This window comes from Corynebacterium sp. HMSC08A12, assembly GCF_001807485.1.
GTDB lineage: Bacteria > Actinomycetota > Actinomycetes > Mycobacteriales > Mycobacteriaceae > Corynebacterium > Corynebacterium evansiae.
Window position 1 is genome coordinate 57,672 of the sequence record NZ_KV789173.1, and the last position, 55,944, is coordinate 113,615.

At 63.6% G+C, this 55,944-nt stretch carries 55 protein-coding genes and 1 pseudogene (2 of these 56 running past the window's edge); 13 read left to right on the top strand and 43 right to left on the bottom strand.

Annotated elements, in window-relative coordinates:
* Both HMPREF3166_RS04850 and HMPREF3166_RS04855 read left to right on the top strand, forming a co-directional pair.
* Positions 1-53: the final stretch of a TetR/AcrR family transcriptional regulator gene (locus HMPREF3166_RS04850; protein WP_246816929.1), read on the top strand. The gene continues 556 nt to the left of window position 1, outside the view; the window shows 53 of its 609 coding nt (coding positions 557-609); its start codon lies off the left edge, out of view; it ends in the stop codon at positions 51-53.
* 161 nt (positions 54-214) lie between these two features.
* Positions 215-961, top strand: coding sequence for a nicotinamide mononucleotide transporter family protein (locus tag HMPREF3166_RS04855; RefSeq protein ID WP_070487935.1), 747 nt, complete (start codon positions 215-217; stop codon positions 959-961).
* Between the two features lie 3 nt (positions 962-964).
* On the opposite strand, the gene HMPREF3166_RS04860 is transcribed toward HMPREF3166_RS04855, so the two are convergent.
* Both HMPREF3166_RS04860 and ppk2 read right to left on the bottom strand, forming a co-directional pair.
* The gene (locus HMPREF3166_RS04860; protein WP_083293820.1) at positions 965-2,044 is read right to left on the bottom strand and encodes an enoyl-CoA hydratase/isomerase family protein; all 1,080 of its coding nucleotides are present in this window, start codon (positions 2,042-2,044) and stop codon (positions 965-967) included.
* 159 nt (positions 2,045-2,203) lie between these two features.
* Positions 2,204-3,079, bottom strand: a pseudogene (gene ppk2, locus HMPREF3166_RS04865) (polyphosphate kinase 2); the annotation flags it as partial.
* 110 nt (positions 3,080-3,189) lie between these two features.
* Here ppk2 and HMPREF3166_RS04870 point away from each other — a divergent pair.
* On the top strand, positions 3,190-4,473 hold the full coding sequence (locus tag HMPREF3166_RS04870; RefSeq protein WP_070487936.1) for a glycosyltransferase 87 family protein: 1,284 nt from the start codon (positions 3,190-3,192) through the stop codon (positions 4,471-4,473).
* Positions 4,474-4,512: 39 nt separating this feature from the next.
* On the opposite strand, the gene HMPREF3166_RS04875 is transcribed toward HMPREF3166_RS04870, so the two are convergent.
* The 9 genes from HMPREF3166_RS04875 to HMPREF3166_RS04915 all read right to left on the bottom strand — a co-directional run bounded on the left by HMPREF3166_RS04875 (position 4,513) and on the right by HMPREF3166_RS04915 (position 15,986).
* Positions 4,513-5,994: an L-serine ammonia-lyase gene (locus tag HMPREF3166_RS04875; protein WP_070487938.1), complete on the bottom strand. Its 1,482-nt coding sequence runs from the start codon at positions 5,992-5,994 to the stop codon at positions 4,513-4,515.
* Positions 5,995-6,022: 28 nt separating this feature from the next.
* Complete coding sequence (locus HMPREF3166_RS04880; protein ID WP_035004463.1) at positions 6,023-6,352, bottom strand: putative quinol monooxygenase; 330 nt, start codon at positions 6,350-6,352, stop codon at positions 6,023-6,025.
* 90 nt (positions 6,353-6,442) lie between these two features.
* Positions 6,443-8,296 carry an alpha/beta hydrolase gene (locus HMPREF3166_RS04885; protein WP_049049180.1) on the bottom strand — a complete coding sequence of 618 codons (1,854 nt, stop codon included), beginning with the start codon at positions 8,294-8,296 and terminating at the stop codon, positions 6,443-6,445.
* Entirely contained in the window at positions 8,283-10,145 is a 1,863-nt protein-coding gene (locus HMPREF3166_RS04890; RefSeq protein WP_070487940.1) for an ABC-F family ATP-binding cassette domain-containing protein, read from the bottom strand. Before HMPREF3166_RS04890 ends, HMPREF3166_RS04885 begins: the two co-directional genes overlap by 14 nt.
* The gene (locus HMPREF3166_RS04895; protein WP_035004468.1) at positions 10,138-11,223 is read right to left on the bottom strand and encodes a 4-(cytidine 5'-diphospho)-2-C-methyl-D-erythritol kinase; all 1,086 of its coding nucleotides are present in this window, start codon (positions 11,221-11,223) and stop codon (positions 10,138-10,140) included. Before HMPREF3166_RS04895 ends, HMPREF3166_RS04890 begins: the two co-directional genes overlap by 8 nt.
* On the bottom strand, positions 11,220-12,170 hold the full coding sequence (gene rsmA / locus HMPREF3166_RS04900) for a 16S rRNA (adenine(1518)-N(6)/adenine(1519)-N(6))-dimethyltransferase RsmA (protein WP_034988185.1): 951 nt from the start codon (positions 12,168-12,170) through the stop codon (positions 11,220-11,222). Before rsmA ends, HMPREF3166_RS04895 begins: the two co-directional genes overlap by 4 nt.
* Positions 12,171-12,274: 104 nt before the next feature.
* Positions 12,275-13,450, bottom strand: coding sequence for a resuscitation-promoting factor (locus HMPREF3166_RS04905; protein WP_070487942.1), 1,176 nt, complete (start codon positions 13,448-13,450; stop codon positions 12,275-12,277).
* Positions 13,451-13,763: 313 nt separating this feature from the next.
* Complete coding sequence (locus HMPREF3166_RS04910; RefSeq protein WP_070487996.1) at positions 13,764-14,681, bottom strand: TatD family hydrolase; 918 nt, start codon at positions 14,679-14,681, stop codon at positions 13,764-13,766.
* Between the two features lie 21 nt (positions 14,682-14,702).
* On the bottom strand, positions 14,703-15,986 hold the full coding sequence (locus tag HMPREF3166_RS04915) for an MFS transporter (protein WP_241476792.1): 1,284 nt from the start codon (positions 15,984-15,986) through the stop codon (positions 14,703-14,705).
* Positions 15,987-16,122: 136 nt separating this feature from the next.
* On the opposite strand from HMPREF3166_RS04915, the gene HMPREF3166_RS04920 reads away from it, so the two are divergent.
* Positions 16,123-16,803 carry an HAD family hydrolase gene (locus HMPREF3166_RS04920; RefSeq protein ID WP_035004471.1) on the top strand — a complete coding sequence of 227 codons (681 nt, stop codon included), beginning with the start codon at positions 16,123-16,125 and terminating at the stop codon, positions 16,801-16,803.
* Positions 16,804-16,826: 23 nt separating this feature from the next.
* Here the strand turns inward: HMPREF3166_RS04920 and metG are convergent, their stop codons facing one another.
* From metG to rsmI, 3 genes are all read right to left on the bottom strand, one after another.
* Positions 16,827-18,665, bottom strand: coding sequence for a methionine--tRNA ligase (gene metG, locus HMPREF3166_RS04925; RefSeq protein ID WP_070487944.1), 1,839 nt, complete (start codon positions 18,663-18,665; stop codon positions 16,827-16,829).
* Between the two features lie 48 nt (positions 18,666-18,713).
* Positions 18,714-20,399 (bottom strand): BCCT family transporter, encoded by a 1,686-nt coding sequence (locus tag HMPREF3166_RS04930; protein WP_049049194.1) that lies wholly within the window; start codon positions 20,397-20,399, stop codon positions 18,714-18,716.
* Positions 20,400-20,570: 171 nt separating this feature from the next.
* Complete coding sequence (rsmI, locus tag HMPREF3166_RS04935; RefSeq protein ID WP_080971911.1) at positions 20,571-21,494, bottom strand: 16S rRNA (cytidine(1402)-2'-O)-methyltransferase; 924 nt, start codon at positions 21,492-21,494, stop codon at positions 20,571-20,573.
* A 10-nt stretch (positions 21,495-21,504) separates the two neighbouring features.
* Here rsmI and HMPREF3166_RS04940 point away from each other — a divergent pair, with 10 nt between their 5' ends.
* Positions 21,505-23,175, top strand: a complete 1,671-nt coding sequence (locus HMPREF3166_RS04940) for a dolichyl-phosphate-mannose--protein mannosyltransferase (protein WP_241476793.1) — start codon at positions 21,505-21,507, stop codon at positions 23,173-23,175.
* Here the strand turns inward: HMPREF3166_RS04940 and HMPREF3166_RS04945 are convergent.
* The 6 genes from HMPREF3166_RS04945 to HMPREF3166_RS04970 all read right to left on the bottom strand — a co-directional run bounded on the left by HMPREF3166_RS04945 (position 23,172) and on the right by HMPREF3166_RS04970 (position 28,884).
* Positions 23,172-23,954 (bottom strand): zf-HC2 domain-containing protein, encoded by a 783-nt coding sequence (locus HMPREF3166_RS04945; protein ID WP_035004479.1) that lies wholly within the window; start codon positions 23,952-23,954, stop codon positions 23,172-23,174. The genes HMPREF3166_RS04940 and HMPREF3166_RS04945 overlap by 4 nt on opposite strands.
* A 36-nt stretch (positions 23,955-23,990) precedes the next feature.
* Positions 23,991-24,413 carry a DoxX family protein gene (locus tag HMPREF3166_RS04950; protein WP_080722694.1) on the bottom strand — a complete coding sequence of 141 codons (423 nt, stop codon included), beginning with the start codon at positions 24,411-24,413 and terminating at the stop codon, positions 23,991-23,993.
* 15 nt (positions 24,414-24,428) lie between these two features.
* Positions 24,429-25,823, bottom strand: a complete 1,395-nt coding sequence (gene glpR / locus HMPREF3166_RS04955) for a divisome protein SepX/GlpR (RefSeq protein WP_070487946.1) — start codon at positions 25,821-25,823, stop codon at positions 24,429-24,431.
* A 109-nt stretch (positions 25,824-25,932) separates the two neighbouring features.
* Positions 25,933-26,646, bottom strand: a complete 714-nt coding sequence (locus HMPREF3166_RS04960; protein WP_210383918.1) for a GNAT family N-acetyltransferase — start codon at positions 26,644-26,646, stop codon at positions 25,933-25,935.
* 7 nt (positions 26,647-26,653) lie between these two features.
* Complete coding sequence (gene glp, locus HMPREF3166_RS04965; RefSeq protein WP_035004484.1) at positions 26,654-27,955, bottom strand: molybdotransferase-like divisome protein Glp; 1,302 nt, start codon at positions 27,953-27,955, stop codon at positions 26,654-26,656.
* An 11-nt stretch (positions 27,956-27,966) separates the two neighbouring features.
* The gene (locus HMPREF3166_RS04970) at positions 27,967-28,884 is read right to left on the bottom strand and encodes a UTP--glucose-1-phosphate uridylyltransferase (RefSeq protein WP_192816650.1); all 918 of its coding nucleotides are present in this window, start codon (positions 28,882-28,884) and stop codon (positions 27,967-27,969) included.
* 86 nt (positions 28,885-28,970) lie between these two features.
* On the opposite strand from HMPREF3166_RS04970, the gene HMPREF3166_RS09945 reads away from it, so the two are divergent.
* Together HMPREF3166_RS09945 and mscL are read left to right on the top strand one after the other, a co-directional pair.
* Complete coding sequence (locus HMPREF3166_RS09945; protein WP_080722695.1) at positions 28,971-29,585, top strand: 5-formyltetrahydrofolate cyclo-ligase; 615 nt, start codon at positions 28,971-28,973, stop codon at positions 29,583-29,585.
* A 51-nt stretch (positions 29,586-29,636) separates the two neighbouring features.
* Entirely contained in the window at positions 29,637-30,071 is a 435-nt protein-coding gene (gene mscL, locus HMPREF3166_RS04975; protein ID WP_049049201.1) for a large conductance mechanosensitive channel protein MscL, read from the top strand.
* Between the two features lie 15 nt (positions 30,072-30,086).
* Here the strand turns inward: mscL and HMPREF3166_RS04980 are convergent, their stop codons facing one another.
* The 7 genes from HMPREF3166_RS04980 to HMPREF3166_RS05010 all read right to left on the bottom strand — a co-directional run bounded on the left by HMPREF3166_RS04980 (position 30,087) and on the right by HMPREF3166_RS05010 (position 35,592).
* A complete protein-coding gene (locus HMPREF3166_RS04980; protein ID WP_035004488.1) occupies positions 30,087-30,323 on the bottom strand; it encodes a hypothetical protein in 237 nt (78 codons plus the stop codon).
* A 1-nt stretch (position 30,324) separates the two neighbouring features.
* Positions 30,325-30,978, bottom strand: coding sequence for a MogA/MoaB family molybdenum cofactor biosynthesis protein (locus tag HMPREF3166_RS04985; RefSeq protein WP_083293821.1), 654 nt, complete (start codon positions 30,976-30,978; stop codon positions 30,325-30,327).
* 85 nt (positions 30,979-31,063) lie between these two features.
* Entirely contained in the window at positions 31,064-32,581 is a 1,518-nt protein-coding gene (locus HMPREF3166_RS04990; RefSeq protein ID WP_070487950.1) for a S1C family serine protease, read from the bottom strand.
* 113 nt (positions 32,582-32,694) lie between these two features.
* Positions 32,695-34,248 (bottom strand): sensor histidine kinase, encoded by a 1,554-nt coding sequence (locus HMPREF3166_RS04995; RefSeq protein ID WP_070487951.1) that lies wholly within the window; start codon positions 34,246-34,248, stop codon positions 32,695-32,697.
* The gene (locus tag HMPREF3166_RS05000) at positions 34,245-34,940 is read right to left on the bottom strand and encodes a response regulator transcription factor (protein ID WP_034988140.1); all 696 of its coding nucleotides are present in this window, start codon (positions 34,938-34,940) and stop codon (positions 34,245-34,247) included. Before HMPREF3166_RS05000 ends, HMPREF3166_RS04995 begins: the two co-directional genes overlap by 4 nt.
* Before the next feature lie 145 nt (positions 34,941-35,085).
* Positions 35,086-35,253 carry a 50S ribosomal protein L32 gene (rpmF, locus tag HMPREF3166_RS05005; RefSeq protein ID WP_011273951.1) on the bottom strand — a complete coding sequence of 56 codons (168 nt, stop codon included), beginning with the start codon at positions 35,251-35,253 and terminating at the stop codon, positions 35,086-35,088.
* Positions 35,254-35,328: 75 nt separating this feature from the next.
* Positions 35,329-35,592, bottom strand: coding sequence for a type B 50S ribosomal protein L31 (locus HMPREF3166_RS05010; RefSeq protein WP_005293662.1), 264 nt, complete (start codon positions 35,590-35,592; stop codon positions 35,329-35,331).
* Between the two features lie 462 nt (positions 35,593-36,054).
* Here HMPREF3166_RS05010 and rpmB point away from each other — a divergent pair, with 462 nt between their 5' ends.
* From rpmB to HMPREF3166_RS05040, 6 genes are all read left to right on the top strand, one after another.
* The gene (rpmB, locus tag HMPREF3166_RS05015) at positions 36,055-36,291 is read left to right on the top strand and encodes a 50S ribosomal protein L28 (protein ID WP_005293665.1); all 237 of its coding nucleotides are present in this window, start codon (positions 36,055-36,057) and stop codon (positions 36,289-36,291) included.
* 2 nt (positions 36,292-36,293) lie between these two features.
* Positions 36,294-36,458 (top strand): 50S ribosomal protein L33, encoded by a 165-nt coding sequence (rpmG, locus tag HMPREF3166_RS05020; protein ID WP_005279910.1) that lies wholly within the window; start codon positions 36,294-36,296, stop codon positions 36,456-36,458.
* Between the two features lie 3 nt (positions 36,459-36,461).
* Entirely contained in the window at positions 36,462-36,767 is a 306-nt protein-coding gene (rpsN, locus tag HMPREF3166_RS05025; RefSeq protein ID WP_005293669.1) for a 30S ribosomal protein S14, read from the top strand.
* A 15-nt stretch (positions 36,768-36,782) separates the two neighbouring features.
* Entirely contained in the window at positions 36,783-37,031 is a 249-nt protein-coding gene (rpsR, locus tag HMPREF3166_RS05030) for a 30S ribosomal protein S18 (RefSeq protein ID WP_005293672.1), read from the top strand.
* Between the two features lie 266 nt (positions 37,032-37,297).
* Positions 37,298-38,089 (top strand): RDD family protein, encoded by a 792-nt coding sequence (locus HMPREF3166_RS05035; RefSeq protein WP_246816930.1) that lies wholly within the window; start codon positions 37,298-37,300, stop codon positions 38,087-38,089.
* 53 nt (positions 38,090-38,142) lie between these two features.
* Positions 38,143-39,087 carry an AEC family transporter gene (locus tag HMPREF3166_RS05040; protein WP_035004496.1) on the top strand — a complete coding sequence of 315 codons (945 nt, stop codon included), beginning with the start codon at positions 38,143-38,145 and terminating at the stop codon, positions 39,085-39,087.
* Here HMPREF3166_RS05040 and HMPREF3166_RS05045 read toward each other — a convergent pair.
* From HMPREF3166_RS05045 to purN, 16 genes are all read right to left on the bottom strand, one after another.
* On the bottom strand, positions 39,076-39,549 hold the full coding sequence (locus HMPREF3166_RS05045; RefSeq protein ID WP_035004498.1) for a CD225/dispanin family protein: 474 nt from the start codon (positions 39,547-39,549) through the stop codon (positions 39,076-39,078). The genes HMPREF3166_RS05040 and HMPREF3166_RS05045 overlap by 12 nt on opposite strands.
* Before the next feature lie 94 nt (positions 39,550-39,643).
* Positions 39,644-40,126 (bottom strand): DUF2752 domain-containing protein, encoded by a 483-nt coding sequence (locus tag HMPREF3166_RS10435; RefSeq protein WP_371327261.1) that lies wholly within the window; start codon positions 40,124-40,126, stop codon positions 39,644-39,646.
* Positions 40,081-41,274: an acetyl-CoA C-acetyltransferase gene (locus HMPREF3166_RS05055; RefSeq protein ID WP_070487955.1), complete on the bottom strand. Its 1,194-nt coding sequence runs from the start codon at positions 41,272-41,274 to the stop codon at positions 40,081-40,083. The genes HMPREF3166_RS10435 and HMPREF3166_RS05055 overlap by 46 nt, the downstream gene beginning before the upstream one ends.
* 106 nt (positions 41,275-41,380) lie before the next feature.
* Positions 41,381-42,022 (bottom strand): CoA transferase subunit B, encoded by a 642-nt coding sequence (locus HMPREF3166_RS05060; RefSeq protein WP_034988126.1) that lies wholly within the window; start codon positions 42,020-42,022, stop codon positions 41,381-41,383.
* A complete protein-coding gene (locus HMPREF3166_RS05065; protein WP_070487957.1) occupies positions 42,019-42,795 on the bottom strand; it encodes a CoA transferase subunit A in 777 nt (258 codons plus the stop codon). Before HMPREF3166_RS05065 ends, HMPREF3166_RS05060 begins: the two co-directional genes overlap by 4 nt.
* A gap of 29 nt (positions 42,796-42,824) precedes the next feature.
* Positions 42,825-44,519, bottom strand: a complete 1,695-nt coding sequence (locus tag HMPREF3166_RS05070) for an AMP-binding protein (RefSeq protein ID WP_070487959.1) — start codon at positions 44,517-44,519, stop codon at positions 42,825-42,827.
* A 100-nt stretch (positions 44,520-44,619) separates the two neighbouring features.
* Entirely contained in the window at positions 44,620-45,516 is an 897-nt protein-coding gene (locus HMPREF3166_RS05075; protein ID WP_049049221.1) for an HpcH/HpaI aldolase/citrate lyase family protein, read from the bottom strand.
* On the bottom strand, positions 45,509-46,009 hold the full coding sequence (locus HMPREF3166_RS05080; protein ID WP_035004506.1) for a MaoC family dehydratase: 501 nt from the start codon (positions 46,007-46,009) through the stop codon (positions 45,509-45,511). Before HMPREF3166_RS05080 ends, HMPREF3166_RS05075 begins: the two co-directional genes overlap by 8 nt.
* A gap of 83 nt (positions 46,010-46,092) precedes the next feature.
* A complete protein-coding gene (locus tag HMPREF3166_RS05085; RefSeq protein ID WP_005293707.1) occupies positions 46,093-47,262 on the bottom strand; it encodes an acyl-CoA dehydrogenase family protein in 1,170 nt (389 codons plus the stop codon).
* 88 nt (positions 47,263-47,350) lie between these two features.
* On the bottom strand, positions 47,351-49,459 hold the full coding sequence (locus HMPREF3166_RS05090) for an acetyl/propionyl/methylcrotonyl-CoA carboxylase subunit alpha (protein ID WP_070487961.1): 2,109 nt from the start codon (positions 49,457-49,459) through the stop codon (positions 47,351-47,353).
* 48 nt (positions 49,460-49,507) lie between these two features.
* Positions 49,508-51,121 (bottom strand): acyl-CoA carboxylase subunit beta, encoded by a 1,614-nt coding sequence (locus HMPREF3166_RS05095; protein WP_370642231.1) that lies wholly within the window; start codon positions 51,119-51,121, stop codon positions 49,508-49,510.
* Positions 51,122-51,411: 290 nt separating this feature from the next.
* Positions 51,412-51,930: a TetR/AcrR family transcriptional regulator gene (locus tag HMPREF3166_RS05100; protein WP_246816931.1), complete on the bottom strand. Its 519-nt coding sequence runs from the start codon at positions 51,928-51,930 to the stop codon at positions 51,412-51,414.
* 50 nt (positions 51,931-51,980) lie between these two features.
* The gene (locus HMPREF3166_RS05105) at positions 51,981-52,778 is read right to left on the bottom strand and encodes a hypothetical protein (protein ID WP_246816932.1); all 798 of its coding nucleotides are present in this window, start codon (positions 52,776-52,778) and stop codon (positions 51,981-51,983) included.
* Between the two features lie 82 nt (positions 52,779-52,860).
* Complete coding sequence (locus HMPREF3166_RS05110; protein WP_070487964.1) at positions 52,861-53,733, bottom strand: hypothetical protein; 873 nt, start codon at positions 53,731-53,733, stop codon at positions 52,861-52,863.
* A gap of 117 nt (positions 53,734-53,850) precedes the next feature.
* The gene (gene purH, locus HMPREF3166_RS05115) at positions 53,851-55,473 is read right to left on the bottom strand and encodes a bifunctional phosphoribosylaminoimidazolecarboxamide formyltransferase/IMP cyclohydrolase (RefSeq protein WP_070487967.1); all 1,623 of its coding nucleotides are present in this window, start codon (positions 55,471-55,473) and stop codon (positions 53,851-53,853) included.
* Positions 55,474-55,498: 25 nt separating this feature from the next.
* Positions 55,499-55,944 carry the 3' portion of a phosphoribosylglycinamide formyltransferase gene (gene purN, locus HMPREF3166_RS05120; RefSeq protein WP_035004515.1) on the bottom strand. It continues 121 nt past the right edge of the window, so 446 of the gene's 567 nt are visible here — the last part of the coding sequence; its start codon lies off the right edge, out of view — the gene reads right to left on this strand; its stop codon occupies positions 55,499-55,501.

The window sequence follows — 55,944 nt, forward strand, 5'->3', positions numbered from 1 at the left end:
CAAGGCATTCCTGTTGCTGGATGTTTCCTTCAGCATCGCCATGCGCGCCGTAGAGGCAGCTGCGAACGAGCGGCTATCCGGTGGCCTCAGCCCCGAGGAGCTCTACAACCAGGCCTTCGACATGCTGGCCCGTGTCGATCGCATTGAGGACGAGGAGTAGTCGCCTCACCAAGAATCAAACCCGGTTTCCTTTGCCCAACCCCGATAAGGGAAGATGGGCACTGTGGAATCAGAGGGAATCTTTACAACGCTTCTCAACGCAACGCTGATCATCGGTGGCTACCCGATCCTCTGGCGCGAAATCATCGGCAATCTCTTCGGCCTAGCCTCCGCCGTCGGCGGGATGAAGCGCGTGGTGTGGGCCTGGCCCGTGGGAATCGTCGGCAATGTGCTGCTGTTCACGGTGTTCCTGGGTGGACTGTTCCACACCCCACAGGATCTAGACCTCTACGGCCAGGCAGGCCGCCAGGTGATGTTCCTCATCGTCTCGCTGTACGGCTGGTATCAATGGAGCCGCGCCCGCACTGCCGGCATGCGCGAGCCTGATAACACCGACCCCTCCCGCTCCATCGTCAGCGAGCCCGCCGCCGACAGCGCCGCAGTGCAGCCCAGCTGGGCCAGCACCAAGGAACGCCTCGGCATGCTCGCCTTTGCGGTGATCGGCACCGTAGTCTTCGCGCTGATCTTCGACGCGCTAGGTTCGTGGGGGCCGTGGGCAGACGCCTGGATCTTCACCGGCTCCATCCTGGCCACGTTCGGCATGGCCCGCGGCTGGACGGAGTTCTGGCTGATCTGGATCGGCGTGGATATTGTCGGCGTACCGCTGCTGCTCGCCGCGGGCTACTACCCCTCCGCGGCGCTATACGTGGTCTACGGCGCGTTCGTGCTGTGGGGCTTCTTCGTGTGGTTGCGGGTGCAACGCACGAAAACCACCGGCGCCGCAAGCGCCGCCAGCAGCTAGTACCTAGCCCACCAGCGCCCGCCATTTCTCCACGTCCACGTCATCCGTGGAAGCCGGCTCGAACTGCGCGTTGTGATCCTTGTGCTCCAGCACTGCGCGCACTCCCTCGATGAAGTTCGGCCCCCGGCGCAGCTCGCCACCGACCTTGAATTCCATATCCAACGCCTCGCGCAGCGTTGCACCCTCCGCGCGGCGGAAAAGCTCCACCGTGGCCACAAGACTCTCCGGGTTGGCACCCTTCAGGGAATCGGTCACCTTGGTTATAAACTGCGCCAATTCGGCGTCCGAAACAGAACCCTCATCCCGCACGATCCGAGCTTCGATGTCTGCCCAAGTACCTTCGGCGAAGGTCCGCTCGATCCACTCCGCGTGCTGCTGCAGCGTAGACGTGGGCTCCTCCAGCTTCTGCGGGTCGAGAGCGTTAGACCGCAGTGCCTCTGGAAGATCGCCCGAATGCAGGTCGGATTCGAAAGCATGCACATCGGCCACCAGGTTCGTGGCCAGGCCGGTGTACAACATGTCCGCAGGGCTTAGGCGCCAACCCGTGGCGGCGATAAAGAGCCCCACTGCGGGCGAGCAATCCAGGTGCGTCAGCCGGTAAGACATACCCACGTCGGGCACAAACCCGATCGCAGCCTCCGGCATTGCCCCCAGGGTGCGCGGAGTGATCACGCGGTGCGAGCCATGCATGGAAATGCCCATGCCCCCTCCCATCACGATGCCCTCCAGCAGTGCGATAACAGGCTTGTTTACCCGCGACAGCCGCTCGTTGAGGTCGTACTCTTCCTCAAAGAAGGAGTCCCCGAAGCGGTACATGCGCTTCATGTCTCGCATCCGCACGTAGCGCACGTCCCCGCCTGCGCAGAAGGCCCGGTCGGAGGACGACTTGATTACGATGAACTGAATCCAATCATCGTCGGCCCATTTGTCGACCGCCTCGCGGATTAGGCGGATCATCTCCACGTTTAAGGAATTCAGAGCCTTAGGGCGATTCAGCTCGATAACCCCGACGTGACCTGCAACGACGGTCGTTACTTCCGCATCCGGGTCGTACGTCGGGTGCTTCCTTCTCTTGTCTGCCATGTCACCATAATTACAGGAACGACAAGGAAGTGCAGCCTAATTTAAATCTAAGGTCTACTTAGATTTCTTGCCCTTCTTGGACTTCTTGCCCTTCTTCTTTTTGTCGCCCTTGTTCTTTTTGGACGCCGCAGCCTCCTTGTCCTTGGACTTCGAATCCTTCTTGGAGTTCTCCTCGGACTCAGCTTCCTTGGCCTGCTTGGCTTCCTCGGCCTGCTTCTTCAACAGGTCCTTCTCCAGCAGCTTCGCCACGTCGGGCACGTAGCGGAACTGGGTGCGCGGCGGGCGCTCGTAGGTGGACTCGGATGCCGGGCGCTCCGGAATCTTCGGCACGTTCTTCTCCACGTACTCCCACGGGATCGTGTTCAGCAGGTGGTTGATCACGTTGATGCGGGAGCGCTTCTTGTCCTCGGACTCCACGGTGTACCACGGGGCAGACGGGATGTCGGTGTGCACGAACATCTCATCCTTCGCGCGCGAGTAGTCCTCCCAGCGCGTGATGGACTGCAGATCCATCGGGGAGAGCTTCCACTGGCGCAGCGGGTCGGACTGGCGGGACTGGAAGCGGCGGATCTGCTCTTCATCGGACACGGAGAACCAGTACTTGCGCAGGATAATGCCGTCCTCAACCAGCAGGCGCTCGAAGATCGGAGCCTGGTGCAGGAAGCGGCGGTATTCCTGGGTGGTGCAGAAGCCCATCACGCGCTCCACGCCAGCGCGGTTGTACCAAGAGCGGTCGAAGATGACGATCTCTCCGGCGGTGGGCAGCTTCTCGATGTAGCGCTGGAAGTACCACTGGCCCTTCTCGCGCGAGTTGGGGGCTGGCAGAGCCTCAATGCGGCAGACGCGCGGGCTGAGGTACTGGGTGATGCGCTTAATCGCGGACCCCTTGCCCGCCGCATCGCGCCCCTCCATCACGATGACGATGCGGGCTCCGGTTTCCACCACCCACTGCTGCATTTCGACGAGTTCCGCTTGGAGCCTTTTGAGCTCCTTTTCATAGGCCTGTTTGTCCAGCTTGGGAAGTCTATTGCTCATTGTTCCAAGCTTAGTTCTTCGCAGGCCGAACGCCTAATAATCTCTTAGCTTTTGGGCCTTACTAAACCTGGGCGCGAGCGACCTCACAGATAGTGCAATAATTAGCCCTTATGCAGACAAAGGAAGTCGCTTCGGCGCGATTGGAAAACTTCAGACATCTCAAGATCAACCTCCCGGTTAAGATCGCGTTGAGTGTGCTGCTGGTGCTTTCTGTCCTACCGAAGATCTTCAACACTCGCGGCTTCCACTACAACCTGGACTTGGACGTCTACCGGGTGGGAGCCCAGCGCGTTCTGGACGGCCAGGAGCTCTACAGCGGCCACTTCCACATCATCGGCGATACGTATCTGCCGTTTACGTACCCGCCGATTTCGGCCCTCTTGTTCACTCCCCTGACGGTGATGCCCTATAACCTGGCCGCCGTTTTGCTGGTCTGCGCCACGGTGACTGTCACCTGGTGGGTGCTCGCCCACACCGTGCACGCGGCAGCGCGCCTGGATCGCCCCTCCGCAGGCTGGGTCGCGGTAATCCTCACCGCTGTGCTGATCCACTTAAGCCCCATCCACACCACCCTGGCCTATGGGCAGATCAACGTTTTGCTGATGGGTATGGTCTTCGTCGATGCGCTCGTCGTGCCTCGTCGCTACCGCGGCCTGCTCACGGGTGCTGCGGTTGCTATCAAATTGACGCCCGCAGTTTTCGGCCTGTGGTTCCTTCTGCGCAAGGACTGGGGTTCCATCCTGCGCATGGGCGTAGGCACGCTCGGCACTACAGCTTTGGCGTGGCTGATCCTGCCGCGGGATTCTCTAGAGTATTGGACGCACACGCTGCGCGAAACCGGGCGTATCGGCAACCACGAATACGCCCTGAACCAGAGCATCAACGGTCTGCTGTACCGCTTCGGCCTGCGTACGGATGATTCCTCCAGCTTGTTGTGGGTAGTCCTGGTGTGCGTTTCGCTGGCAGTCATCACCTTCGTCATGATCAAGCTGCTGGAGGCACAGGCGCCGGTCGTCGCGCTGTGCGTCAACTCGTTGTTTGCACTGCTGGCCAGCCCGATCTCCTGGAACCACCACTGGTCGTGGGCTCCGGTGCTGCTGGTGGCCCTGGCCTGCTACGCGATCGCGGACCCCACTTCCCCGCTGGCCACCCCGCGCTGGCTGTGGGTTGCCCTGGTTGCCTTGGGCTTTGCCGCCTTCGCCTTCGAACCCACCGCTTTCGTTCCCTTCCAGGAGCAGCGCGAGTTCGAGTGGAACGCCTGGCAGGCGCTCCTGGGTAACTCCTACCTGTGGTGGACAATCTTGGCCCTGTTAGTGATGACGGTTCGCCTCGCGCTTTACCACGGCAAGACTTCCGACAAGACCCCAGTCTCTGAGGCAAGCGCCGGAGCTTAAGAGGCTTAAGGGGGGTTTAGGGATTTAAGCCCCTTGCCTTTAGCACTCCGGCACGTTGACGGAGACGTTCGTCGCTAACCCGCCGCCGGCCGTTTCCTTGTACTTCTCGGACATGTCCCTGCCGGTCTGCCGCATGGTCTCAATGACTTCATCAAGGGTGACGTGATGGTCCCCGTCGCCGCGCATCGCCATCTTGGCGGCGTTGATGGCCTTGCCCGCACTGATGGCGTTTCTTTCGATGCACGGGATCTGCACCAATCCCCCAATGGGGTCACAGGTGAGCCCCAGCGAATGCTCCATCGCAATCTCCGCCGCGTTCGCCACCTGCCGCGGAGACCCTCCCAGCACCTCCGCCAGCCCGGCGGCGGCCATGGAGGCCGCAGAGCCGACCTCGCCCTGGCAGCCGACCTCCGCGCCGGAGATGCTGGCGCGCTCCTTGTACAACGAACCAACCGCGCCTGCGGCCAGCAGGAAGCGCCGGTTCACCTGGAAGGGGTCCTGCTTGCCGGCGGGCGTGAACTCGCGGGCGTAGAACATCACGGCGGGGATGATTCCCGCGGCGCCATTCGTCGGCGCGGTGACCACCCGCCCACCAGCTGCGTTCTCCTCGTTTACCGCCAAGGCGATCAGGTTTACCCAGTCCTCGGAGAACTCGGCAGTGCGGTGCGGGTCCTCCTCCATCAGCTGGTCGTACCAGCGCTTCGCGCGACGGCGAACCATCAAGGCTCCGGGCAGCACTCCGGCGAAGGTTACTCCGCGCTTGGCGCAATCCTGCATGGCCTGGGCGATGGCATCCAGGTTCGCATCGATCTGCTCGTCGGTGCGCAGCGACTGCTCGCAGCGCCGCTGCACCTCCCCCAGGCTGATGCCCGCGTGCTCCGCCAGGGAGATCAGCTTGTCACCGGACTCGAACAGCCACTGCCCGCTGAGCTCGTCCAGGGTGGGGACTTCCTCCTCGGTACGGATGAAGCCACCGCCAATGGAGTAAAAAGTCTGCTTCAGCGGCTCCGACAGGCCACTGACCACGAACGTCATGGCATTCGTGTGAATCGAACGGCGCACGGTCGGCCGCAGCACAATGTCTTCGAAACCGCAGGTGACGGGCAGGCTCTTATCGCCCGCCAGATAAATGGTGCGAGTCTGGCGGATCTCATCCAGCCGGGACTGCATGTAATCCGGATCGACCTGCGCCGGATCGGCGCCGTCCAGGCCCAGCAGGCAGGCTCCCAGCGTGCCGTGTCCGGCACCCGTAGCGGCTAGCGAGCCATACAGGACAACGCTGATGCTCAGCGGGTGTTCACCCTCATCGGGCAGGCTCACCACGTCGGCCAGCTTGTCGGAGCCCAGCGGGCGCAGCCCCTCCTCGGTTGCTGAGTCGGCGGCGCGGGGAGACGTGGCGTCATCCCCCAAAAATGCCTTGACCCGGCGCGCGAAGGACAGTCCCGCGCGCATCGGCCCGACGGTGTGCGAAGAAGACGGGCCGACGCCGATCTGGAAGAGGTCGAAAACGCTGACAGTCATAGTGGTGTTAAGGGGGCGAGACTACGGGCTAGTTATTCTCGACGCGGAACTCGGCCATGCGGTCCCACTCGGTCTTGCCTGGGATCTTCGTGTTGATGATCTCCGGGGTCTCCAACAGGTACTTCGGCATCTCGTCGCAGGCGCGCTTGAAGTGCTCGGACTCTACGTGGGCGACGTCGGCATCGTCCTGGAAAGCCTCGATCAGCAGGTACTCGTTTGCGTTCTCCGGGTCGCGGAACCAGTCGAAGAAGATGTTGCCTTCCTCGGCGCGGGTGGCCTCGGTAAACCAGGAGACCTCCTGCAGGAAGTTGTCGGCGAACTCGGGGCGGACCTTGTACTTAACGTTGATAAGGATCATGGTGCCCCACCCTACGCTGTGCACCCGAGTGTTGGCAGATGCCCAGCTGACCCGACATGCCCGTCCCTGCACTCGGTACTGCCTCCGGCCCTAGCCGTTGTCCACGCCGACTTCCTTCTCCGGGCCTTGCGATTCCATCGCCTCGTCCAGCTGCTCACGAAGCTCCTCGGCGCGCTGCGGGTTGAAGTCCCTCCCGCCGACCATCGCCAGCATCCCGTCCAGCACGCTGTTGCCGTAGTTGTGCCCGTGGCCGTTCGGCACGTTGGCCGCAACCGGGAGGTCCATGGTGACCTGCCAGAAGGTAACAAACGGGATCCAGGACATAGACGGCGAGCGGTCAAAGCCGGCCGGTTCCTTCAGCCAATCGGGTTCCTGGGCGATCAGCGACGGCGACCACCACACCACCGGGTCCGAAGGGTGCTGGATAAACAGGATTCGCGGTTGGTGCCACCCGGCGCGCGAGGTCAGGTCTTCTTCTCGACGCCACCGCCAGATCTCATCGGAGTTCTCCGCAAAGCGGACATTCAGCCCGCCCGCGTATTCCGCAGACACTTGCGGCGAGCCGGGGTCTCGCCGATCCACCAGGTCGTGCCACAGCTTGTTTGAGTTCGGTGGCCCCACCCACAGCAGGCCATCCACGCTAGAGACGATGTCGCGCACGCCAGAGAATGCCCCGCTGCCCGCGTTGGTGCCCAGCGATTCGCCGTAGACGTACAGCTTCGGGCGGTCGTTCTCCGGCAGGGTGTGCCACCAGTCCACGATGGTGGAGACCAGCGCCTCTCCCGCGTCTTCCACGCGCTGCTGGTCAGCGATGAACTGCACGCCACTGGGCAGGTAGGAGTACTGGGCGGAGGCGATCGCGGAATCGCCGTCGAACATCAGCTCGAAGGCCTGGGCGGCCGTGGGGTTCACCCACCCGGTGCCGGTCGCGGGCACCACGAGCAACGCCTCGCGGTCCTTCGCGCCCGTCCGCTTCAACTCCTCGACTACGCTTTCCGCCCGGGCTTTATCCGTATCCTCTGCACCGTTTTCCAGGCTGGCGTACACACGGATGGGTTCCTTGCTGGGCCGGCCGGTCAGCTCTTCCAACTCGTCCTTGTACAGCCCCAAGCCGACGAACCTAGTGCCGAAGGCCCCCAGGTCCTCCCACTTGTTGGGCGACTGCGGGCTACCGGAGCGCTCCGGCACCTGGGGTTGCACCAGGTCTTCCCGAATCTCCTGATCCCGGACCGAAAACACCCGTTCGGTGGCGCTGACAACCGTGCCGGGAACGACGGTATCCACCAGGAAAAGCACGGCCATGCCGACGGCCAGCCAGGCGAACAGCGGGCGGGTAACCCCACCCAAGCGGCGCCCCACGGGGCCATCTTCCAAGGCCTCGATCAGCCACAGCAGACCTTTGCCCACCAGCACGATCAGCGTCCACAGTCCGATGCCGATGGGCAGCACCAGCAGGAACTCGGCCGCCGTATAAGCCTCCGCGTCCATCAAATGTGCCAACTCTCGTTGCCAGCGCACGGCGAAGGAAACCCACACAAGTAGTGCCAAGATCACGACGGCCACGAAGCCAATCTCCAGGCCATTCTTCAGCTTCCGCATCCCTCGGTCGCTGAGCTCCAGCTTATGCTGTAGCTTCTCTAGCAGCCCCAGGGCCTTGCGGCGGCCCCGTCCCATGGGCTCGTTGAAGCGCCGTTGCAGGAAGGCTTCCCACAACCAGTGGAGGAACACACCAACGGTATAGCCGGTGCCGCCGGAGATACCTGCGACCACGCCCTGAAACAGCCAGTCGCGCGGCAGCAGCGAAGGCGTGAGCGAAGCCGCGAACAGCAGCGCACCGACGATCACACCACCGGGGTCCACGTGGGCCTCCCACTGATCCCTAGCGGCGCTTAGCTTCCCAGTGATTTCCTCCTCTGCGGCGGAGGCGACATCAGCTATCTTCAAGCTTCTCCCCGATCTCCAGCCACTGCATCTCCAGCTCGCCGTGTTCTTCCTGGTTGGCCTTCAGATCCTTATCCAGCGCGGCTAGCTCGTCAGTCACGGGCTCGCCGGTAGCTGCCTTTTCCGCCACCTCGTTCATTTTCTCGTGGATGGAATTGATCTTCTGCTCGATCTTGGCCATCTTCCTTTCCAGCGCACTCATTTCCTTGGTGAGTGTGTGGACTTCCTTGGCGCCGAGGCTGGGGCGTCCAGAAGAAGTAGCGCCAGAACCGGTGGCGCCGGAGCTACCAGAACCAGAATCCGCAGCGTCGAAGGTCAGAGTGTTCTTGCGCCCCTCATCGCTGGCCTCCTGCTTGCGGCGCTCCAGGTACTGCTCGATGCCGCCGGGCAGGTTCGTCAGCCGCCCATCGCCGAACAGCGCCCAGGTGGAATCGCAGATGCGCTCGATCAGGTAACGGTCGTGGGAAATCACCACGAGCGTGCCGGGCCATTCGTCCAACAGGCTTTCCAGCTCCTGCAGGGTGTCGATGTCCAGGTCGTTCGTCGGCTCATCCAGCAGCAACACGTTTGGCTCGGCCATCAGCACGCGGGTCAGCTGCAGGCGGCGCTTCTCGCCACCCGACAGGTCCCCGATGGGCGTACGCTGGCGCTTCGCGCTGAAGCCCAGCCGCTCGGCCAGCTGGGAGGCGCTGATCTCCTTGTCGCCGAAGGTCACGTAACTGGCGATATCCTCGACAGACTCAATCAGGCGCTTCGTGGGGTCCAGGTCGTCCAGCTCCTGTCGCAGCCAGCCCAAACGCACGGTCTTGCCCTCGACGCGGCGCCCCTGCTCCAGCGGCGCCTCGCCCGCCAGGGTGCGCAGCAGGGTCGTCTTGCCGGAACCGTTCACCCCCACCAGGCCGATGCGCTCGCCGGGACCCAAACGCCAGGTCAGGTCCTCTACCAGGGTGCGCCCGTCCGGGGTGGCGATGCGCGCGTTCTCCAGCTCGATGACCTTCTTGCCCTGGCGGCGCGCTGAGAAGCTCATCAGCTCCACCTTGTTGCGCATCGGCGGCACGTCGGCGATCAGGGATTCCGCGGCCTCGATGCGGTAGCGCGGCTTCGAGGTTCGCGCGGGCGCCCCGCGGCGTAGCCACGCCAACTCCTTGCGCGCGAGGTTCTGGCGGCGCTGCTCGGCCGCGTCCGCCTGCCGGGCGCGCTCGGCGCGGGCGAAAGTCCAGTCGTTGTAGCCACCCTCATAGACGTCCACCGCGCCGTCGTGCACCTCCCAGGTGTGGTTGGCGACGGTATCCAGGAACCAGCGGTCGTGGGTGACCACAACCAGCGCAGTGTTGCGCCCCAGCAGGTGCTCGGCCAGCCACTGCACGCCTTCGACGTCCAGGTGGTTGGTCGGCTCGTCGAGGATCAGCAGGTCCAGATCCTGCACCAACGCGGCGGCCAGGCCGGTTCGGCGGCGCTCGCCACCGGACAGCGAGTGCACGGGAGTATCCAGCCCCAGCCGGGCGATGTCCAGCCCGTTGAGTACGCTACGCACCTTCGGGTCGCCGGCCCATTCGTATTCCTGCAGACCCAGCGGTTCTAGCACTGCCCCGGCGACAGTCATGTCTTCCGGCGCGTCGCGCAACACGTCCTGGGTGACCATGGCCATGCGCAGGTCGTTGTTGTGGCTTACGCGCCCGGAGTCCGGCTCGTCCTTCCGGCTCAGGATGTTCAGCAGGGTGGACTTGCCACCGCCGTTGAGCCCGACCACGCCGATGCGGTCGTTGCTATCTACTCCGAGGCTCACGTCGTCGAGCAGGGTCTTGAGCCCATAGCTCTTCGAGACTTTTTCTAGGTTGATGAGGTTACTCAAGTACTTCTTCCCTTTTTATGACGCCCGCAGCCGCAGCTGGGGAACTCGTCGTCATCGTGGAGCTGGCTTTCCCGGCCACGCTAACGGCTGTCGCGACCTCCACCGCGTCGTCAGCGGATGCGCACAGCATGGCGACTGTGGGCCCAGAGCCGGAGACGATTGCGGCGATGGCGCCGGCCTCCTCGGCGGCCTTCAGGGTCTCGCGCAGGCTGGGCAGCAGGCTGATGGCCGGGGCCTGCAGGTCGTTAACCAGCAGCTTTCCCACTTCTTCCGGGTTTCCTGTCCGCAGGGCTGCGATCAGCCCCTCAGGGCTTCCAGCTCGCGCGGCCTTGGGGCTGGCCTCCGAGGCAGCGGCGCGCTGCTGGTCCAGCTGTCTAAACACCTCCGGGGTGGATAGGCCGCGCTTGTCGGTGGCGATGGCCCAGTGATAGGTGCCCGTAGCGATGACGGGCATGAGGTTTTCCCCTTTGCCTGTGCCGCGGGCCGTGCCGCCGAGCAGGCAGAAGGGCACGTCGGCGCCCAGGTCGGCTGCGATGCCGGACAATTGTGCGCCGTCCGGGCGGCGCGGGGAACGCAGGTCCGGGAAGTACAGCTCTGTCGCCGCAACCAGCGCGGCTGCCGCATCCGCCGATCCCCCGGCCATTCCGCCGGCAACGGGAATTCCCTTGTCGATGTGGATGTGCACGGGTTCGTCGGCCCAGGGGACGTGCGCGTCTCGTGCCAGTTTCTGGATTGCAGCGACGGCCTTCCACGCCAGGTTGCTGGAATCCTGTGGCACCAGGTGACTGTCGAAGCCGGAGACACTCCAGGTGCACGGCGCCGCGTCGGCGGCCTCCTGCGCAACTTCGGCCTCTCGTACAGCTTCGGCATCATGTGCGTCCTGCGCACCTTGTGCATCCCGCAGCGCGACGGTGACCTCTTCCTTCAGCGAGACGGCCTGAAAGATCGTGTCAAGCTCGTGGTATCCGTCCTCCCGGGCCGGCCCCACGCCGAGATGCAGGTTCACCTTGCCGTGCGCACTAGCTGTGACGGAGCGGTACTGGGGCTCCTGCGGACCGAAGATGTGGGAAACAGTCATTGCGCACCCCTCAGCGAAGCCACGGCCAGCTGCACGAACTGTTCCGTCGAGAGCTTCTCACCGCGAAGGGTCGGGTCGATCCCCGCGCTTCGCAGCGCATCTTCGGCCGCCTGGCCGCTGCCGAAGTGGCCGGAAAGGGCGGCGCGCAGCGTCTTGCGGCGCTGCAGGAAGGCGGCGTCTGCCAGAGCGAAGACCTCGCGGCGCAGCTGCTCGGCATCCAGCTGTCCAACACCCTGGTCTGCGTCAAACTGTTCGGCGCCCGACTGCCCGCCGGCCCACGGCTCCGCCCCTTCGGCGTAGCGGTCGATGCGCACCAGGCCGGAGTCGATCTTCGGCGCTGGCCAAAAGACGTTCTTGCCGATGGTCGCCGCGCGGGTGACGGAGCCATAGAAACCAGCCTTCACGCTGGGCACACCATAGATCTTGGATCCGGGAGCGGCGGCCAGACGGTCGGCGACTTCCAGCTGCACCATGACCAGAACGCGGTCGATACTGGGGAACTCCTCCAGCATATGCAAGAGCACGGGAACGGAGACGTTATAGGGAAGATTCGCCACCAGTGCGGTGGGAAGGGGGCGTCCAGCGTCGGCAAAGTCCTGCGCCGTGACCGCCATCGCGTCCTTGAGGATCACCGCCGCATCGGCCTCGCCTGCGCCCTGTTCTTCCAGGGTGGCGGGCAGCTTCGCGGCCAGGCGCGGATCGATCTCCACGGCGGTAACGCTCGCGCCGGTTTCCAACAGCGCGAGGGTCAAAGAGCCCAGGCCAGGGCCGATCTCCACCACGTTGTCGTCCGCGGTGACATCGGCGGCCTTGACGATCTTGCGCACCGTGTTGGGGTCGTGGACGAAGTTCTGCCCCAGCTTCTTAGTGGGGTTTAGGTCCAGTTCCTCGGCGAGCTGCCGGATCTCATTGGGCCCCAGCAGCCGAATCTTCCGTTCATTCACCATTCACAGGATAGTCGAGCTGGTGCCCGATAAAAACCGAGGTTGCTGCGCTGCTGTGCATAACTATGCACAGCCATGCTCGGCAGTGCTCGGCAATGGCCTAAGGCTTAGCGCAGACCCATCTTGGAGGTGCAGGCAGGCCATGCGCCCCAGCCTTGTCCGGCCTGCACGCGCTCGGCAACTGCGATCTGCTGCTCGCGGGTAGCCATGTGGGCAGCCGGTGCATACTCGGTGCCACCGAAAGCAGCCCAGGTGGACGGGGTGAACTGCAGGCCGCCAGAAAAGCCGTTGCCGGTGTTGATGGACCAGTCGCCGCCGGCCTCGCACTGTGCCAGCTGATCCCAGACGGAGCCGTTGGCCACAGCCGGGGCTGCCGCGCCGGTGTTGGAGCCCTTGTCGTCGGCCTTGTCAGCCTTCTTGGTGCCGCGGATGATTACGCGCTCCTTTGGAGCGGCGATCTCCTTGCTGGACTTCTCCTCGCGGCTAACCTCTTCGCCGTTGACGGTGCGGACGGTCGCAACAACGCGAGCCTTGCCCGGCGCGCCCTTCTCTACGACCTTCTCCTCGCCCTCGGGCATGTTCGGGTCTTCCTTCACACGCTCCGGAGCCGGGATCTCCTCGACCTTGGTCTCCTCGCGGTTGGCGATGCGGGTGACCTCGACGTGCATGCCCTCCTTCAGAGGGGTGTTGGCGGCCGGGGTGACCTTGTCATCCTTGCCCAGTGGGGTGCCACGCATCTCGAAGATCTCGCCCACGGTGCGGGCAGGCAGGCTCATGCGGCCGTCCTTGCCACCGTCGTTCAGGGTGAACTTCTTCGGGGTAACGATCTCCAGCTCCATGCCATCGAGCGGGATCTCCTGGTTACGCGCCTGGGAAAGCTCGCTCGCAGCGTCGCTGCGGCCGATCTGGTCCAGCAAGGAGCCGACAGTCAGTGCAGTGGTATCGATCTTCTCCTGCTTGCCGTCGATAGTCAGAGCCACGGTGCGGGCGCTGCGGACAGTGATCTTGGAGTTGTCGCTGATAGCCTCGTCCAGCGCCGGGGTGACCATGGCGCGGTTGTCGATCTCCACGCCTGCGGACTTCAGCGCGCCCTCGACGTCGCCGGACATGGTGCTGGCCTGGATGATGTCGCCGTTGACGTCCAGAGTGACCGACTTCTGCCCTGCCACCGCAACGCCACCGCCGACAACCAGGGTCGCGAGCATGCCACCCGTGGCGATGCGCAGCGGGGTGGAGCTGGTGTTGTTAATGCGGTGCAGGTGGGACTTCTTCTTCGGTGACACTAGATCGTTGCCTCTCTTGTTACTGACGCCCTTTAGGTTTCAACTTCGCCACGTTCTGTGCACGTAGCAACGGGGCGCCCGAACGCCGATTTTCTCAACTTTTGTCACAATACGATAACGATCCTTGTTAAACAAAGATCCAGACCAAATTGTTCCGCAAATCACAAATATGGGGGTACAGCTGCGGTAACAGCAGCCACAACCCCCAACATGCATTAATTTCTATACCTTTTCGTTACCTGGCGTCACACCAGAAACAGGAACCTCACTAGCGGAGACACCTGCAGAGATACCGGTAAAACCACAGTGTGCACTAAGCGCCCAGATCGATCCCGTAGAGCCGTTGAGCGTTCGCGGTGACCAGCTCTCCCAGTTCCTGCGGCGCCATCCCCCGCTGCTCCGCCACGCAGGCGGCGGTGTAGCCAACAAAGGCTGGCTCGTTACGCGCACCCCGGAAAGGCTCAGGGGTCATGTAGGGCGCATCGGTCTCCACCAGAATCTGTTCCGCCGGGGCAATGCGCGCCGCCTCGCGCAGCTCCTCATTGCGCTTGAAGGTCACGTTTCCTGCGAAAGACAGCACGTAGCCGCGATCCAGCGATTCCTTGGCCACGTCCAGCGGGGAGGAAAAGCAGTGCAGGATCACATTCTCCGGCTGCGGCGCGTCGGCGAGCACCCGCAGCAGGTCGGCATCGGCCTCGCGGTTGTGGATCATCAGGGCCTTGCCAGATTCGCAGGCTAGGTCGATGTGGAAGCGCAGTGCCTCTTCCTGTACCTCGATGCTCGGGGTTTCCTCCCCGTCTCCTGGATCCTTGCCGATCCAATACGCATCCAGGCCGGTCTCGCCGATGGCCACGCAGCGCGGATGGAAGGCCATCTCGCGCAAGCGCTCGCGCACTGCCCCCGTCACCGTCTGAGCCTTAGTCGGGTGCACGGCGCAGGCCGCCCACACGCGGTCGTGGAACTCCGCAGCCTGCAGGGCCTTCTCCGTCTCTTCGATACCGTCGCCGACGGTGCACACGCCGCGTACACCCACGGCACAGGCGCGATCCATAAACTCACCCACCAGTCGGCGGTGATCTTCCTCCCCAAACGTCCTATCCCCTGCGTCCGACCCCACCACGTCCTGCCGGCGCTGATTCTTCAGCACTGTGGACCACAGGTGGGTATGCGAGTCGAACAGCGGGACGATCGGCTCGGGCGGAACGGGTGTCGGACGCTTCTTTCTTGCCATGCCCACTACCCTAGCGCTCCTCTACGTGCGGTCGTCCACGAACACCTTCCGGCTGGCCACCAGGCCCGCCGCCAGCAAAACGAAGTTGAACCCCACAAGAACCAACAGTCCGGCGGTCCAGGACGCAGTGGCGTCATAAAGAGCACCAAAACCAAAAGGCCCAACGCAGGCGACCGTGTACCCGATGCCCTGCGCGCCCGAGGACAAAACGGCGGCGGCCTTCGGTTCGCGGGTGCGGGTGGCGATCAGCATCAGCCCCAGCGGGAAGGTAGAGCAGCCCAACGAAACCAACGAAATCCACAGCACCGGCAGGCGCATCGGGTCGGTGATCACCATCAGCAGCGCCACGAACATGCAGCTGCACGACAGGATCGTCACCCATGCCGCGCCGCGCTCAAAGCGGGAGGTCATCCACGGAACGATAAACGACGAGGCAGTTCCGACCAGCGCGAACACTCCGCCGATGATGCCGCCGAGCTGCGCCGATCCACCGGATTCCACGATGATCTTCGGCGCCCATGTGATGAAGCAATAGGAAATGGAGGACGTCATGGCGAACATCACTACGATCCCCCAGCTCACGGGGTTGCGCCACATGTGCCGATACGTGCCGCGCGACTCGCTGTTTTTGTTCTTTATGACGCCCAGTAGCTTCCGCGGGTGCGCCTGTCGCAACATCTCGCTGCCGCGCTGGGCCGCGGTTCCCGGAGTCACCGAGAACACGAGGACTCCCCAGCACAACAGTGCCAACAGCGGCGGAATCGCCCAGACTCCAATCGCCACGCGCCACCCGCCGAGCTCGGCCAGCGGCACGGACACCACCGATGCGGTGGCCATGCTGACCTGGCCGACCGCCATGTAGGCGATCGACATGACCGTGAGTTTGAACGGGAAGTAGTCCTTAATAACAGCAGGCAGCAGGGTGTTTGTGATACCCACCCCGACCAGGCCGATCATCGTCCCGGCAAGGAATATCAACTCGTTGGGCGCCGCCGTGCGCAGGCCAAACCCGGCGGTGGCCAGCACCATGGCGGTGCTAATGACCGCGCGGAAGGATAGCGCTTTGGCTAAAGGGCTGGAAAGAACGGCCGCGACGGCGAACATGGCCGTTGGCGCCATGCCAACCAGTCCGATGAAAAGGCCGGAGGCGCCGAGGCCGGTGCGCACTTCGTCGGCGATCGGCGGGAAAGCGCTGACGGGGCTGCGCAGGTTGGAGCTGGTCAGCAGCACCGCGAGCGCGGCGATGATCGCCACCGCGGACGGCACACGACGGTTCGCGCTGGCCGCACTGGACATCCTCGTCATTTTGTTCACCCCCGGTTCGTTTTAGCTTCGCGTCAGCGCCACTTTCTAGTCACGCAGGCGCGGCACACTAGCTACAAACCCTACTAGACCAGCAAGCTCCCACTACATTGCGACTGCAAAGGCAGGCACCAACACCATGGAACACTTGATCGTCTTCGACCTGGGCGGCGTACTGGTTCAGCGTCGCCACACCTTGCGCGAGCTCACCACCGTGATGATCCGCCACGCCAACATTCAGTCTCGCTCGAACAACGGCAGCCAGACCAGTGTCCCCACCATCATCACCGACCCGTTTAGCTTCGAGGCAGCCTACGGCCGCTACCGCGAAAGCTACAGCCTGTCGATGGGGCCGAACGACTACTTCACCACCCTCTGCCGCGCCGCCGGCGTGCAGCCCACAGAGGAACTGATCGCGGAGCTGCTGGAGACCGACACGCGCCTGTGCTCCACCGTGAACACTTCCGTTCTGAACCTGCTGAACCACCTGAACGCCATCGACCAGCCATGGGGCATCTTCAGCAACGCGCCGCGCCCGGTCATGGAGGCCGTGATGGATCAGGATTGGACGAGCGGCGCGGCCGTCACCTGCTTCTCCCCCGACCTGCGCTTCACCAAGCCCCACCAGGGCGCATTCCGCCGCTTTGAGCAGGCCGCGGCGGCCGCCGGCCACGAGTACGCTTCCCTGATCTACTTCGACGACCGCCAGGCGAACCTGGATGCCGCCACACGCCGTGGCTGGGAGGCCTTCCCCTGGCGCGGCGTGGAGTCCGTCCACGAGGTGCTCTCGCCCATCATCGGCCTGCGCCGCGCGGACTAGTTAGCCACTAACTGACCAGCCCGCTACTTCTGCACCGGCGCCCACTCCGGGCCGGTCTCCGCCAGCTCCGGGTCGAGTTTCGGGAATAGCGGCTTGGGCTTGCTGAGCTTTGTCCCCAGCTGGATCTCCTGGCGTGCCCACGTGGCCTTTTGCTTCGTGTAATCGCCCATGATGACGGGGTAGGTGCGCCCTTCTTCGGGCAGCCCGACGCCCACTGGCTCCCGCGGAGAGTCATCCGTTACCTCGATAACCTCCGGCTGGGCCGCCCAGATGCCTTCGCCACCGAGGGTCTCGAAGATCTTCTGCGCGGAGAACGGCAGGTACGGGGTGAGCAGGGTATTTACGTCGGAGACGACCTGCAGGGCGGTGTACAGCACCGTGGCCAGGCGCTCGCGCTGCTCCTCGTCCTTTGCCAGCTTCCACGGCTCCATGGCCGCGATGTACTGGTTGGCGCGTCCCGCAATACGCATGGCCTCGGTGATGCCAGCCTTGAAGCGGGAGAGGTTGATGTTGTCGCCAACAACGTCGAAGGCCTTGGCGGACTCGGCGAGCAGCGCCTCGTCCTCCGCGGTCAGCGGCCCCGGGGTGGGGACCTCGCCGAAGTTCTTGTAGGCCATGGAGACGGTGCGGTTCACCAGGTTGCCCCACTCGTTGGCGAGCTCGGAGTTGATGCGGCGAACGAACTCGTCCCAGGTGAAGTCCGTATCGGTGGTCTCCGGCCCAGCGGTGGCGATGAAGTAACGCAGAGCGTCGGGGCCGAACTCCTTCAGGAAGTCGCGCACGTAGATCACCACGCCCTTGGAGGAGGAGAACTTGGAGCCCGACATCGTCAGGAACTCGGAGGATACGACCTCCGTTGGCAGGTTCAGCGCCGGGTCGGCGAGCTCGCCGGCCTCGCCGCCCTTGGAACCCTGACCGCCGTAGCCCAGCAGCTCTGCCGGCCAGATCTGGGAGTGGAAAGTGATGTTGTCCTTACCCATGAAGTAGTAGGACAGAGCCTCCGGGTCGTTCCACCACTTCCGCCAGGCCTCCGGGTCGCCGATGCGCCAGGCCCATTCGATGGACGCAGAGAGGTACCCCACGACGGCGTCAAACCACACATAGAGCTTCTTGGCGTTGTTGTCCTGCCAGCCCTCGACGGGGATCGGCACGCCCCAGTCGATGTCTCGGGACATGGCGCGCGGGCGGATGTCCTCCAGCAGGTTCAGGGAGAACTTCAAGACGTTCGGGCGCCAGTCGGTGCGGCCCTTGAGCCAGGTGGTGAGGGCCTCTGCCAAGGCGGGCAGGTCTAGCATGAAGTGCTCGGTGTCGATGAACTCCGGCGTTTCACCGTTGATCTTGGAACGCGGATCAATCAGGTCCTCGGGATCCAGCTGGTTTCCGCAGTTGTCGCACTGATCGCCGCGGGCGTCATTGGCACCACAGATCGGGCAAGTGCCCTCGATGTAGCGATCCGGGAGGGTACGACCGGTGGAAGAGCTGATGGCACCGCGGGTTGTCTGAGTGACCATGTAACCGTTGTTGTACAGGCCGGTGAAAAGCTCCTGTACGACCGCGTAGTGGTTGCGGGTGGTGGTGCGGGTGAAAAGGTCATAAGAAAGGCCGAGGCCCGCGAGGTCCTCGACGATGATGCGGTTGTAGCGATCCGCCAGTTCCTGGACGGTCGTGCCTTCCTTCTCCGCCTGCACCAGCAACGGGGTGCCGTGCTCGTCGGTGCCCGAAACCATGAGCACCTCGTTGCCAGCCATTCGCTGATAACGCGCGAATACATCCGAAGGCACGCCGAATCCGGCGACGTGGCCGATGTGGCGGGGGCCGTTGGCATAGGGCCATGCAACTGAGGTGAGAACTCGTTTCGACATAACCCTTAGATTAGGTGATCCCCAACCACGACGCGAAAGCAGCCCAACTTAGGAATGCTCTGCGTTGCCGTCTGCGACGGCCTGCGGAACATCGCTCCCGCCGTAACGACGGCTGCGCTTAGCGGGCTTAGCTTCATTCTGCTGGTTGATACGACGCTCGCGAGCCATACGCAGGGCGTATTCCCGCTGCGCCTTTTCGTCCAGGTACAGCTGGTCGTTGGACAGAGCCTTGTAGATGGAGAACATCAAGGCGATAATCACCAGCAAGAACGGGCTGGCGGCGATGATCGTCACGTTCTGCAGGTTGGTCAGCGCCTCATCGCCGCCCGTGAGCAGCAACATCAGGGCAATGACCGCGGTCAGGGCACCCCACAGCACAGTGACGCCACGGTTGGCGACCAGCTGGCCGCGCTGCGACATGGACCCCATGACGGTGGAAGCGGAGTCTGCGGAGGTGATGAAGAAGGTAGCCAGCAGGATCATCGCAACGATGCTTGCCACCTGGCCCATCGGCAGGGTTTGCAGCAGGTTGAACAGCTGGCTGGTCGCCTCGCCATCGCCCCAGATGGAGTTGCCGGTCTCCTCCGCATTAACAGCAGCGCCGCCAAAGATGGAGAACCAGATGATGGTCACCATGGTCGGCACCATCAGGACCACGCATACGAACTCGCGGATCGTACGGCCGCGGGAAATGCGGGCGAGGAACATGCCGACGAACGGAGACCAGGAGACCCACCATGCCCAATAGAAAATGGTCCAGCTGCCCAGCCACTCATCTGCACCATCACCGGAGTTAGCTGTGCGGGCGGCCATCTGGAAGAACTGGGACAGGTAGTTACCCAAGGAGGTCGGGATCAGGTTCAGAATCACCACGGTCGGCCCGAGAATCAAGACAAACAGCGCAATGAGACCAGCCAGAACCATGTTCGTGTTGGACAGGTACTGAATACCCTTGCCCACACCGGAAGCGGCGGAAGCCAGGAAGCACAGCCCCAGGATCACGATGGTGCCGACGATCACCCACGTGCCAGGATTAGAAATCAGCCCCGTGGCATCCAGGCCGGACTGGATCTGCACTGCACCAAGCCCCAGGGAAGCCGCAGTACCAAAGACAGTCGCGAAAATGGCGGCAATATCGATGATCTTGCCCAGCGCGCCCTCGGCGCGCTTCTCCCCGATCAACGGAATAAACGCCGCGGACAGAAGCTGCTTGCGCCCCAAACGGAAGGTGCCGTAAGCAATGGCCAGCGCCACGATGGCGTACAGCGACCACGGGTGCAGGCCCCAGTGGAACAGCGTGGAGGCGAAGGAGCTGGCCACATCGTTCTCCTGCGCTCCCGGAACACCGTCGCGGTAGTACGTCAACGGCTCGGTCACACCGTAGAACATCAGGCCAATGCCCATGCCCGCGGCGAACATCATGGCCACCCAGGAGATGCTGTTGAACTCCGGCGGCTCGTTATCCTTGCCCAGGCGAATGTGCCCGAACTTACTGAACGCAATGAACAGAATGAACCCTACAAACACCGTGCCGGCGAGGACGTACAGCCAGCCCCAGTCACCTACGACATAACTCAACGCCGTCGAGGCGAAGGCGGCGAAGCTATCGCCACCGAGCACGCCCCACAGCACGACAGCCAGGATGAGGGCTGCCGCACAGCCCGTGACTACCCAGTCGATGGACTGTTCCTGATCAGCCTCAGTCGGTGCTACTTCTTCTCTTGATACAGTCATTCCTCAATATTGGGGGCAGTTGCGGGGGCTTTTCAACCGCACCAGCGCCCCAGCCGCGACCGGACGGCGCTCTTAACCCCTACCTCAGCTCCTCATAAAGTCCAATTCACCTGGCTTTATCCCGCACGGAAGCCACCTACCGCGCTGCCTGGTTAAAACTTTTAAAAAACTCTAACTTTTCTCACGTCCACGCAGCACAGCCTCATAAAGCTCGCGCTTGCTAACCCCCGTGGCCTTCGCCACGTCCCCGGCCGCCGCCTTCAGGCGCTCCCCCTCCGCCACTTTTTGCTCCACCAGCGAAACCAGCGATTCCACGTCCGGCTCCGCTTGCTCGTCTGCGGCATCCACCACCACGCAGATCTCCCCCTTCACGCCGTTTTCCGCCCACTCGGCCAGCTCGCGTAACCCGCCGACCTTCACCTCTTCAAAGGTCTTCGTCAGCTCGCGGCACACCGCCGCCTGCCGGTGATCCCCCAGCTCTTCGGCTGCCACCTGCAAAGTCTTGGCCAGCCTGTGCGGGGATTCGAAGAAACAGACGGCGTAGGGGGCGTCACTAAAAGAACCAAAGAACGAACGCCGGGCGCCGTCCTTGCGTGGGGCGAAGCCCAGGAACGCGAAGTGGCCCACCCCCAGGCCGGATAGCGCCAGAGCGGTCGGCACCGCGGAGGGTCCCGGCAGGCACGTCACCGGCACTCCCGCGCGACGGGCAGCGACGACCAGCGGGAAACCGGGGTCGGAGACGGAGGGCATTCCGGCGTCTGTCACCACCAGCACGCGCCGGCCCTGCTCGGCCTGCTCGACGAAGAACTCCGCCCGTTCGGCCTCGTTGTGGTCGAAGTTGGAGTAGATCCGACCGGAAATCTCAACGCCTAGCGTGTCCGCGAGCGCCCGGGTGCGGCGGGTGTCTTCCGCGGCTACGATGTCGGCGCTGGCCAGCGCGTCGATCAGCCGCACCGAGGCATCCAGCGGATTGCCCAGCGGCGTGGCCGCCAAGATGATTCCTCCCTGCGGCAGAGGCCTATTCTCGGCGGCGCGGGTAAGCAGCGCAGTAGCTGCGTCGGCGGAAAGAGTCTTGGCATCTACGGGTTCACTCATACCCGCCAGTATGCCCGCCAGTGCGCCCGATTGTCCGGGGCTTCTACTACAGTTGGCTTTCGTGCCGACCACACCGACTCCCCCGCTTGCCGACGCTCCTGCAGTGTCCGCCGACCAGCGCGCCACAACCGACGTGGACAGTCGCGTGTCTACCGCTGCGTCCGGGCGCCACACGTTCACTTTCACCCGGTGGACGGGCATCCTGGTTGTCCTCGGCCTGTTCGGTGCGCTCAGCCGCCTACTGATGCTGCAGCGCCCCACGGATGCGGGCACCCCGGTGTTCGACGAGAAGCACTATGTGCCGCAGGCCTGGCAGATTCTGCAGAGCTGGTCTAACCCGCTGATCGGCGGCATCGAAGACAATCCCGGCTACGGCCTGGTCGTCCACCCGCCCCTGGGCAAGCAGTTCGAGGCGCTGGGCATGGCGGTGTTCGGCTATACGCCATGGGGTTGGCGAATCATGTCCGCCCTGCTGGCTGTGATGACGATCCTGCTGATTGCCACGATTGCGCGCCGAGTGTCGAAGTCCGACCTCATCGGTTTATTCGCCGGCATTATTGCCCTGTGCGACGGCATCCTCTTCGTCACGGGGCGCTCGGCCATGCTGGACCACTTCCAGGTGTTCCTGGTGTGCCTGGCGACTTACTTCGCGGTGCGGGATGCCGAGCAGATGGAGGCCCGCTTCCAGCACGTCTGGGCCGCTGACCGGATCCACGATTTCGCCCTCGGCCCGCGCATGGGCTATCGCTGGTGGCGCTTCGCCGCGGGCGTGGCGCTGGGCTTGTCGCTTTCGGTGAAGTGGAATGGTCTGTACTACATGGCCTTCTTCGGGGTGACGATTGTTGCGGTTGATTACTTTCGACGCCGCCGTTTCGGCGTGCGCCGTCCCCTTCTCGGGACCGCTTTCTTCGACGCTCTGCCCTCCTTCTTTTCCATCGTGATCGTCCCCGCGATTCTGTACGTGGTCAGCTGGCGGGCCTGGTTCGCCTCCGAAACGGGCGTGTTCCGCCACGCCGTGGAGTCCGAGCAGTACACCAACACCACCGGGGATTGGTTCTGGTCTTTCCTGCCCGATGCCCTGCAGAACTTCATCTACTATCACGTGTCCGTCATGCGCTTTCACACGGAGCTGACGAACTCTAACGGCCACCACCACAACTGGGAGTCCAAGCCGTGGTCCTGGCTGGTTTCCAGCCGTTCGCTGATGTACTACAACCCGTCCAGCGACGAGGGCATCCACAAGGTGATCCTGCTGGTCGGCACGCCCGCTATCTGGTGGTTCTGCGTCCCCGTCATGCTGTGGGGGCTATGGTGCCTGATCGTGCATAAAGACCGCCGCTGGGTGGTGCCCGTCATCGGCTTCGCCGCCGGCTTCCTGCCTTGGCTAGTCAACCTCGATCGCCAGATGTACCTGTTCTACGCAGCCAACTTGGCTCCGTTCCTGGCGATTGCGCTGGCGATGGCCCTGGGGCAGCTGCTGCGCTGGCAGCGCCCGGACGTTGCCGCCCAGCCGCACTCCTCCCCTAAGACCTTCGTGAAGGCTCGCCCCGGTCAGCTGCTGGTAGTGATCTACCTGATGCTGGTGGTCTGGAACTTTCTTTACTTCCTGCCGATTTACACGGCCACTCCGCTTTCCGATTTCGCCTTCGACATGCGGATGTGGCTGCCTTCCTGGCGCTAATCCCAGCCCCGCGGTCGCGGCTCGCCGAGCTCGAAGGTGGAGTTGCGTCGGGCGTCGCTCGGGCTGAAGTTCACCGGCTGGGCCATCAGCGCGCGCAGCGACTGCTGCAGCGGCATGAACACGTTCTGCCTGCCAGCCCACACCACGACCAGGGCCACGACCGCCGCCAAGTGCACCAGCAGCAGCCAGAGTGTGGTCAGGCTGCCACCTTCCCCGACCATGCTCAGCACGATCTCCCGCGTTGCGAACCCTAGACCGAAAGCCCATAGCCCCAGGTAGATCGGCAACACTGCGGCAGCCGCTTTCGGGCGCCAAGCTGCCCACAGGAGGCCACCGGCCAGTGCAAAGCGCATCGTCGCCGCGTCGGAGACTAGTCGAAGCTGAGACGAGTCGGCGTCATCCCCAATAGGCGAGCCGAACAACAGCGACAGGCCCCACACAACATAAACCAGCGCCACGGCAACAAGGGCGAAGCGACCAAAGTAGAGAGGCAGCTGACGGCGGCGCAGGCCTCCGCTGATCTGAGGGTTGTGATCGGCCTGCTCGAGCACCTGTGCGAGGAGCGCCGCTTTCTGCTCGTCGCCCGGCTCCGTCGTGGGGCCATCATCCGTTGGGGTGGCGGAGACATTCATCCGGCGGCCCAACGCGGTGACGGTGGCATACCAACGTTGGCAGTCTTCACAGGCGGCAAGGTGCGCGTCGACGAGGTCGTCGGACAGCTCGGCGGTCTCGCCGTCGAGCCGGGCGGACATTGAGGTCCTGACCGCTTGACAGTCCATGCGCTTAATCCCGCCTCTTGCGTGCTTGACTCAACTTCAGCCGAAGCGCGAGAGAGCCTTGTCCAGGCTCGCGCGCCCCGCGCCGAAAACAACAATCATCATAAGCGAGACGACCAGGAGCAGCACAAACTCCATGCCCCCATCGGCGACGAAGAAACCGTTGGACCAGTGCACGAAGTACAGCACCAGTGCGCTGTAGATGGCGAAGAGTCCTGCGACTGCCGTGGTAAGCAGACCAACGATGAGCATCGCGCCGCCGAGCATCTCGAAACTGGCCGCCGCCCAGGCACTGACCTTTGGTTGCGGAATGTGCAGGCGGTCGAAGGTGGCGACGGTGCCGGTTACTCCGCCCATGCCGTCGATGAAGACTTTCTTCCAGCCGTGGGCAATGAAGATCACGCCGGTGACAAGGCGCAGGAGCAGCAGGGCCGCGTCACGCGCTGCGGGGTGGTTCAGCATGCGGGAGGTTTACTCCTAGACCGCGCGGATGCCGGAGCGCGGGTCGAGGTATTCCTCGTCTGCGGCGGAAGCGGATGGTGCGCCCGCGTCGGAGCCCCCGCCCGGTACGTCGAAGAAGTCGCTGCCGTCGGCGTACTCCAGGTTGCTGAAGGCCGGGTCGCCTTCGTCGGTTTCCAGGATCACGGCGCCCGGGCGGATCAGGCGATCCGGCACGCCCAGCTCGTCGTCCTCCGTGTTGCGCACACCCAGGCGGGCGCGGCGCATACGCACCAGGCGGCGGTGGCGCAGCTCGCGCTCCTCGATGGCCTGGCGGCGGAGCATCACCAGGTAGAAGGCGGTGAAGGCAACCATGGCCACGAAGGTCAGCCACACGCCACTGCCCAGGGCCAGGCTGGCGCCAAAGGTCAGGACGCACAGTGCCAGCAGCACCAGCAGCACCTTCTTGCGGCGGTTCTGTCGCTCACGGGCCAGGCGCGCGGAGGCTACCGGGTCGTACACGCCGCGACCACGGCGGGACGCCAGGTACTGCAGGTCGGCCTCGCTCAGCTCATCGGAGTCCTCGAGGATGTCCAGGTTCTTGCCCGTCGGTGCTTCATCGACGTGGTCTACCAAATCTGGTGACGCCTTCACGTCCCCACCGCGCACGTACTCAGTCGGGACCGCGGCGTATGCGGCCTGGCGGGCGCTCTGCTCTTCGGACTGCTCGGCGTGCTCCGTGGAATCGCTGGAGTCGCTGAACTCAGAAGGCTCAGAAGACTCAGCAGACTCAGCGCTCATCTCCGCCTTCTTCACCGGGGAGAACTCGCCGGTGTCCATTTCATCCTGGGCGGTGTAACGCACTGCGCTGCCCGCAGATGCCGCTGCCACGACCTTTTCGGAGACCTTCTCGGCGCCCCTGCCGGAGCCCTTATCTGCTGCGTCAGAACCATCGCCGTTCGCGTCCGTCTGCTCGGTCGCCTCCGCGGTCTTCGCCTTGGCATCTACTGCTTCGGCATCTGCTGCTTCGGCGTCCACTACCTCAGCATCGACCATCTCAGCGTCTACCACTTCGCCGTCAACGACTTCAGCGTCCACGCTATCCTCGCTGCGCTCACTGCCCTTCGTGTTCATCAGCGCCCGCAGCCCACGCGGCTTGCCCGACTTCGCGCCGGCTGCGGAATCTTCGTCTTCCAGCAGGACATACTCCGGCTCTGCGTCGACCAGCTCCAGTTCGTCGTCATCAGAGGACATGTACAGGCCCTCGGCCGGCTTGAGCTTGCGCTTCGCCTTCAGGGTGCTGCCACCTCGGTGCAGCACGCGGGTCTCGCTCAGTGCCTGGGCAGTCCGTCGCACGGGTTTCTGGTTGCGCAGCAGAAGCGGCGCCAGCAGCACCAACCAAACGGCGGCAATGAGCAAAAGGGAGCCGGACACGTGTATCAGTTCTCCTCGAAGTTTGTGAAGCTTATGCGGGCAGCGTGAATGGTCAAGTGCTTGCCACGCTACCCGCGTAACCCCTATATCCGCGCTCGCCACGCCGAGGCTAGTTTCGGTTCACAGCCAGCCCCAAGATTCCGCGGTTCACCAGCCTGCGCACCACCCCGTCCGGCGCCGTTTCCTCCTGAGTCTGCGCCACCAGCAGGTGGTCCCGCCATTCGCCGTTGATGTGCAGGTTTCGCTGTAGCTGCCCTTCGATGCGGAAGCCGGTTTTCTCTAGCACTTTTCTGGACGCCACGTTCTCCGGCATGACCGTAGCCTCTATCCTGTGCAGCCCCACTACCTGCATCCCCAAGTCCACGCCCAGCGCTACCGCCGCGGTGGCCACGCCGTGGCCCTGGAACCGCGAGTGCACCCAGTAGCCAATCCACGCGCTGGATACGGTTCCGTATTGGATGTTGCCGATCGTCAGCTGTCCCGCGAACTCCCCATCAATGTCGATGACCATCGGCACCAGCAGGCGGTCGGCGGACAGGACCTGCAGGTTGTGGAAAGTCTGCCGCCAGGCCTGCGGGCTGTGCGCGGCTTCCCAGTCCCCTTGCACGGTCGGCTCAAAAGGTTGCAGTAGTTTCTGATCTTCGATCCGCGCGGCGCTCCACTGCGCCCCGTCGGTGGCGCGCACGGGACGCAGAGTTACCGGCAGGGCGGCCGTGGGGGCGTCATTACGATCTCCATACATGTGCCCACGACTCAAAACGGTTCGCGAGCGCTGTTCGGGCACCGCGGTGGGGGCGAAGGCGGCGCGCAGTCGATGAAGCACGGGTGGGCTAATCCTTGTTGCTGAGGAACAGCACGTCCACTTCCTGCCCCGGTGCCACGTCCGTCACATCGGAAGGCACCACAATCAGGCAGTTAGCCTGCCCGTGGCTGCCCAGCAGGTGGGTCGGCTCGCCGCCGTTCACCGCTCCGAGGGGATCCACCAGGAACTCGCGGGTCTCCCGGTCGCGCATCAACTGGCCGCGGATAAAGCCACGGCGACCGGGAGCCGAGGCGATGCCGGCGATCGTGCGGGCGGGAACCACGCGGCGGGTGGCCTGACGGCGGCCACGGATCAGCTGCACCAGCGGGCGCACCATGACCTCAAAGGAAACGAGGGCGGCGGAGGGATTGGCCGGCAGCAGGAAGGTCGGCACCTTGTCCTGCCCCAGCGTGCCGAAGCCCATGACTGAACCCGGGTGCATGGCGATGCGCTGAATGTCCATCTCCCCCATCTCGGAGAGGATTTCCCGCAGCTCGTCGCTGGCCGCACCTCCCACTGCGCCGGAGATCACCACAACCTCGGAGCGCAGCAGCTGGCTTTCCAGCACCTCGCGCATCTTGCGCGGCTCGCCACTGAGGATGCCCACGCGGTGCACGTCCGCGCCGGCTTCGCGGGCGGCGGCGGCCAGGGCATAGGAGTTCACGTCGTAAACCTGGCCCACAGCCGGGTCGCGGTCGATGTCCAGCAGTTCACGGCCGAAGGAGAGCACCGACAGGCGCGGGCGCGGGTAAACCAGCACCTTGGATCGCCCCACAGCGGCCAGCAAGCCCACCTGGGCGGCACCGATGACGGCGCCTTCCTCCACGACAACGTCGCCGGGCTGCACGTCGGAGCCCTTCCGGTGCACGAACTCGCCGGAGGCGATGGCCTCCAACGGGCGGATCTTGCGGCCTTCCTTTTCCACCCAGTCCAGTGGGAGCACCGAATCCGCCAGGGTCGGCAGTGGCGCGCCCATCTCCACCCGCACCGCCTGGCGCGGCTGCAAACGGATCGGACGCAGGGAGCCGGCGGTTACGTCGCCGACGATCGGCAGGGTTTCCTTCACACCGCTGGTGTTCTCTGCGGCCGCGGCATCCTCCGGGTCTCGGTCGGCGTCGCCGCCCCGGGCGGCTGCCAGAGCTTGGCGAATATCCACGCTGCGCACGGCATAGCCGTCGATGGCGGCCTGGTCGAATCCGGGCAGCGGCTCGGCGCCCTCGACCCTTTCGGCGCAGCGCAGCCCCAGAGTCTCGGTGATGGCGATGCGCACTGGCTCAGGGGTCACCGCCGCAGAGGTGATGATTGCCAGTTGTTCTTCGACCGATCGCATGTTTGTTGCCCCTAGTTTTCCTGGTTCAGGCGCTCCCGCAGCCAGGTCTTCAGGCTGGGGCCATATGTCTCATTCTGAAGCGCGAAATCGACACAAGCTCGAATGTACCCACCCGGGTTGCCTAGGTCATGGCGTAGGCCGTGGTGAACGATGATGTGCACAGGGTGGCCTTCGGTAATCATCAGCTCGATGGCGTCGGTGATCTGGATTTCCCCACCCTTGCCCGGCTTCGTGCGGCGCAGAGCATCAAATACCTGTCGATCCAGCAGGTAGCGCCCGGTGGCTACGAAGTTGGACGGAGCATCTTCGACGGCCGGCTTTTCCACCATGCCCTTCACGATCTTCACGTCGGCGTGGTCCGCCTCGTCGATCTCGAAGACTCCGTAGTTGCTCGTCTCCTCGCGCGGCACCTCGAAGGCACACAGCACGGATCCGCCGTACTGCTTGCGCACGGCAAGCATCTTCTCCATCACGCCCATCGGCAGAACCAGGTCGTCCGGCAGCATGACGGCGAAGCAATCCTCGTCGTCATCCAGCACCTCTTCCGCCAACCCGATGGCGTGCCCCAGGCCGAGCGGCTTCTCCTGTTCGACAGCCACCACGTCGATCAGCCCGTCGGTAGCGCGCACCTTGTTCAGCTGGTCGGTCTTGCCGCGCTGCTCTAGCGTACGCTCCAGCTCTTCGTCGGTATCAAAGTGGCCGAGCACCCCGCCCTTCTTCGGAGCCGTCACAATCGCCAAGCGGTCTGCACCTGCATCGGCGGCTTCCTTTGCAATCAGTTCGATCCCGGGAGTGTCCACGACGGGCAGCAGTTCCTTGGGAACGGTTTTGGTGGCGGGCAAAAAGCGGGTTCCAAGCCCAGCAGCCGGGACCACGACGGTACGCAGTGCGGCTTGCTCGGACGTGGAGATCGTAGGGCTAGAAGTCATGCCGGAATAGTAGCGCTTTAAACTCCGGGTTTCGTGCTCTACACACCGCTTAAGGAGAGTTTTCTTTTGCAGTAGGCTTTGAGGCGATGACCACCCCCTCTGAGTTGAAGAAGCGCGCCCGCGCCCGAGTGCGCGCTGCCCGCGCCGACCGCGTCGACGAGCGCCCCTTTCGCGACCGAAGCATTCAGACTCACCTCTTGGACGCTCTCGCGGACCTCCCCTGCACACCTTCCACCATCTGCGGATATGTCCCCCTCCCGGGCGAGCCGGGCGGCGCGGATCTTCCCGATGTCCTGGCGCGCACTGGAGCGCGAGTGTTGCTTCCTCGCGTTGTTCGTGGTGACGCCCCCAGTCTCGAATGGATCGAATATCAGCCGGACAACCCAAACCTCGTCGAAGGCACGTGGGGAATACTCGAGCCGGTGGGCGAGCCCGTAAGCGACTCGGAGAGTAATGCAATTCACACTTTCCCGACATGCGTCGATGTAATAGTTACACCTGCTCTATCGATTGATTATCATGGGACACGGCTCGGACAGGGCGGTGGCTTCTATGATCGAACTCTTGCCAATCGCCCATCGCATGTGAAGGTATGGGCAGTGGTAGACCACGAAGAATTCACCCGCGACGTTCCCTGCCAAGACCACGATCTGGTCGTAGACGCTGTGATCCACGACCTCGGATACTTCCCCATCTTTTAATTGCTTTAAAAAGTCTGCGCTAGGTCGCGGACAAGAAAGGTCTTTTGCGCAATGCTTGAAGGTTTTAAGAAGTTCATCATGCGCGGCAACGTCATGGAACTTGCCGTAGCCGTCATCATCGGCGGTGCCTTCACCGCCATCGTCACCGCTTTCACCAACGGCATCGTCGAGCCGCTCCTGGCTGCAGTCGGCGGCTCCCCCGAGTTCGGAATGGGCTTCCACCTCCGCGAGGGCAACGATGCAACGTTCGTCAACATCGGCGCTGTCCTGACCGCCGCCGTCAACTTCCTGATCATCGCTGCCGTCATCTACTTCGTGATGATCATGCCGATGAACAAGCTGGCTGAGATGAACGCTCGCCGCAAGGGCATCGAGCCGGAGGAGGCTGCTGCTACTGAGACCGAGCTGCTGGCCGAGATCCGCGACCTGCTGGTGGAGCAGCGTGGCGGCGAGGCAGAGCCGACCGGCAAGCACGCAGAAAACTAACGTGCCCCAGCCCCGCTAGCCCCAGTGCGGCGGGCGCTGTTCCTCTAGGAATCGGCGCTCCTGCTCTGCGGAAGGGCGATCGTCACCCCACTCATCCCGTGAAGGGCTTGAGTGGGGTTTTGCTTTGCCGGAGGCGATGGCGTCAATAAAAGAAGAACCCGAGCCCCCAACCTGGCCGGCCTTGCCCACCTTGCCGTAGAACCTGCGACGGCGGCGACCCGGCTGGCTCTTGCCCGAGCGGCCAGTGCTCATGCTAGGCCCGGTTATTCATGTCGCCGACAACGTGGCGAACCAGCGGGCCAAGAGTGGCCATGCCATCGCGGATCGCGCCGCGGGATCCGGCGATGTTGACCACCACGGTCGAACCGGAAATACCGGCGACTCCGCGAGACAGGCCCGCGTCCAGGGAGTTAGCCGCCAAACCGGAGGCGCGCAGGGCTTCAGCGATGCCCGGAACCTTGCGGTCCAGCTCGGCGCGGGTGGCCTCCGGAGTCTTATCGCGCGGGCCGGTGCCAGTGCCACCGATTGTGACGACGAGGTCGGCACCGCCGACCACAGCGGTCTGGATTACCTTGCGGATTGCGGACTTGCGGGACTCGACGTTCAGCACGGCATCGACGAGGAAGCCTTCCTCTGCCAGCAGCTCTGCAACCAGCTCGCCGTTCTTGGCCTTTTCCTCCGGGAAGTCGGTGACCAGCACGACCATGGCGCGCAGGGGCGGCTCGTTGCTGAGCTGTTCGCGGGTGCGCTCCTGGGCATCCAGGGTGTGGAACAGTGCGTCGTCCGGCTCCGGGATCTCCTCTGCCAGACGGTCCACCTGTGCGTGATCGACGGAACTCATGGCCATGACCTCGTTGATGTCCGCGTTAATGTCCGCAGACCCTTCTTTAGCCTTCCGAGCTGGCACGGCGATCCTCCTGAATCGATAAACGGATGTAACTAATAAAGTATCCCGTTCGCCCTCGGCTGTACAGGCGAACGGGAATGGGGGTTTACTCGGCGGCGGTGAGCGTCAGCTCGACCTCCCGTTCCTCGCCATCAGGGCCGTCCTTGACCTTCAGCTTGACCTTGTCGCCCACGGCGTGCGAACGGATAGCTGCGATCAGCCCCACGCCCGAATCCACGCGCCGATCATCCACGTGAGTAACCAGATCGCCCTTCTTCAAGCCCGCCTTATCCGCAGGGCTGTCCTTGTTCACATCCGCGATGACGGCACCGTTCTCGCTAGAGCGGGTGTCGACCTTCGCACCGATGATCGGGTGCTCGGCCTTGCCGTTATCGATCAGCTGCTTGGAGATGCGCTCTGCCTGGTTGATCGGGATGGCAAAGCCCAGGCCGATGGAACCGGCCACTTCCCCGCCACCGGTCGAAGCAATGACGGAGGGAATGCCGACGAGTTTGCCCTCCATGTCCACCAGGGCACCACCGGAGTTACCGGGGTTGATGGAGGCATCGGTCTGGATCGCGTCGATGAGGGAAGCCTCGCCGCCGTCCTCACCCGAGGCCTGGACGGGGCGATTCTTCGCCGAAACGATGCCGGTGGTTACCGTGGCTGACAGTCCCAGTGGGGAACCAATCGCCATCACATCCTCGCCGACATTCACCATGTCCGAGTCGCCGAACTCGATGGGCTGCAGGTCCGTGACGTTCTTTGCCTTGATAACCGCAATATCCGTGGGCGGATCGGTGGCCACCACCTCTGCCTCGAAGGTGCGGCCGTCGTTGAGGGTAACCTCCATCTTCGCGCGCCCGTCCTGGGCACCCGCGACTACGTGGTTGTTCGTAAGGATCAAGCCGTCGGAGGAAATGACCGAGCCGGAACCTTCTTCTCCGCCCCGGGACGTCATAACTCGGATGGAAACCACAGAGGGCAGAACCTTGTTGGCAATGTCGGTGGTGCTGCCCGGCTTCACCGGGTTGGAGGCCTTCTTATCCTGTGAAGACTTGCTACCGCTGTTGGAGTTATCGAAGGAAGATGTGGCGTTGTTGCTGGCCTGGTTGCCGTTGATCGAATCCATGCCCACGTATGTGACGGCGGAAGCAACTACAGCACCTGCCAGCAGCAGTGCTGCAACGGCCGGGGTGGACCAGCGCTTTTTTTCCTGCGGCTGGTTGCTCAGCTGGGGCTGGTACGGATCTGCGAAAGGTTCCTGCCCCGGCCCCGCCGGTGTAGTAGGCCCCTGCGGTGGCTGCGGCGGAGCCTGCACTGATGTCGGCTGCGGCGACTGCTGCGGGCTCTGCTGCTGTGGGAAGGGCTGCGAGCTCGGTTGCACCGGCTGTGCCGGTTGTGCAGGCTGCGTAGGCTGCACCGCCGGCCCTACCTGCGTGGCAGGCTCCTGCATCGGCCTCTGCTGTGCCTCCCAGCGCATGTGATCCCGGTGAACTCCACCCTGCGGCCCGCCGCCCCCTCGCACCGGCTTCTGGCCACGGTTAGAAAAGTCCGGTTCGCCGGGCATCCGCTGCCCGTCCCCCGAGTTGTTCTCGCCCATATTGTGTTCCCTTTCGTCCATAGCGACCAGTATGTCCGTTATGTATGTAGTTCAGCACTAGGAATGCTGTAGTTTTTCTGCCAGTTTAAGGAAAACTCTTAGAGAAAAGTTCCCGAACCCCCGTCTGGATCCAGTTAACTCGGCTCCCCCGGCAGCACTGCACGCATCAGGGCACCACCGTCGTCCGACTCGTCGGCCACGATCACCCCGTGGTGCCTCTCGATGACCTGCTTGACGATCGCCAGCCCGAGGCCGGAGCCAGGCATAGAACGCGCCTGGATCGAACGGTAGAAGCGGTCGAAGACATTCTCCCGGTCCTCCTTTGGAATTCCGGGGCCAGAGTCCGCCACTCGGATCTCCACTTCCTGGTGTGCTGGAGCGTCGGCATCGGAGCCTGCGGCGTCACCTTCCTCCACAACAATCGGCTGCATCCACACGCGCACCACGCCACCCTCCGGTGACCACTTCGCCGCGTTATCCAGCAGATTCAGCAGCGCGCGCGACAGGGCGAAGGCATCTCCCCGCAGGTGCCAGTCAATCAGGTGCGTATCGAAGGTCACGTCCGGCCGGCGCCGCTGCACACGTTCAATACCCAGCGTGATGAGTTCGGAGATCTCGACGGTGCTCAGAACCACCGGGTTCGAGTCCTCGCGAGCAAGGTCCACCAGGTCGCCGATCAGCCCGCTCATCTCGTCGATCTGTGCGATCACGTCGCGCTCTAGGTCCTTGCGGTCTTCCTCGCTGATGCCGGGACCTTCGCCGTCTTTTCTTTGTGACGCCAACATCAGCAGCTCCACGTTTGTGCGCAGTGAAGTCAATGGTGTCTTTAGCTCGTGCGAAGCATCCGCGACGAGGTTCTTCTGCTTCGTCTGCGCCTCCTGGAGGGCGTTCATCATGTTATTGAAAGAGTCCGTGAGGGATCCGAGCTCGTCATGCGAATAGACGGGGATCTGGCGCAGTTCGCCGGTGCGAGAAACCTCGTCGGCCGCTCGGCGCAGGCGGGTGATCGGTTGAATGCCGGAGTTCGCGACCGCGATGCCCGCGATGATGGAGGCGATGAAGCCGGTTACCGCAATCAGAATCAGAACCAACCAGAGGGATTCCAGCGTCTGGTTCGTAAATGCGATGTCCAGACGCAGCACGATCACGCGACCATCAAGGGCGCCGATGGCGAAGCTGCGCTTGTCGGCTTCCGATTCAAAAGTGTATGGGTCGTCGCCAACGAGGACGGAGATCTCGTTGGGGCTGAGGATGCCCTCGAACTTGTGCACGTCTGCCTGCCGTCCCGCCTGGTCAGCGGGCACGACGAGGACACTCATGTTGTTATCGGAGTCGAAGAAGCGAGGGCGGTAGTCGTCGCCCTCCCCTGTCTCGCTGACCGGAAACTCAAAGCCCGAGTCGATGTAGGCCTGGGCCTGCGTCTGCAGCGTCTTATCCATCTCCTGCGACAGCACCTGCTTCACGGTGGCGTAAGAGGAGATGGTGATGACGGCGATACACAGCATCACCACCATGGCGGTGAGGGCAGCCAGTCGCGTGCGCAGAGATAGTCCGCGCACGGAAAAACGGAGGGACTGGATCAGCCGGTCCCTCCTGCTATCCCCTCGAGTGTCCGCGCCCCCGTTCTCTGCAGAGGCGTACTCGGGCTCTACCGCGAGGTAATCCTCCGGGAGCCTACGCAGGATCACGGTGCGGTCTCACGCAGCGCGTAACCCACCCCACGAACAGTGTGAATCAAACGAGTCTCGTTATTGGCCTCCGTCTTACGGCGCAGGTAGCCGATGTAAACTTCCAGTGCATTTCCGGAGGTCGGGAAGTCGTAACCCCAGACCTCTTCCAGGATGGTGTTGCGGGAAAGCACCTTGCGCGGGTTGTTCATCAGCAGCTCCAGCAGGGCGAACTCCGTGCGGGTCAGGCTGATCTGTCGATCTCCGCGGAAAACATCGCGGGTCTCCGGGTTCAGGGTCAGATCCTCGAAGCGCAGTGGCTCGTGCGCCTCCCCTTCCTGGATCGCGGGACGTGCCGCGCGACGGAACAGCGAACGAGTGCGGGCAAGCAACTCTTCCAGGGCGAAGGGCTTGGGCAGGTAGTCATCTGCACCGGCGTCCAGGCCGGCCACCCGCTCCTCGACGGAATCGCGGGCGGTCAGCAGCAGGATCGGCAGGTCGTCGCCGTGGCTGCGCAGCTCGCGGCATACGTCCAGACCGTCCTTCTTGGGCATCATCACATCGAGGATGGCCAGGTCCGGTCGTTCGTCAGCGATGAGCTTAAGGGCCTCCTCGCCATCCGTTGCCAGGACGACGGTGTAGCCGTTGAAGATCAGGGAACGGCGCAGGGATTCGCGCACGGCCTGATCATCATCTACAACAAGAATCTTCATGTGCTCCATTGTGCCTATGAAATTGTCACAACGCCCGTGCAGACCCACATTTTTAAGGAAAGCTCAGTATTTCTTAGGCCTGTTTCGCCAATGCAAAACCCCGCCACACGTGCATGTGTGACGGGGGAACGCTACTGGGCTCGTATTAATCCAGGTCGATGAGACCCAGCTGAGCTGCCTTCACCAGACGGCGAGGAATCTGAACATCCTGGCCCTGAACCTTAACGTGCTGCAGAGCAACGTTGTCGGCCTTCCACTGGGAACGGCGGGAGTGCGTGTTTGCACGGGACATACGGCGCTTCGGAACTGCCATTGTCTACTACCTCCTAATTAAAGGTATTGAAAGTGTGAAATAGGTTTCTTGTGATCTTCGTGGTGTGAAGAGGTCTTACTTCTTCTTGCGGCGGGTCATGTTGCCGTAGCGACGCTGGAACTTCTCCACGCGGCCGGCGGTATCCATGACGCGCTGAGCGCCGGTCCAGAAGGGGTGGGACTCGCTGGTCACGTCAACGACGATGAGCGGGTACTCGTTGCCGTCTTCCCATTCAACGGTGCGGTCGGAGGTAGCGGTGGAGCGAGTGATGAACTGGTGGCCAGTGCTCGCATCCTTGAAGACTACGGGGTGGTAGTCGGGGTGGATATCCTTCTTCATGGTTTCCTCTTATTCCCTTAGGTACGTGTACATCAGGTCGGTCCCGTGCGTTACCTGCACGGGTCGTGCCTGAGTCGGGTCATAAAAAGCAGCGCGCCTTCTTTTACCTGACGCCCTTTAGGCCACTCCGCTAAGCGGGTGGATTTTGGGCGCGACAAAGTCGGTCGCACAACGAGGGTTTATCATAGCGAAGGATAAGGCCATAAAGAAAATCGCGTTTTCCTAGCTGGAATGGGGCGAACTGGGGCGTAGGGGCGTCAGAAACAGCGATTAGGTTATGGCGCGACGGTGCTGTAAAGTTAGCTCCCGCTGTTGTCTATGTAAACGTCATCGCCGGACAGATTTTAGGCTAGATACGCTAGATGCAGCGCCCCACCACCTAAGACTCTTGGCCCGTCTAACCATGGGTTTTGGAAGTGCGCGGCGCAGGCACCTGAGATCTCCGGCGGAAGGAGAAAACCCATGTCGGCATATTGCCAGGTCACGGGACGCAAGCCGAGCTTCGGCAAGTCTGTGTCCCACTCGCACCGCCGCACGAACCGTCGCTGGAACCCGAACATCCAGCGCCGTACGTTCTACTTGCCCTCTGAGGGCCGTTCCATCACGCTGAACGTGTCCACCAAGGGCCTGAAGACCATTGACCGTGACGGCATCGAGTCTGTCGTTGCCAAGATCCGCGCCCGTGGGGAGAAGATCTAACTATGGCACGTAACGATATCCGCCCAATCATCAAGCTGAAGTCTACGGCTGGCACCGGTTACACCTACGTCACCCGTAAGAACAAGCGCAACAACCCGGATCGCATCACCCTGAAGAAGTTCGATCCGATTGCCCGCAAGCACGTCGAATTCCGCGAGGAGCGATAGTTTATGGCTAAGAAGTCCATGATCGCGAAGAACGAGCAGCGCAAGGAAATCGTCGCCCGCTACGCGGAGCGTCGCGCTGAGCTCAAGAAGATCATCAAGAACCCGAACAGCACCGACGAGGAGCGCCTGGATGCACAGTGGGAGCTGAACCGTCAGCCCCGCGACGCTTCCCCAGTTCGCGTCCGTAACCGCGATGCAGCTGATGGCCGCCCGCGCGGCTACCTGCGTAAGTTCGGCCTGTCCCGTGTACGTGTCCGCAACATGGCTCACCGCGGTGAGCTGCCGGGCGTACGCAAGTCCAGCTGGTAAGGGGGAGCTTTCACAATGAAGCGCACCAACATGAAGAAGGCGCGGATGGAACAGTCCCGCCGCCCGAAGAAGAACCCGCTCAAGGCCGAGGGCATTGAGACGGTTGACTACAAGAACTACGACCTGCTGCGTAAGTTCATCTCCGAGCGTGGCAAGATTCGCTCTCGCCGCGTAACGGGCCTGACCCCGCAGCAGCAGCGTCAGGTTGCCACCGCCGTGAAGAACGCGCGCGAGATGGCCCTGCTGCCCTTCCACAGCCGCTAAGCCGCTGTGCCCTTTCGGGCTGGCAGCATAAGGCCGCAGCCCGGAGACGTTTAACAGACACGATCAAGACCCACCGCCCCGTGCGAAAGCGCGAGCTAGGCGGCGGGTCTTTTTCGTGCCTTTTTACTACCCGTTCGGCGGGTTGTCTGCTTTCTTCGCTAAGCTTGCACAGTAAAACTCTTAAGCGCTCCCCTTTGCCTGCCGGGTTGAGAAGGGGCGCTGGCCCACATCGGGCGCAAGCCAAACAACAGTTAGGAAGCCTGCAGTTGAGCAATAACAACAACCATCCCAACGGCGACTTTGGTTCCAATGATCTGCCGGATTACAACAGCTACACCGGCGGAAACTCCGACGGCTCCAACCCCTACGAGCAGGCCGGTTACGGCGCCGAGCAGGCCGGTTACGGCGCCGAGCAGTCCGATTACAGTGCTGAGCAGGGTGGCTACGGCGACGGCAACTACGGCGCCGGCGCACCCAATGCCTACGGCGCCCCTGCATTCCCGAATGCTGCGGCCAATAACGGTGCCATGTTCGGCAACGACCGCCCGGGCGCTTGGAAGCGCCTGCTGGCTCTCATCATCGACAGCCTCTTGGTTCAGGTGGTTATCGGCAGCATTGTGATGTTCGCTATCGCTGGTCAGGACCTGATGGACTGGTTCCAGGCCACCGTCAACGCCGAGTCCCCCGATGCCGTGGACGTGCCCTACCCGACCACCAAGGTGATGATCTCCAGCGTCATCATGCTGGTCGTTTGGTTGACCTACCGTGTTCTCATGGAGTCCAAGAAGGGAGCCACCCTCGGCAAGATGGCTATCGGCGCCCGTGTGGTCACCGCCGACGGCCAGAACATCGATCCGGTAGAGTCGCTGAAGCGCAACAGCTGGTACATCATCGGCGTTGTCCTGGGCATGATCCCGAACGTCGGTGCTTTTCTGCAGCTTGTCGTCTACATTGCCGTGGGCGTGACCATCGGCCAGAACTCGGAGAAGCAGTCCTTCACCGATAAGTTCGCCAACGCCTACGTGGTGGACAAGTCCGCGTACTACGGGGTTAACTAAGGTCGCGACTACTGCGCTTAAGGCGCAAACACTTAACACACTTACATAGCCTCATGTTGAACGTCCTCTCCGGCTTCGCCGTCGTCATCTTCGTCATAGCGATCGGCTTCGGAGTAGGGCGTCTTCGACTTTTAGGCCCCAATGCGGTCTACACCCTGAACATGTTCGTATTCTGGATCGCGCTGCCCTGCACGCTGATCACGTTCATGTCGAAGACGGACATTGCCCAGCTATTCGGCCCGAACCTTCTGGTCGTGGCTCTGTCCACGCTCACCACGGGCTTCTTGGCTTTCCTTGGCTATCGCTGGATTACGCGACGGTCCACCGAGGATTCCATCATCGCGATGCTGGCCTGCACCTACTGCAACGGCTCCAACCTGGGCATCCCACTAGCCGCCCATTTGATGGACGACCCCACGCTCACCCTCCCGGTGATCCTCTTCCAGGTCGGCTTCTACGGCCCGCTGAGCGTTCTGGCCCTGGACATGCGCACCGGCAAGCAGACCACGAACTTCGTGTGCTCTACGCTGCTGACGATCCTGAAGAACCCTCTGATCATCGGCGCCACCATCGGCATCGTCATCTCTCTTCTGCAGCACAACACGGGCTTTACCCTGCCGACGATCGTCGCGGATCCGCTGGGGATCATCGCGGACGCCACCGTCGGCTGCGCTCTGATCGCCTTCGGCATGTCCATGGCGGAGGTACGTGTGCTCCAGCCCGGCCTGTCGCCCCGTCGCTCCGTGTGGGCGGCGTCGTTGGTCAAGACTGTCGTGCATCCCGCCATCGCCGCGTTCTACGGTGTCTTTCTTTTCGACGCCACGTCCCAGCTGCTTTTGGCCATGGTTCTCCTGGCGGCCCTCCCGACCGGGCAGAACGTCTTCACCTACGCCCAACGTTTTGGCGTGAATAAAGTTTTAGCGCGAGACACCGCGGTGGTTTCCACGGGTCTCGCGCTACCGGTGATGGCGCTAATTATGGTGCTTCTACATGTCTGATAGTTCACTCAAGCTTAGGCCCAGGATTCCGACGAAAAAGACGAAGTACAGGAGGATAAAGGCAGCGGATACCACCACAGATGCAATGGCTAGGTTCTTTGCCTTGTCCGATGCATCCTGTGCACCTGGATAATCGCCGCGGTACCAGCGGCTTTCTACCTGTGAGGAGTAGTAGATGCCTACTGCACCGAGGGGCAGGCAGCACAGGAGGGTGGCTAGAATAGTCGCCCACATCCAGTTATCCGGCGGGGTGCTGCCCACGCCCGGCTGGTAATTCTGCCCCAGCTGCGCGCCGTAGCCGGCGGACTGATTCGGGTAACTGTTGTTCTGATAGCTGCCGTAACTCGGCGGCTGGTTCTGGCTCGGGTTCTGGTTGTACCCGCTGTTGTAGGGGTACCCCTGGTTTCCCTGCTGGCCGAAAGGGTCCTCGTTGGAAGGGTTCTGGTCGTAAGGGTTGGTCACTGACTTCCTCGGCTAACTTCTTGGAGTTGGTTGGTAACTGAAATACGTCATTAAAATACCAAAGCAGCGCAGAATGTTCCCGAGCCGAAAGAATTTATACGCGTAATTCTAGAAACGGCGAGAACGGCAGGATGCGTGCGATGAACCAGAGCCCGATCACTAGCCCCACTGCCATGGGGGCATGTCGGAAATGCTCCCAATTGGGAATCCGCTTCCCCCATGATCGTGCGGTCCAGGCTAACCAGCTCCAAATCAGCAGGATGACGGCGAGGATCCCCACCGCGTTGTAGTGCAGTGCAGCGCCAAAGTCTCCCTGAACCAGCGCCTGGATCATGCGCATCGATCCGCAGCCGGGGCAGTTGAATCCGAATAGTGCCTTCGTGGGGCATTCTGGGATCGTCCCGCCCGGGGTCTGCGGATCAGCTGCGGCTATGGCGCAGCACGCACATACCGCTGCCGCGCCGACTGCCAGCGGCAGCAGCTTTTTGAAAGCACCAGTTCGAATATCGCCACCGGCGCCTGACCGCGTTCCTAGCGCCACAGCAGCAGCGCGTCGCCCTGACCGCCGCCGCCACACAGGGAGACGGCAGCCTTGCCGGAGCCGCGGCGCTTCAGCTCGTGCGCCGCGTGAACGACCAGGCGAGCACCGGAGGCACCGATCGGGTGGCCCAGTGAGATGCCGCCGCCGTGGATGTTGGTCTTCTCCAGCGGGTAGTCCAGGTCCTTGATGGACTGCGCGACAACGGAGGCGAACGCCTCGTTGATCTCCAGAAAGTCCAGGTCGCTGGCCTCCCAGCCGGCCTTCTTCAGCGCCGCGGCGGTAGCCTGCGACGGCTGGGAGTGCAGCTTGGTGTCCGGGCCGGCGGTCTGGCCGTACTCGCCCAGGGTGGCCAGGATCTCCAGGCCCTTGGCTTCCGCGTTCTCGCGGGTGGTCAGCACCAAGGCTGCCGCACCGTCGGAGATCTGGGAGGCAGAGGCGGCGGTGATGGTGCCGTCCTTCACGAAAGCCGGGCGCAGCTTCGCCAGTCCCTCGGCGGTGGTGCCGGGGCGGATGCCCTCGTCGGCGGAGACGGTCACGGTCTCCTTGCGGCCCTTGACCTCGATGGGGACGATCTCGTCGTTGAAGACACCATCGTTGGTAGCGGCCTCGGCCAGCTGGTGGGAGCGGGCTGCGATCTCGTCCTGCTCCTCGCGGGTGATGCCGCGCTCGGCGTTGCCCTCGTCCGTCTCCAGCCCCATGGCGGTGCCCTCGTTCGGATCGGACAGGCCGTCGCGCTCCAGGGAATCCTGCAGCACCAGTGAGCCGTAGCCCTTGCCCGCGCGCACGCCTGCGGCGACGTGCGGGGCGTTCGTCATGGATTCCTGACCGCCGGCGACAACGATGCTGGCATCGCCCAGACGGATCAGGCGGGAGGCGTTAATCACGGCATCCAGGCCGGACAGGCACACCTTGTTCACGGTCATTGCGGGGACGTTCATCGGGATGCCAGCGGCCACAGCGGACTGCTTCGCGGGGTTCTGCCCGGAGCCCGCCTGCACAACCTGGCCCATCAGCACGTAATCCACGGCATCCGCGGCCACACCAGAGCGCTCCAGCACGGCCTTGATGGTCTCTGCGCCCAGATCGACCGCGCTCTTCTTCGCCAGCGCGCCGAGCATGCGCCCCTGCGGAGTGCGTGCTGCGCCTACAACGACAATGTCCTTCGGGTCTTCCTGCAAGGTCATCTGATAAATCCTAACTTTCGAAACTAGTGGCGTCATCGCTTAAAAAAGCCTGCGTCGTGCCCTCAAGTATGGCACGAACGATGGCCCAGCGAGGCCGATTGGGGGTCTACCCCAGCGCCGTCCTAAACGGCACTGCGGTCTTTTCTTCTACCTCTTCTGTGGTGACGCCAGGTGCCAGCTCCACCAAGGTCAGCCCACCTTCGTCGCGGTCGAAAACCGCAAGGTCAGTGATGATCCGATCGACCACGCCGAGGCCGGTAGTCGGCAGCGTGAGCTCCTCGATGAGCTTCGGCTCCCCGGTCTTGGTGGTGTGGTCCATCAGGACGATCACCCGGCGCGCGCCGACGACCAGATCCATGGCGCCACCCATGCCCTTGACCATCTTGCCGGGCACCATCCAGTTGGCGATGTCGCCGCGGGCGTTGACCTCCATGGCGCCGAGGATGGCGACGTCGATCTTGCCAGCGCGGATCATGCCGAAGCTTAGGGCGGAATCGAAGTAGCTGGTGCCGGGCAGTGCCGTCACCGTCTCCTTGCCTGCATTAATGAGGTCCGGGTCGGCGTGGCCCGCTTCCGGGTAGGGGCCGATGCCCAGCATTCCGTTTTCCGATTGCAGGGAAACGGTCACGCCCTCCGGCACATAGTTCGGCACCAGGGTGGGCATACCGATGCCGAGGTTTACGTACTGGCCGTCCTCGAGCTCCTGGGCGGCACGGGCGGCCATTTCTTGCCTAGTCCAGCCGGTCATCGCACGGTCTCCTTTTCAATCATCTTGTCGGCTGCCTGTTCCGGGGAAAGCTCCACGATTCGGTGGACGAACACGCCGGGCAGGTGAATGTCGTCCGGGTCGAGCTCGCCGACCTCCACGACCTTTTCGGCCTCCACGATGCAGATCTTGCCGCTCATGGCAGCCAGGGGGTTGAAGTTGCGGGCGGTCTTAGCGAAGCGCAGGTTGCCGTCCTTGTCGGCGACGGCGGCGCGGACCAGGCCAAAGTCGGCGCGGATGGCGGTTTCCAGCACGTAGTCCTCGCCGTCGATGGTGCGGGTTTCCTTGGCGGGAGATGCCACCTCCACCTTGGTCTTGTCCGCCTGGTCGTACTTCCACGGCATGCCGCCCTCGGCGACGAGCGTGCCCACGCCGGTGCGGGTGAAGAAGGCGCCGATGCCGGAACCGCCGGCGCGCAGCCGCTCCGCCAGGGTGCCCTGCGGGGTGAGCTCTACCTCGAGCTCGCCGTCTAGGTATTGGCGGGCGAACTCCTTGTTCTCTCCGACGTAGCTGGCCACGATGCGGCGCAGCTGGTGGTTCGCCAGCAGCAGCCCCAGGCCGCGGCCATCCAGGCCGGCGTTGTTGCTAACCGCTTCGAGGTCTTTGACCTGCGTACGGCTGAGTTCCTCGAGCAGGACCTGCGGGATGCCGCACACCCCGAATCCGCCGACGGCCAGGGTGGCTCCGTCTTGAATGTCAGCGATTGCCTCCGCAGCAGTGCGCAGTTTTGAATGATGTGGCGCTGTGGTGCTCACGGTTTCTTCCTTTCTGTTTGGGCTGTTGCCTACTTCTGATAGATCCCGAGCAGCTCCACCGCGTGCTCGCGCAGCTCGACCTTGCGGACCTTGCCCGAAAGCGTCATCGGGAAGGAGTCCACGCACTCGACGTACTTCGGGATCTTGTGGCGGGTCAGGTCGCCAGCGCAGAACTCACGAACTGCTGCCTGATCCAACGGCTCGGCGTCCTCGCGCATGATGATGAAGGCCATCAGCTCCTCGCCGTACTTCTCGTCCGGTACGCCGACGACCTGCACGTCGGAGATGTCCGGGTGCGTCATGAGGAACTCTTCGATTTCCCGCGGGTAAAGGTTTTCGCCGCCGCGGATCACCATGTCCTTCGCTCGTCCCGTGATGCGTGCGTAGCCTTCCTCATCCATCGTTCCCAGGTCGCCGGAGTGCATCCAGCCGTCCTCGTCGATGGCGTCCGCCGTCTTACCAGGCATGTCCCAGTAGCCCTGCATCACCAGGAAGCCACGGATCAGGATTTCGCCCTGCTCGCCACGCTTCACGGTCTCGCCGGTCTCGGGGTCCACAATCTTCACTTCGATGTGCGGGTTGGGGCGGCCGACGGTGCCCACGCGCTTCTCGATCGGATCGTCCACCAGCGTCTGGTGGTTCACCGGCGAGGTTTCCGTCATGCCGTAGGCGATGGTGATCTCGTTGATGTTCATGATGTCCATCACCTGCCGCATCGTGCGGGTGGGGCAGGCGGTGCCGGACATGATGCCGGTGCGCAGGCTGGAAAGGTCATAGGTCTTGCCCTTGGCCTTAGCGTGTTCGATCTCGTCGAGCTCTGCCATGAACATCGTCGGCACGCCGAACAGGCTGGTGGCCTTGCCGTGTTCAACGGCCTCTAGCACCGACTGCGGGTTAAAGACCGGGCCAGCGATGATCGTCGTTGCGCCGTGGGTGATGGCACCCAGGTTTCCCATCACCATGCCGAAGCAGTGGAAGAAGGGAACGGGGATGACAACCTTATCCTGGTCGGTGTACTGCAGGGTCTCCCCCACCAAGTAGCCGTTGTTCAGGATGTTGCGGTGGGTCAGGGTGGCGCCCTTGGCCATGCCGGTGGTGCCGGAGGTGTACTGGATGTTGATGGGATCGTCCGGGTGCAGCTGCTCGCGCACCGGGTTCAGATCCAGGATCGCGTGGTTGGCCAGCTCGTCCCAGCGCTCGGAGCCGAAAAAGATCGTCTCCTTGTAGTTGTGGCGGCTGAACTGGCTTTCCGCAGCGTCGATCATCGCGCGGTAGTTCGAGTCCTTGAAGCGGCCCGCGGAGAACAAGCCCTTCACGCCGGATTGGCCCATGGCGTAGACCAGCTCCTTGTGGCGGTAGGACGGGTTGATGCAGACCAGAATCGCACCGATCTCGGCGGTGGCGAACTGCACCAGAGTCCACTCCCAGCGGTTGGGCGCCCAGATGCCGATGCGGTCGCCCTTGCGGTAGCCGGCGGCGTGCAGGCCGGAAGCCAGGCGCTGCACCTTGCGGTAGAACTCCGTGTACGTCAGGTGTACGTCACCGTAGAAGTCGATGATCGCGTCGTGATCCGGGTACTCGGCCACGATGCGGGCGAGGCACTGGCCGATGGTCTCGTCCAGCAGGTCCACGTCGGTACGTCCAACCTGGTGCGACAGGGTGGGGTCCAGATCCGCCGGGTCGGAAATAACAATCGGGCGGTCGTTGCGAGTCGGGGTAGTCATGGTTATCAACCTTTTCGTGGGAAAGGAATCTTGCGTTGAAGCAAAGTCGGGTGGGCGGGTGGAATGTGCGGGGTGAAGAAGCTGGTCAGCGAAAGGGGAACTAGCGAATCCTGGCGGCGATCACTTCGGCCTGGCGCAGCAGAGGCGCATCGATCATCTGGCCGTCCAGCGCGAACGCTCCGGAGTTCTCGGCCGCCCCTTCGATGACCCGGCGCGCCCAGGTGGCTTGCTCCTCGGTGGGCGCGTAGGCCTCGCGGATGACGGGCACCAGGCCGGGGTGGATCGAAACGGTGGCCGCGAAACCACTGGCGGCTGCGTCGATGGCCTCGGCGCTGGCGCCTTCCGTGTCCTTCGTGTCCGCGTGGATGGAATCCAGCGCCACGATGCCCGCTGAGGCCGCGTGCAGCAGCACCATTGCTCGGGTCAAGCGTGGGACCTCCCGGTAGCCTCCCGGGTGGCCGGACAGCCCGCCGCCGGGGGTGGGAACCTCTCCGGCGCCGTAGCGGGAGCTCGTCCCACCGAGTGCCGCTGTGAGGTCCTCGGCACCCCAGAACAGAGCCACCACCTGCGGGTCCGCGGCGATCTCCGCGAGGTTCACCACGCCCCTGGGGGTTTCAATCAGGGCGATCGCGCGAAAGTCTTCGGGAAGCGCCCGGCGGTTGGAGCCGGCGTCACCAAGAACAAGAGCGCTTTCCACCTTCGGCACCATCACAGTCCTAAACGGCGAGTCCGTGACGGCGGCAAGGTCTTCGGCGAAATCGGGCGAATCGATGGGGTTAATGCGCACGATGGTGCGTTCCGGATCGAGATCCGCGTGGATCACGTTTTTCCTGGCCTCGGCGCGGTTTTCGGCGCGGCAGCCATCCTCGAGGTCGAGAATGACCATGTCGGAACGGTCGGCGGCCTTAGCGAAGCGTTCAGGGCGGTCAGCCGGCGCGAACAGCAGCGCGGGGCCCTGTGGTAGCCATGCGGTGTTGGACACTTCGGTGTTAGACATCTTCACCCGAACCTTCCGGCGCGCACTGCATCAGCGTCTTGCGCGTGGCCTTGCACACGATGGTGCCGTCCTGGTTGCGTCCAATGTGCTCCAGCTCCACGATGCCCTGTCCAGGGCGCGACTTCGACAGTCGCTTACCCACGCAGCGCGTTTCGGCGTACAGGGTATCGCCGTGGAACATGGGCGCGGGGAAGGAAATCTCGCTGAACCCCAGGTTGGCCACGATGGTGCCCAGGGAAAGCTGGCTGACGGACAGGCCCACCACCGTGGACAGGGTGAACATGGAGTTCACCAGCCGCTCGCCGCGGAAGCCATCCTGCGTGGCGGCCCATGCCGCGTCGATGTGCAGCGGCTGGGTGTTCATGGTCATGGTGGTGAACAGGGTGTTATCCGCCTCGGTGACGGTGCGCCCAGGTTGGTGCCGGTAGACCACGCCCTCGGTGAACTCCTCGAACCACAGGCCGCGCTGCACAACTTCTTTTTCTGCGCTCATTGTCGCTGGTCTCCTATACTTTTCGCTTGCTTTCTGGTGCTCTTTTATTGACGCCTTCTCGTCCCCGCGCTGCGTAGAGGGCCCTACACGCCCAGGGCTCGGGCGATGAGCATTTGCTGCACCTCGGTGGTGCCTTCGCCGATCTCGAGGATCTTGGAGTCGCGGTAGTGGCGGGCAACGCGGTATTCGTTCATGAATCCGTAGCCGCCGTGGATCTGCGTGGCATCGCGGGCGTTATCCATCGCGGCCTCGGAGGCGACCATCTTGGCGATGGATGCTTCCTTGCTGAAGTTCTCCCCCGCGGCCATCTTCGCCGCGGCTGCGTACCAGGCCTGGCGGGCGGTCCAAGCGCGGGCTTCCATGCGGGCGATCTTGAAGCTGATGGCCTGGTACTCAGAGATCGGCTTGCCGAAGCTGGTGCGCTCCTTGGCGTAGCGCACGCACTCGTCCACACAGCCCTGGGCGGCACCCGTGGCCAGCGCGGCGATGGCGATGCGGCCTTCCTCGAGAATGGACAGGAAGTAGGCGAAGCCGCGGCCGCGCTCGCCGACGAGGTTCTCCTCCGGCACGCGGACGTTGTCGAAGGTCAGCGGGTGGGTGTCGGAGGCGTTCCAACCAACCTTGTTGTAGGAAGGCTCGGCGGTGAAGCCAGGAGTGCCACTGGGCACGATGATGGCGGAGATTTCCTTCTTCCCGTTCTCCCGCTGGCCGGTGACGGCGGTGGCGGTGACCAGGGAGGTAATGTCCGTGCCGGAGTTGGTGATGAACTGCTTGGAGCCGTTGATGACCCACTCGCCACCGTCGAGCTTGGCGGTGGTCTTGGTGCCGCCAGCATCCGATCCGGCTTCGGGCTCGGTCAGGCCGAAGCCCGCTAGGTTCTTGCCCGCCACCAGGTTGGGCAGGTAGGTCTGCTTCTGCTCGTCGCTGCCGAAGCGGTAGATCGGCATGATTCCCAGGGAGACTCCGGCTTCGAGGGTGATGGCGACGGACTGGTCCACGCGGGCGAGCTCTTCCAGTGCCACGCCGAGGGCCATGTAGTCGCCGCCCATGCCGCCGTACTCCTCGGAGATCGGCAGGCCGAACAGCCCCATTTCTCCCATCTGGCGGACGACGTCGTAGGGGAAGGTGTGGTCGCGGTCGTGCTGAGCGGCGACGGGGTCGACCACGCGGTTGGCGAAGTCCTCGACTGCGTCGCGCAGCTCGTGCAGCTCGTCGGAGAGGTAGGGGTTGCGGTTCTTGGTGCTCTGGCTCATGGTTTGGGTCCTCTTTCTGGGTTGGGTGTTTGGGTTGGACGTCTGGGATGGGTGCGTGGGTTAGGGAGATACGTGTGAAGTGAGGTTTCTAGCCGTCGGCGGTATCGGCGCTGTCGGCGGCGATGACCTCCGCCAGAACTTCTCCGGTGCCGACCTTCTGCCCGACGGCAGCGTGGATCTTGACCCGCCCGTCGCAGGTGGCCTCGAGGGTGTGCTCCATCTTCATGGCCTCGATAACGATCACGGGCTGGCCCTCGGTGACCTCGTCGCCGTCGGCAACTTCCACGGCGATGACCGTGCCGGGCATGGGGCTCAGAATGTCCGGCGACTCCTCCGAGCTGGCTTCCGCGTCGTTCGCAGTGCCGGAGAACACCTCCACCACGTGCGTGCCATGCGGGCCAGTGATGCTGCCGCTGGTAGTGGCGCTCCACTTCTCTGCCGGGCCGCCGTCGAAGGAGAGCCGCCATTCGGTGGCTCTGCCCTGCGGGTTGGCGACCACCTGGATGCTCCTGGTCTCGGCCTGCACCGGCGCGTCCTCGTCGTCACCGCTGGTCAGCGGAGTGAGCTGCACCTCCCAGCTACCGTCGTTGTACTCCGCGCGGGCTTCCACGGGCGCCGTGACACCACTCGGATCCGCCAGCACCAGCCGCAGCGGGGCGCGATGCCCAGCGCCGCGCCAGCCGTCGCGGGCGGTCCACACACTGCCCAGCGGGGTTGCGGTTGCCTTTGTTTCGGACGCCCCTTCGGCTCCGCCAGCCAACGTCCCAGCCAGGTGCAGCAGCGCGACGGCGAAGGTATCCGCGGGGACCTCCCGGGGCTGGAACTCTTCGACAATGGAGTCGAGCAGTCCGGTGTGCAGGTCTCCCGCCACGACCTCCGGGCGGGTGACCAGGAAGCGGTTGAAGTCGATGTTGGTGGTCAGTCCCTCGATGCGGGTGTGGGACAGCGCCTGATCCAGACGCTCGAGGGCCTCTTCGCGCGTGTCGGCGTGGGTGATGATCTTCGCCAGCATTGGGTCGTAGTCGGAGCTGACCTCTTGGCCCTCCACCACGCCGGCGTCCACACGAATCCCTTCCCCGCGCGGCCAGGAAAGACCCGTGATTAGTCCGCCGGTGGGCAGGAATCCGGCGGCGGCATCCTCGGCGTAGACGCGAGCCTCCACCGAATGCCCGTTGAGCTGCACGTCATCCTGCGTGATTGGCAAGGCCTCGCCGCGGGCCACGCGGATCTGCCATTCCACCAGGTCGCGGCCTGTAACCATCTCGGTGACTGGGTGCTCGACCTGCAGGCGGGTGTTCATCTCCATGAAGAAGAAGCGCTCGGGCTGCTTGGCGGAAACAATGAACTCCACGGTGCCCGCGCCGCAGTAGCCACAAGCCCTGGCCGCGTCGCAGGCAGCTTCGCCGATCTCCTGCCGGGTGTTTTCGTCCAGCAGAGCCGACGGCGCCTCCTCGATGACCTTCTGGTGGCGGCGCTGCAGCGAACACTCGCGCTCGCCCAGGTGGATTACGTTGCCGTGGGAGTCGGCGACGATCTGCACCTCGATGTGCCGGGGCGTGTCCACGAAGTGCTCCAGGAACAGCGTGTCGTCGCCAAAGGAGCTAGCGGCCTCGCGGCGGGCGGAAACTAGCGCGCTGGCCAGCTTCTCCGGCTCTTCGACCAGGTGCATTCCCTTGCCGCCACCGCCGGCGGAAGGCTTGATCAGCACCGGGAAGCCCACCGAGTCTGCAGCGTCGATGATCTCCTGATCCGTCAGGTTCGGCCGGGATATACCGGGCACGGTCGGCACGTCGCGGGATTCCACGGTGGCGCGGGCGGTGATCTTGTCGCCCATCTTGTCGATAGCCCCGGCGGGCGGGCCGATGAAGATAATCCCCTCGTCCTCGCAACGCTTGGCGAAGGTCGCGTTCTCCGAGAGGAAGCCGTAGCCGGGGTGGATGGCGCCGGCGCCGGTCGCCTTGGCGGCGTCAATAACCTTATCGATGTTTAGGTAAGACTCCGCAGCGGCGGCAGGGCCCAAACACACGGCCTTGTCGGCGGCGTGCACGTGCGGGGCGGCGGAATCCGCCTCGGAGTAAACGGCCACGGCCTTCAGCCCCATGCGGTGCACGGTGCGGATCACGCGCAGGGCGATCTCGCCGCGGTTGGCGACCAGCACCGTATCGAACGGGCCGGTAAGAGCATGTGTGTCACTCACGTCAGTATCTCTTTCTTGTGGTGGGTACGTAGGTAGCTTGAGCAGGAGTTACATGCGGAATACGCCGAAGCCGGTTTCCTCGCGCGGGGCCTGGGCGCAGATATCGAGGGCCATGGCGAGGGTGCGGCGGGTGTCCGCGGGGTCGATGACCCCGTCGTCCCAGAGGCGCGCGGTGGAGTACCAGCAGGTGGATTTCTCGTCGAACATCTCGCGGATGGGAGCCTCGAAGGCCTCTTGCTCCTCGGCCGACCATTCCTCGCCCCGGCGCTCGATCTGCGCGCGGCGGACGGTGGAGAGGGTCATGGCCGCCTGGGGGCCGCCCATCACCGCGATGCGCGCGTTCGGCCACATCCACAGGAAGCGCGGCGAGTAGGCCCGCCCGCACATCGAGTAGTTGCCCGCGCCGAAGGCAGCGCCGGTGACGACGGTGAGCTTGGGTACCGATGCGGTGGCCACGGCGTTCACCATCTTCGCCCCGTGCTTCGCGATGCCGCCCTCTTCGTATTGACGCCCCACCATGAAGCCGGTGGTGTTCTGCAGGAAGATGATGGGGATGTTCCGCTGCTCGCAGAGCTCGATGAAGTGTGCGCCCTTCATGGCGGCTTCGGAGAAGATGATGCCGTTGTTGGCGATCACTCCGACCTGGTGGCCTTCCAGCCGGGCGAACGTCGTGATGATGCTGTTGCCGTATTCGCTCTTGAACTCCGACAGGCTGCCCTCGTCACACAGGGTTTCGATGACCTCGTGCGCATCGTAGGGAATCTTCGGGTCGGTGGGCACGATGTCGTAGAGGTCCTCCTGCGGGCGCGGAGCCGGCACGGGAGTGCTGCGCTTCCAGGGGGTCGGCTTGGATTCCGGCAGGGTCTCGACGATGTTGCGCATGATCCGCAGCGCGTCCTCGTCGTCGGCTGCCAGGTGATCCGTCACGCCGGAGATACGAGAGTGCATCGCGCCGCCGCCGAGCTCCTCGGGGGTGACGTCCTCGCCGGTGGCGGCCTTCACTAGCGGTGGGCCAGCCAGGAAGATGGTGCCCTGGTTCTCCACGATGATGGTCTCGTCGCTCATGGCGGGAACGTAGGCGCCACCTGCCGTGCAGGAGCCCATGACGGCGGACAGCTGCGGGATTCCCTTGGCCGACAGGTTGGCCTGGTTGAAGAAGATGCGGCCGAAGTGGTTGCGGTCCGGGAACACGTCATCCTGCTGCAGCAGCATCGCGCCGCCGGAATCCACGAGGTAGATGCACGGTAGGTGGTTCTGCTCGGCGATCTCCTGGGCACGGAGGTGCTTCTTCACGGTCATCGGGTAGTAGGTGCCGCCGGAGACGGTGGCGTCATTAGCGGCGATCAAGCAGAGGCGACCACTAACGAGCCCGACTCCGGCGACGATGCCCGCCGCCGGCGCCTTGCCGTCGTACATGTCCTCGGCTGCCAGCGGCGCGATCTCCAGGAACGGGCTGCCGGGGTCCAGCAGCAGGCGGATGCGGTCGCGTGGCAGCAGCTTGCCGCGGTCGGTGTGGCGCTTGCGGGCCTTCTCCCCTCCTCCGGCCTGAGCACGGGCGAGGCGCTGGCGAAGCTCTTCGACGAGCTCGCGGTGGCTCGGGATTTCGCGAGCGGCGCCGCGGGGGTTGGCCGGATCTGTCGCTTGGGTGGTTGCAGTATCCACGTATGCAGCTCCTAGGAAGATGACGGAAGGTGGCGGAATCCGAGTGCCAGAGCGCCGTCGAGCGCCCCGCGCTTGAGATTCAGTTACAAGCGATTAACTAACTTGTTGCCGTCACCTTAAGTGACCTAGACCACTTTTGCTAGTGAATCTAAAAAGTTTCCCCTCTTTAACTACCCCCGAAAGCAGTACCCCGCCTTAGGCCAACCCCACAGCAGCGCGCGCCGCAGCCACCGTCTGCCGCCGCACCAACGCGGCAGAAGCCCAGCCGCGAGTCAACTCCGAGGAGTTAATCATTCCCATCCCCAGCTGCGCAGTGATGCGGCCCGCCTCTCCTTGTAGCGCGGATCCATCTCCCCCAGCGCCTCCGCAAACATCTTCAAATAGCTTCCCTGCGCGGAACGCACACGGCCACGACCCTCCTCCCCCATGCGGAAAAGCTCGCGGTTATGCAGGCGAATTAGCTCTGGCTGGGACAGCGCGAAGTCCACCTGGAAGTCAATCAGCACCGCCAGGCGCTCGCGCGGATCCACCAGGCCGTCGACGATTCTTCGCGCCTCGGAAAGCAGGTGCTCCGAAATGCCCGTCATCAGCTCCGTCAGGATTTCTTCTTTGCCGGAAAAATGCCGGTACACCGCCGGCCCGGAGACCCCCACGGCGTGCCCGACCTCTTCCAGGCGGGTTCCGTGGAACCCCTTATCGGACATGATCTCAGCAGCTGCGCGCAGCAGCTCCACCCGTCGCTGTTCTTTCGCCGCGGCACGCGCGGACAGTCCTTCTGTGGCGGGCTCGGCCAGATAATGAGAACGCATAACCAACACCCTACTGGTTAAGCGTCGCTAACTGAATACCTTCTGGGCGATTAGCAGGCTGCCTCCGGTAGGCTGTCCACCTTCGACCGCAGAAACTCCGCCGCCGCCGTCAGCTCCGCCTGCCCGGCCTCGTAACTGCCATCCGGGCTTTCCACGGCGATGGCAACGGCCACATAGCCCGAGCCCGCGCCATCAGACTTCGGGATCAGCCCAAACTGCCGCAGCCCATACGCGCCCGCGGCGTTCGGCCCCCAGCCACCCTTGAAGATCGCTCCCGGGATCGTCCCCAACCCATAGCCCCCGCCGTTGCCGATGTTGCCCATGGCGGAAACCACCGGCTCCGAACCCCGAATACACCGCAGGTGAGAGGCGAAATCGGCCTGCGCGCTCAGCGACCAATCGCTCTGCCCGAAGGAACTAAACCCCGGGCGCACCACCTGGGACTCCACCCGTGCACTACTGCTGCCCTCGCGGATCACCGCGCTAGTCGCTTCCGCAGCCTGCTCCGGGGATCCCAGCGAGCCCCATAGCGTTTCCGCCGCCGCATTGTCGGAGTGCTGGATCGCCTGTGTCATCGCGCCCTGCAGGCTCGGATCCTTCCGCAGCGCGGCGATCGCGATCGGCACCTTCGCGGTCGACCACGGAGCTACGGTCGTTTCCCCCGCGCCACCCATCCCGGCCACCGCGATGGCCGCTGCACCGTCGTAGCCGAGCTCTCCGTGCTGCTCTTCCTGCGGTTTTTCTGGTGCGGACGCCCCAGTGGTCGGTTGCGGACCACGGGACTTCGGCTTCTCGTCCTGTTGGGCTGGAGTGGACGGATCGGAGACGATGGCGTCATCCCTTTCCACTTCCCCAATCGTGCAACCCGCAACGGTCACGCTCGCAGCACAGAGCACGGCGGCGACCAGACCGCGGCGAAGCGGGCTGGGGCTAGGAGATGTAAACGATGGCATTGTTGCCTCCGGTGCAGGTCACGTACTCGCCGTTATCCCTGCACTTCATGGAGTAGGTCTGCCCCGTGACGGACGAATACGCGGAAACCGTGCCGTTTGTCCTGTCGGTATCCAGGTAGTGGGTCACAAAAGCATCGCGGACGGCCACTGCGAAAGGCTTAGAAGTAAGGTCGCTGCCGGTGTAAACGTTGTTGAAGTCGCCCGCAGGCTTGCCTTCTTCAGCTGCACTGTTGGCCGGCGCCGCGCCGGAAGGCAGTTTCGGATGAGCCGGGCGGGACTCCTCCTCGTCGTCCGTGGCTTCTTCCTCGTCGTCGGTTGCGGCGTCTTCGTCTTCCGCGGCCGCATCCTCGTCGTCAGCGCCTTCGCCTTCTTCGCCCTGCGACTGGGAGGAGCTGCTCGCAGCCTTGCCGTCGCTGCCTTCCGTGCCGTCCTTGTCGCCAATCCAGCCCATGTAATATGCCGCGCCCGCGACCAGGGCAAGGGCAAGAAGCACAGCCAGCACGACGCCTAGGATCGGCAGGAACTTGCTTTCCTTCTCCGGCTCCTGCGCGTAGGCGTACTGCTGGGCTTGCTGGTCGGGCTGGTACTGGGGTTGCGGGGGCTGCTGGTACTGCTGCCCCTGCCAGTTCTGCTGCTGGTTCTGGGGCGGCTGCGAAGCCTCCCACTGCTGCCAGCGCTGCTGGCTCTGATCCCCCTGCGTACCCTGTGCACCCGAGCCGCCGCTCTGTTTCGACGGCACCTGCCACTGATTCCTCCCCGCACCCTGCTCATTGTGGCGGTACTGCGGCGGCTCCGGCTGATCTGGGTTGTTCTTTCCGACGCCGGGATCAGTGGGGTGCTCGTTAGACATAACCGGGGAACTCCTGCGTTGAAACGTCTTGTCAGTATTTAAACTAATCCAACTTTAGGCGCTCTCCCGGCCTCGCGGGTAGCGAACCATTAAGCCCGCTCACCCCGAGTGCGCACTCTAGTGCGCGAAGTGGCGCTCACCGGTGAGGTACATGATGACGCCCGCCTTCTCCGCCGCCTCGATGACCTCCGCGTCGCGGACCGAGCCGCCCGGCTGCACAACTGCGCGGACGCCAGCATTAGCCAGCACCTCAAAGCCGTCGGCGAAGGGGAAGAAGGCATCCGAGGCCGCAACTGCACCCTCGGCGCGCTTCTCGTCGCCTGCCAGGGAGTTTGCACGCTCCACGGCCAGCTTGGCAGCGTCCACGCGGTTTACCTGGCCCATGCCCACGCCTACGGTGGCGTCATCCTTGGCCAGCAAGATGGCGTTCGACTTCACCGCGCGCACGGTGCGCCATGCGAACTCCAGCTCACGCAGGGTGGCCTCGTCGGCAGCCTCGCCAGCGGCCAGGGTCCAGTTGCTCGGGTCGTCGCCCTTGGCGTCGATGGCGTCCACCTGCTGCACCAGCAGGCCGCCGGAGATCTCGCGGCCCTGCAGCTCCGGCTCCTCACTCGGAGCATCCGCCTGCAGGATGCGGATGTTCTTCTTCTGGGACAGGACCTCTACTGCGCCCTCCTCGTAGCCCGGCGCGATGATGACCTCGGTGAATACCTCGGCTACCTGGTTGGCCATTTCCACGCTGACCTCACGGTTCACTGCGATCACGCCGCCGAATGCGGACATCGGGTCGCAGGCGTGTGCCTTCTTGTGAGCATCGGCGATGGACTCGTCGGAGACCGCAATGCCGCACGGGTTGGCGTGCTTGATGATGGCCACGGTCGGGCGCTTATGATCCCACGCGGCGCGCCAGGCAGCATCCGCGTCGGTGTAGTTGTTGTAGCTCATCTCCTTGCCGTGGAACTGCTTGGCGCCGGCCAGGCCGGTGCCGTCGGAGTACAGCGCCGCAGCCTGGTGCGGGTTCTCGCCGTAGCGCAGCACGTTGGCCCGCTCATAGGAGGCGCCGATCCACTCGGGGAACTGCACGCCTGCATCCGACTCCGCGTCTGCCCCGGCTTGCGCGGCGGTCTGCTCGCCCATCCAGGTCGCAACGGCCACGTCGTAAGCGGCGGTGTGACGGAACGCATCCACGGCCAGGTCGGTGCGCTCGGCGCGGGTGAAGCCCCCGGCATTGGCAGCGGCCACGACGTCCTCGTAGCGGTTGGGATCCACCACAACGGCCACGGACGGGTGGTTCTTTGCGGCGGCGCGCACCATGGACGGGCCACCGATGTCGATCTGCTCCACGCAGGCATCGAAATCAGCGCCGGAAGCCACCGTCTCGGTGAACGGGTACAGGTTCACAACAACCAGCTGGAAGGCCTCAACATCCAGGTCCTCCAGCTGCTTCAGGTGGTCTTCCTTGCGGGTGTCGGCCAGGATGCCCGCGTGCACGCGCGGGTGCAGCGTCTTCACGCGGCCTTCCAGCACCTCCGGGAATCCGGTCAGCGCTTCCACCTCGGTCACGGGCACTCCGGCGTCCGCGATCTTCTTGGCGGTGGAGCCGGTGGAGACGATGTCCACGCCCGCGGAGTGCAGCCCCTTGGCTAGCTCCTCCAGGCCGGTCTTGTCGTACACGCTGATCAGCGCGCGACGGATTTCCTTCTTGTCTGCGCCGTTGGTTGCTGTGGTGCCATCACTCATGGTTTTGGATCCTGGCCTTTCGTTCCTAGAAGGTTCCCTGTTCTTGAAAATCGTGCAGCACCTCTACCAAGAGTGTGCGCTCCACCTTCTTGATTCTCTCATGCAAGCTGTCGACCGTGTCGTCCCGCGCGACCTCCACCGCCTTTTGGGCGATGATCGGCCCCGTGTCCACGCCACTATCTACAACATGAACTGTAGACCCGGTTACGCGAACACCGTAATTTAGTGCGTCTTCGACGGCGTGCGCCCCGGGGAATGCGGGCAGCAGCGCCGGGTGGGTGTTGATGATCTTCCCCTCAAAACGCTCGACCACCTTCGGGCCGATGATGCGCATGAAGCCGGCGCTCACCACCAGGTCGGGCTCGTAGCTGGCGAGCTTGTCCGCCAGCTCTTCGTTCCACTTCTCCCGATCGGTCTGCTTTGGCACGTATTCGACCAGGAAGTTCTCGATGCCCGCGCGCTCAGCGCGCT

Excerpts from the sequence above, each read along its gene's own strand:
- HMPREF3166_RS04855 (WP_070487935.1), top strand. The coding sequence starts at position 215 with ATGGGCACTGTGGAATCAGAGGGAATCTTTACAACGCTTCTCAACGCA.
- HMPREF3166_RS04860 (WP_083293820.1), bottom strand. The coding sequence starts at position 2,044 with ATGGCAGACAAGAGAAGGAAGCACCCGACGTACGACCCGGATGCGGAA.
- HMPREF3166_RS04870 (WP_070487936.1), top strand. The coding sequence starts at position 3,190 with ATGCAGACAAAGGAAGTCGCTTCGGCGCGATTGGAAAACTTCAGACAT.
- HMPREF3166_RS04875 (WP_070487938.1), bottom strand. The coding sequence starts at position 5,994 with ATGACTGTCAGCGTTTTCGACCTCTTCCAGATCGGCGTCGGCCCGTCT.
- HMPREF3166_RS04880 (WP_035004463.1), bottom strand. The coding sequence starts at position 6,352 with ATGATCCTTATCAACGTTAAGTACAAGGTCCGCCCCGAGTTCGCCGAC.
- HMPREF3166_RS04895 (WP_035004468.1), bottom strand. The coding sequence starts at position 11,223 with ATGACTGTTTCCCACATCTTCGGTCCGCAGGAGCCCCAGTACCGCTCC.
- rsmA (WP_034988185.1), bottom strand. The coding sequence starts at position 12,170 with ATGGTGAATGAACGGAAGATTCGGCTGCTGGGGCCCAATGAGATCCGG.
- HMPREF3166_RS04910 (WP_070487996.1), bottom strand. The coding sequence starts at position 14,681 with ATGGCAAGAAAGAAGCGTCCGACACCCGTTCCGCCCGAGCCGATCGTC.
- HMPREF3166_RS04915 (WP_241476792.1), bottom strand. The coding sequence starts at position 15,986 with ATGACGAGGATGTCCAGTGCGGCCAGCGCGAACCGTCGTGTGCCGTCC.
- HMPREF3166_RS04920 (WP_035004471.1), top strand. The coding sequence starts at position 16,123 with ATGGAACACTTGATCGTCTTCGACCTGGGCGGCGTACTGGTTCAGCGT.
- metG (WP_070487944.1), bottom strand. The coding sequence starts at position 18,665 with ATGTCGAAACGAGTTCTCACCTCAGTTGCATGGCCCTATGCCAACGGC.
- HMPREF3166_RS04930 (WP_049049194.1), bottom strand. The coding sequence starts at position 20,399 with ATGACTGTATCAAGAGAAGAAGTAGCACCGACTGAGGCTGATCAGGAA.
- rsmI (WP_080971911.1), bottom strand. The coding sequence starts at position 21,494 with ATGAGTGAACCCGTAGATGCCAAGACTCTTTCCGCCGACGCAGCTACT.
- HMPREF3166_RS04940 (WP_241476793.1), top strand. The coding sequence starts at position 21,505 with ATGCCCGCCAGTGCGCCCGATTGTCCGGGGCTTCTACTACAGTTGGCT.
- HMPREF3166_RS04945 (WP_035004479.1), bottom strand. The coding sequence starts at position 23,954 with ATGGACTGTCAAGCGGTCAGGACCTCAATGTCCGCCCGGCTCGACGGC.
- HMPREF3166_RS04950 (WP_080722694.1), bottom strand. The coding sequence starts at position 24,413 with ATGCTGAACCACCCCGCAGCGCGTGACGCGGCCCTGCTGCTCCTGCGC.
- glp (WP_035004484.1), bottom strand. The coding sequence starts at position 27,955 with ATGCGATCGGTCGAAGAACAACTGGCAATCATCACCTCTGCGGCGGTG.
- HMPREF3166_RS04970 (WP_192816650.1), bottom strand. The coding sequence starts at position 28,884 with ATGACTTCTAGCCCTACGATCTCCACGTCCGAGCAAGCCGCACTGCGT.
- HMPREF3166_RS09945 (WP_080722695.1), top strand. The coding sequence starts at position 28,971 with ATGACCACCCCCTCTGAGTTGAAGAAGCGCGCCCGCGCCCGAGTGCGC.
- mscL (WP_049049201.1), top strand. The coding sequence starts at position 29,637 with ATGCTTGAAGGTTTTAAGAAGTTCATCATGCGCGGCAACGTCATGGAA.
- HMPREF3166_RS04980 (WP_035004488.1), bottom strand. The coding sequence starts at position 30,323 with ATGAGCACTGGCCGCTCGGGCAAGAGCCAGCCGGGTCGCCGCCGTCGC.
- HMPREF3166_RS04990 (WP_070487950.1), bottom strand. The coding sequence starts at position 32,581 with ATGGACGAAAGGGAACACAATATGGGCGAGAACAACTCGGGGGACGGG.
- HMPREF3166_RS05000 (WP_034988140.1), bottom strand. The coding sequence starts at position 34,940 with ATGAAGATTCTTGTTGTAGATGATGATCAGGCCGTGCGCGAATCCCTG.
- rpmF (WP_011273951.1), bottom strand. The coding sequence starts at position 35,253 with ATGGCAGTTCCGAAGCGCCGTATGTCCCGTGCAAACACGCACTCCCGC.
- HMPREF3166_RS05010 (WP_005293662.1), bottom strand. The coding sequence starts at position 35,592 with ATGAAGAAGGATATCCACCCCGACTACCACCCCGTAGTCTTCAAGGAT.
- rpmB (WP_005293665.1), top strand. The coding sequence starts at position 36,055 with ATGTCGGCATATTGCCAGGTCACGGGACGCAAGCCGAGCTTCGGCAAG.
- rpmG (WP_005279910.1), top strand. The coding sequence starts at position 36,294 with ATGGCACGTAACGATATCCGCCCAATCATCAAGCTGAAGTCTACGGCT.
- rpsN (WP_005293669.1), top strand. The coding sequence starts at position 36,462 with ATGGCTAAGAAGTCCATGATCGCGAAGAACGAGCAGCGCAAGGAAATC.
- rpsR (WP_005293672.1), top strand. The coding sequence starts at position 36,783 with ATGAAGCGCACCAACATGAAGAAGGCGCGGATGGAACAGTCCCGCCGC.
- HMPREF3166_RS05040 (WP_035004496.1), top strand. The coding sequence starts at position 38,143 with ATGTTGAACGTCCTCTCCGGCTTCGCCGTCGTCATCTTCGTCATAGCG.
- HMPREF3166_RS05055 (WP_070487955.1), bottom strand. The coding sequence starts at position 41,274 with ATGACCTTGCAGGAAGACCCGAAGGACATTGTCGTTGTAGGCGCAGCA.
- HMPREF3166_RS05060 (WP_034988126.1), bottom strand. The coding sequence starts at position 42,022 with ATGACCGGCTGGACTAGGCAAGAAATGGCCGCCCGTGCCGCCCAGGAG.
- HMPREF3166_RS05070 (WP_070487959.1), bottom strand. The coding sequence starts at position 44,519 with ATGACTACCCCGACTCGCAACGACCGCCCGATTGTTATTTCCGACCCG.
- HMPREF3166_RS05075 (WP_049049221.1), bottom strand. The coding sequence starts at position 45,516 with ATGTCTAACACCGAAGTGTCCAACACCGCATGGCTACCACAGGGCCCC.
- HMPREF3166_RS05080 (WP_035004506.1), bottom strand. The coding sequence starts at position 46,009 with ATGAGCGCAGAAAAAGAAGTTGTGCAGCGCGGCCTGTGGTTCGAGGAG.
- HMPREF3166_RS05085 (WP_005293707.1), bottom strand. The coding sequence starts at position 47,262 with ATGAGCCAGAGCACCAAGAACCGCAACCCCTACCTCTCCGACGAGCTG.
- HMPREF3166_RS05100 (WP_246816931.1), bottom strand. The coding sequence starts at position 51,930 with ATGCGTTCTCATTATCTGGCCGAGCCCGCCACAGAAGGACTGTCCGCG.
- HMPREF3166_RS05110 (WP_070487964.1), bottom strand. The coding sequence starts at position 53,733 with ATGTCTAACGAGCACCCCACTGATCCCGGCGTCGGAAAGAACAACCCA.
- purH (WP_070487967.1), bottom strand. The coding sequence starts at position 55,473 with ATGAGTGATGGCACCACAGCAACCAACGGCGCAGACAAGAAGGAAATC.